Below are 57,258 nucleotides of genomic sequence, written 5' to 3'. Positions count from 1 at the left end.
AAGCGCAACGTACGGTGACATGGATCATGCGCCGGTACTGGAGCGCGACTGGACGCTGTGGAAAAATCTTGCGCGCCTGTCTCCGGTTTTTGGGAAGCCGAAGAAATTTTACAGCGATGTTGGAAAATCGACCTGGTAATCGGCTACGATTATCTGCAAATCATCACCATAGTCTGATAGACTGAAAGAATTATCAATCAACGATCCTTGTTCCGGAAAGACCGTGACGGTTGGTGTTATCACCTTCACGGATTCTAACTGGATGCTGAGCTTCACCTGAAACCGGCAGCTACATTTTTCCGATCAGCCCGGTTCAGTATGATATCCGCACGATGCTGAAGGCGGCACGTACGGTGAATAATGATGAATTCTTTTCCGGCGAACGCCTGCTGCATCGTTTGCCTGACCTGCGGTAAAAAATAAAAGGATTTGTCTACAGCTTGTCCTACATCGAAGCCGCCGGTTGTTTTCAGGCTTTTCCGCTTCCGTCGCCCAAAGATGGCTGTGGCGCGGAAAAGCCTGAGAAGCACCCGTGTTTCTTCATTCAGTGAAGTCTGGCCTTCATCCGGTTCAGACTTTGGCTGTCCGGGGTTGCGGCCGTGAAATGCGGGAAAATCCCGGCCGCCAGTTCGTCCAGACCGGGCGCGTCAATGCCAAGCCGTGCAGCGTAGATCCAGCTATATGTCAGGGTGCGCTGGATGAAGCTGCGGGTTTCCTCCAGCGGAATTGCTTCGATGAACAGAAGCGGATCACCGTGATGCTGAATCTGGGCACCCCAGCGGGAAAAGCTGGTGGGCCCGCTATTATAACTGGCGAGGATGCGCAACAGGTCTCCCCCTGTGACATCGCTATCTGCCAGATAGGCCACGTAACGCTGTCCCAGTTTCAGATTGACTGCCGGGTCATGGAGCCGTGCTGCACCGGTATGGGTCTCTGCGACGTAATTCGCGGTTTGCGGCATTAACTGCATCAACCCGCGCGCCCCGACGGCGGATACCGCGGAGGCGTTGAAGTTGGATTCGACTCTGGTCAGCCCGTAGACCAGGGCCGGAGAGATGCTGAAACCGCCCTGTGGTTTCAGGGCAGGTACCGGGAAGCGTGCATAATCATGCGGCTGCCCATCTGCCGCCTGATTGAGGGCTGCAAGCTGGGCACTGAGATCATGCAGCCCCGCCTTGTCAGCCACCAGCATCAGCGCATGGATCATGGCGGTATTGTTCAGGGATTGCCCTGCCAGACGCCGGAATTCCTGCTCTGCCCGATCCGGCTGCTCCACCTGAAGCAGGGCGAAGGCGGTTTTCCCGGCCTCGGTGGCTGAGATCGCTTCCAGATCGGCTGTGCCGAGGGTTTCTCTGGTCAGGGAGAGTGAACCCTCGATCCCTACCCCCAGAACACGGCGAGCCAGCAAGCCATAGAACGTGCGAGGCTGCTCCGCAGCCCTATGCATCCAGACAGTATAATTTGCCGGATCGTGGCTGCGCAGATGGGAACGTGCAGCCCAGAACGCTCCGGCGGTGCGAATGGCGGTTGAAGTCATCTCCGCGCTCCATGCCGCCTCGAAATGCGCCATGGCCTGTTGATATTCGGCCTTGCGCCATAGCAGCAGCCCGGACACGTAACTGCCCAACCCGACCTTGCCATGCCCCTGTTGCTCGGCTTCCAGCGCGATCCGCAGCGCCTCGTTGTCCTGATTGAGTGTGAACAGGATCTGCGCGACTTCGGCACGAAGCTGCGCCCCGTAAGTTGCGGAGATTGACGTGTTGGCGGCAATCATCCGCAGCGCTGCATCGGCATGGCCGGAGGCTGCACGTTCATGAACGCTGTGATCCAGTCCCGGCAGGCGTTTGAAGCTGATATCCTGAGGGGTTTCATCCTCGGGAACAGGGTCATTGCCGGGCGCCGGGTCGAAGGTGACCACCTGGGGTGCTGGGGGCAGCGTATCCTTTTTGTCTGCCTTGGTCAGCAGCAGAGCATGGATTGCCGGGGCGGAAGGATGGTTCGGATAATGGGCCAGCCAGTCTTTCAGCTCGGCAGGTGTGCTTTTATGGAACGCACCCAGATAGCGGTCAGCCAGTATATGGCCGAGCATGGCCTTGCCGAGTGGAAAGCTCGTATCAAGCCTGTCGGTCGCCTGTCTGGCTTCCGTCAGATCGCCATGAGCCTGTGCATCAAAAATATGCCGTACCAGGGCCGCATCGCTGGGCGACAGCGGTTGCGGCAGCCCGGGCACGCCGAATTGAGGAGGATGGATCCGCGGCATCGCCATCGCCACTTCATCCATGGACTGAGCATGCCCACTGGCCGCACTGGCCAGAAAAGCCGCTCCCGCCAGCAGGGCACGCGCACCTGCCAGTCGGGAGATCGATTGTCTGATCCCACGCATGATGAGGGGTGCGCTACACGCCAAAAGCGGTGCAGGCAAGCTCTCAGGGCTTCACAGCGCGACAAATATCATTGCCAAATCGCTTCGTGAAGGGGGGAATGTAACGTTTTTCAATGGTTTCAGCAAAAATATGCTCTGATAGCATATCAGCCATCCAGCGCTTTTCGCAGGGACAGTATATCCGCCCAGGCTTCCCGCTTGGCCCCCGGATTCCGCAGCAGATAGGCTGGATGGAGCATTGGCAGCATCGGCAACGGCGAATCCAGTCCGGGGATGGCAATATCCGTCCATTTTCCCCGCAGCCGTCTTATTCCGACAGTGCTGCCGGTCAGCGCCTTGGCTGATACACCTCCCAGACACACCAGCATCCGGGGGCGCGCCAGCACGATATGGCGCAGCAGGAAGGGCAGGCATTGGAGAATTTCGGTTTCGGTCGGATTCCGGTTTCCGGGGGGGCGCCAGGGAATCAGATTGGCAATGACGAAATCCCGTTCCCGCGTGATGCCTGCGCTGGCCAGCATGCGATCCAGAAATTTCCCGGATGGGCCGACAAACGGTTTTCCGGCCCGGTCTTCTTCTGCGCCTGGCGCTTCACCAATCAGCATCAACCCGGCTTCATAGGTGCCGTCTGAAAAAACCAGCTGCGTGGCTGTGGCCTTCAGGGGACAAGCATCGAATTGCTCCATAGCGGCGCGTAAAGCATCCAGAGTGGATGCCTCGGCCGCAATATCCGCTGCCAGACGGGCGGCACCCTGTTGCGGCAACAGCGATGCCTTACCTGCAAAGGCCGCGGGCCTTTGAACAGCATGGACAGGAATATTGTGCGGTTCAGGCTGTGGAGCTGCGGCTGACACCGGATGCAGGTCCGCAGGGGCGATGCGGGAAGGCGCCTGAGCAGAGGCCATGGCGATGGCGAACCGGTCCACCGGTGAGTCACCGAGTGCCTCGTCCGCCCCCCATTCCAGTTGCAGGTGCAAAGCCGCGAGCGCATCCATGAATGGTTATTCCGACCGAAACCGGACAGATGCAAGTGCGAAGAAAAGAAACTGTTCTTCCTGCTGATTGGCGGCGGGGCTGGTGATGGATAAGATGCCATACATGTCACAGAATCCTCTGCTGCCGGATATGCGATTTCCCAGATTTTTGAGCCGGGTCGGAACTGTACCCGCCATGACACCCATGCGGACAACATGGAGGCGCGGCGTATTGCTGGCAGCCAGTTTGTTAGCGGGATGTGCGGCCTCTGGCGTAGGAAGCGGGTCGTTTTCGGGGATCGGCCATCTGCTCCATATTTCATCTTCTGCCGGGTCGCATCAGAATGCTGCCGAGGATGCCAGTGCACGGGCTTACGGTGATTTTCTCGCCGGGCGACATGCAGCATTGCAGGGGGCTTTCAATCAGGCAGCCGATTCGCTGTTGCAGGCGATGAAGGCTGATCCGGGTAACCGTGATCTGGTCAGGCAGGCCTTTATCGCCTGTCTCATGGCCGGCCGGCCGGAGGCCATTAATCTGGCCCGGCAACTCCCCGAAAATCCGGCGGCCCAACTGGTACTGGCCAATGATGCCGTGCGGGATGGGGATTGGGATGCAGCATCCCAGCGCTATGCTGGCATCGGTCAGAATGGCCTGACCCAGCTTCTTCAGCCCCTGTTTTCCGCCTGGACGCAGGCGGGCGCGGACCGAATCAACGGTGCGTTGAAAACGCTGCTGCCGCATATTCAGGGCGGCCAGCTTCAGGGTATTTATGCACTGCATGCAGCCCTGATTGCTGATCAGGCCGGCCGGAAGCAGGAAGCGGCCTCGTTCTACGACATTGCAGCCCATAGTCTGGGTGCGGAGAATCTGCGTCTGGTCCGCATCATGGCCAGCTGGCAAACCAGAGAAGGGCACCCTGAAGCCGCCATTCGTCTGTTGAACAGTCTGGGAAGTGGTGGAGAGGTGCTGGGAATGGCGGTTCCTGCGCTGATCGAAGCCAGTGCGAAGCCGGTTGTTCCCACACCTGCGGATGGCATTGCCGAGGCTTATCTGGCCTTGGCCGCAACGCTGCGTCAGCAGCCGGGAGGGGCAGATGCCTCTCGTCTGCTGCTGCGTATGGCGCTGGACCTGCGACCGGATTTCACCGAAGCCAAATTGCTGTCCGCTGATATTCTCGATGCCGACAAGCACAAGGAGGGGGCGCTGGAACAGCTCAGCGGTATCAAGGACAGTGATCCGCTGGCCCCTCTGGCTCAAGTGCGCCGCGTAGTGCTGCTGGATGAAACCGGTCATACCGATCAGGCACTGGCCATTCTCGATCGTTTGTCGAAGCAGTTCCCCAGTTTTGCGTTCCCGCTGGTCCTGCGTGGCGACATCCTGCGCAACAAACAACAGTTCGAGGCTGCCCTCACGGCCTATGACAAGGCCATTGCCCTGCTGCCCAATCCACAGCCGCATGACTGGGTCGTGTTCTACAATCGTGGCGTAACGCTGGAGCGGTTGCATCAATGGCCGCGCGCCGAGGCGGATTTTCAGAAGGCGCTCAGCCTGTCTCCCGATCAGGCGGCCGTGCTGAACTATCTGGGGTACTCCTGGACTGAACAGGGCATGCATCTGGAGCGCGCCCGACAACTGATCCAGCGAGCAGTTGAGATCAAACCCAATGACGGCGCGATCATCGACAGTCTTGGCTGGGTGCTGCTGCGTCAGGGAGACCGGCGCGCGGCTGTGCGTTATCTGGAACGCGCGGCGGAGCTGGTGCCGAATGATCCGACCATCAACGGTCATCTTGGCGATGCCTACTGGGCGATAGGGCGCAAGCTGGAGGCACGCTATCAATGGCAGCGTGCTCTGAGCCTCAATCCCGATCCGACTGAGCGGCCACGCCTTGAATCCCGGCTGGAACAGGCCAATCAGGATGCGGATGGTTCCACGACGAAAATTGCTCCCTGAGGCATGGTCGTGAGTGATGATGTTGCCTTCGGCAGTGTTGATCAGGATGTCGCTTTTGCTCCGGCAAAGATCAACCTGTACCTCCATGTGACGGGCAGGCGGTCGGACGGTTATCATCTGCTCGACAGTCTCGCGGTGTTTGCCGGCGCCTGTGATGTGTTGCGCTATCGGGATGGCGATCAGGCGGTCGGGCTGGGTTTGCAGCTGGAAGGGCCGGGGGCGGAGACGCTGCGGGCCGAGCCTGATAATCTGGTGTTGCGGGCGGGCCGTGCGCTGGCAGCGCTCGCCGGAGTCAAACCGCGCGGGACCATCATGCTCGACAAGCGCCTGCCGGTTGCATCCGGGATCGGCGGAGGCTCCTCCGATGCGGCGGCAGCGCTGCGTCTGTTGAGCCGTGCATGGGGGGTGTCTCCTGCGGCGGAGGATCTGCACCGAATTGCGATCTCGCTGGGGGCGGATGTGCCGGTCTGCCTCCAACCCGGTACCTACCGGATGCGTGGCATCGGTGAACGGCTGGAGGCGCTGCCTGCACTGCCGGAGATCGGCCTGTTGCTGGCCAATCCCGGTGTGCCGGTATCAACGCCGGAGGTGTTCCGCAACCGTGAGGCCGGTTTCACGCCGGAGGCCACGCTGACCACATCCGGCTGGCCGGACATGGCGGCGTTGCTGCGTGATCTGGCGGTATCCCGCAATGATCTTCAGCCTCCCGCCATGCGGCTCTGTCCCGCCATCGGGACACTGATCCGTGTTCTGGAAGGGTTGCCAGGTGCCCGTCTGACGCGCATGTCAGGCTCGGGGGCAACATGCTTCACCCTGTTCGACCATCCCGATGCAGCGCGTGATGCCGCGCAGGTATTGCAGGCGCAGAGCGGGTCGGGTGGCTGGTGCTGGGGCGGAGGCCTGTATAAGACATCTTCCCTGCCGGAGAAAACGGCCCTGTAAGGCCCTGCCTGGACGATACGCTGTTACTCACTTTTGCCATGACCGGACTGACCATGACCGCCACGAAAGTCACCACGCTCGATCCGTCCTCCCCGCTGAAGCGGCTGGAAGATGAAAGTATCCACATCATCCGTGAGGTGGTTGCGGAAGCCCGTCATCCCGTGATGCTGTATTCGATCGGCAAAGACAGTTCCGTGCTGCTGCATCTGGCGCGCAAGGCGTTCTACCCGATGCCGATGCCGTTCCCGCTGCTGCACATCGATACCAAATGGAAATTCCGGGAGATGATCGCGTTCCGCGACCGCATCGCCAAGGAATACGGTATCAAGCTGGTCGTGCATACCAATGAGGAAGGCCGTGCGGCGGGGATCAATCCGTTCGACCATGGCGCTTCCATCTATACACAGGTCATGAAGACCGAAGCGTTGAAGCAGGCTCTGAAAGCAGGCGGCTATGATTTCGCGTTCGGCGGTGCCCGCCGTGACGAGGAAAAAAGCCGCGCCAAGGAGCGTGTTGTCTCGATCCGCAGCGCCAGCCAGACATGGGATCCGAAAGCACAGCGTCCGGAATTATGGGATCTGTATAATACACGCCTCGGTCCGGGAGAGACGGCGCGTGTTTTCCCTCTGTCCAACTGGACGGAAATGGATGTGTGGGAATACATCCGGGCCGAGAACATCCCGATCGTGCCGCTCTATTACGCAGCGGAGCGTCCGGTGCTGGAGCGGGATGGCACGCTGATCATGATCGATGATGACCGGATCGATCTGAAGCCGGGTGAGGAAATTCGCCCGCGTATGGTGCGTTTCCGCACGCTGGGTTGCTGGCCGCTGACCGGGGCGCTGGAAAGCACGGTCACGGATATTGATGGCGTGATCGAAGAACTGTCCAATGCCGCGGTTTCCGAGCGCGGCGGTCGTATCATTGATCGCGATGAAAGTGCTTCGATGGAACATAAGAAGCGTGAGGGTTATTTCTGATCCCGCAATAGTGCGGGAGCATGAAAAAGGCGGCGCTGTTGTGATGGCGCCGCCTTTTTTGATGGTTTTCAGCCTGCTGGTGTGGCGGCAGGCATATCGTCAGACAGCACGGTGACAGCCTGTTGCGGGATGGCGAAGCGGATACCGGCTTCCTGAAAACGCTGATACATCCGCCGGTTGAATTCTCGCAGCACCGGGGTGCGACCGGTATCGGTGCAGGGAATCTGACCGGTGATAGTCACGCCGGAGATATCCACTTTATCGACGCCAAACACGCTCAGATCGCCGGTGATCCTGTCTGAGAATTCTTCTTCGGCGCGCAGTTCGGCACCGATATCCCTGATGATCTGGCTGACCTGCGCTGTATCCTCACCCAGCGCAAGCGTCACGCTGATTGCGGCGTTGCCGATACCGCGATTGGCATTGGTCACGGTGGAGACGGAGCTGAACGGGATGATATGCACGGAGCCATCCCCCGCTCTCAACCGAATGGTGCGGATGGACAAATGCTCCACCGTTCCGGACAGACCGCTCAGGGTCACGCTGTCCCCAACCTGCATGGCGTTTTCCAGCAGCAGGAAAATGCCGGTGATCAGATCCTGCACCAGCTTCTGGGAGCCAAAGCCGATGGCTACGCCGACAATGCCTGCGCCGGCCAGCAGCGGAGCGATATTGACGCCGATTTCGCTCAGCACGGTCATGATGATGATCGCCAGAATGACGATCAGCAGGGCTGTGCGGAACATCGGCAGCAGAGTGCGCATTCTGGCGCTGCGCACATACTGGGCGCTGGCGGTCAGGCGGGCGAGATGCTTCTCGCTGGCGATATTGACGCTTTCCCAGATGATGACCGCCAGCGTGACCGTCACGCCGATGGTAATCAGTGCGGAGAGAAGACGGCTGCCAATGGCGCCCTGATTAAACCATGTCAGGGTAGGAATGCCCCAGCTTTGCAGCAGGATCACCAGTGTGGCCACAGTCAGTACGGCGGAGAGAAGCCGTTTCAGATAGGGATAATAGAGATCCGCCCGCAACGCGATTTCCGGATGCCGTTCGCGTCTCTCGGAGGAAGGTCGGACAATGCGTGACAGCAGGCCGAGCAGCAGCAGCGAGATAATCCTTGCCGCTGTCAGGATGGCAACCGTCACAATGGCGCCATGTGCCAGCCTGTGCAGGCCATTTTCCATTTCCAAAGCCCAGACCAGCCAGAAAGCCGCGAGGCCAAGCAGGGCTGGCCAGTGCCACATGGGGGCCAGAGTACGGCGCAGCGCTGCCCATGATCCCCGGCCTTCCGCACCCTGGGAGATGCGCTTTGCCACGGATGCCCGTTTTTGCAGGATGATGATGACCAGACAGAGATAGATGGCCAGTGCCGTAATTTTGAGAATAGCCTCGACCGCAAGATTATACAGACCCAGACTGGCACCGATTCCGGCAATGGCGGCCCCGATCGTCTCGACGATGATCAGGCGTCGCAACCAGCGATAGCCATATTGCGCGAGGGAGTCCGATATCCTGATCAGCCGGAGGGCTTTTGCCTTTGGGCGCAGCATGGTGCGCCCCAGTACCAGCACCATGGCACCGAAAACGGTTGCCTTGATGCAGGCAATGGCCGGCCCCCGTATGTCAGGGGAAGTGGTCAGCCATAGCAGGGCGGCTGCCGTCAGCAGAAATGCGCCGACTGGCAGGGCGGTGATGATGGCTGCCAGCAGAATGGAGGGAAAACGCGACAGCACCCTTTCTGCATGAATATACTGGGGCGATTGTTCGGGAGAGGTTTCTTTCTCTCTCTCCTTTGTATCGGCCTGTTCTTCATCCGGTGTTTCGGATGGGAGGAGATTATTCTCTGTTTCAACAGAGTATAAAGCGGTGTTGCGGGCAAACAGACGGCTCAGGAACGGCGCCGTGAGCACAACAGTCCCCCATGCTGCCAGACCACCCGCCACCATGCAGGCAAGCAGGGCGACCAGACAGCGCACCAGCAACAGCTTTCGCTCCGGCTGGCTCATCTGTCCCTGAAGCCAGTAATAAAAAAGCGGCGCTTCGGCGATGGAGCGTATGGAATGTTTCAGCCTGACAGAAGCATCATCGAGTGCCGAGCCGGAGGATTTGATCAGCTCCGCACCCAGACTGTTGGGAGCAAGCCCGGCTGTATCGGATTTTGCAGGGGCTGCATTCGGTGATGCCGCCGCGTTTTTTGTCGTCTGATCTGGCGGCGTGGTGGTTGTCGCCGCTGTGTTGGCAGGGGCGGCTTTATCGTCGGTTGCCTTGGCTGGTTGTGGCTGGTCGGAGGATGAAGCCTTGTCGGCCCTGTCCGTTGGCAGTGTCTGAAGAATCCGGATCAACTCGTCCCGTTTACGGGCATCCCCGATTACTTCCAGCGCGGCTTTGGTCTGTTCCGGCGTCAGCGAGGACGCAGCATGGTGCGGAGAGGCTGCGTCTTCTGCCCGCAGGCAGGCTGGCCATATCGCCAGCATCATGAGCAGGACAGGGAGCAGCCATATCAGGCCGTGGCGTTTCTGACTCATGGGCTATTGGGGACCATGGAAGCAGGCCCCTTGTCAATCAGGGGAAGGAGCAATTACGCAGCCGCCGAGGCATCCTCCGGCAGGGCATTGCCATAGCGGATACGGTCGGAAATCGTACGGGCGAGACTCTGCACCGCCACCGTACCGTATTGGCGCTCCAGACGGCGGATGGTGAAATGCACTTTTGCCAGCCTGCGATAATGATCCAGAAACACGGTATTCACCAACGCTCCGCCAGCGGCCCCGATCAGCGGTATGGCCTGCATGGCGAATTTTTCCCCGATCCGCACGCCATAACGGCTGGCGACCTCTGAAAACAGCATCACCAGGGGGCGGCCCTGCAGGAACAGGCGCGCGGACCAGTATCCGGTATCGGCTTCTTCTGACAGCGCTCCAAGCCTTCCCAGTGCAGGCCCCCCGAAGGCAAAGACCTGAAGGCATGCCTCCCGTGCTTCCGGCTGGCTGAGATCTTCCCCTTCTTCCCGGGCGATGGTGGCAATGTTGCGCATGATCAGGAGGGTCGTCGCGGTGGCATCGGGCAGGAAACCGGCCATTCCGGCCAGCCCGCCCAGCGCACCACTGGTCGCGGCAATGAAACGCGCACCGCCGGCGCTGGACAGGTGGCTGCCATGGTCGATCCCCAGAATCGCCACATCAAAAGCACGCCGCAGGGCAGCCTCGGCCAGCCCATGGATTTTCTCGGCATAGCGCCGGGTCAGCGAAAGACGGTTGATACCAAAGGTGGCGGCCTGACCGATCAGCCCGGCCACCAGATCGGCCCCACGCACCAGCAGGCCGCGACTGTCATGCAGGGCTCGGACGGCTTCTTCCAGCGTCGCGGCGTCGGCCGGGGTCAGGCTGAGACTGGCGGGGGTCAGGGCGCTGGCTGAATTCTGGCTCTGGCTGCTTTCGGTCATGCGGATGGTCTCCTGATCCGTGCGGGCATGCTGGTGTGAGACTATAACGCCGGGGGTAGCGGGTGGTTGGCGTGTTTTTCCATCCGCCCTGAGGATTGCCGGTTTTCATGATCGGGCATTTTCCTCTAGCACAGGCACAGCACCGGACCGGCATATCGCCTCCGGGCGAGAAAGCGGATTTTTCCTGCCGATGTTACGCCTGACTGAACTGAGACTCCCCCTTGATCATGGCCCGGATGCGCTGGATGAAGCGGTGATCGCCAGACTGGGTATTACACCGGATGCATTGTTGAGCAGCACGGTCTTCCGTCGCGGCTATGATGCGCGCAGGCGTTCCTCCATCGCGTTGATCTACACGATAGATGTGGCGGTGAAGGACGAGCAGGCAGTATTGGCACGGTGTGCGCCGGATCACCGCGTGATGCCGGCCCCCGATACCGGCTATCGCTTTGTGGCGCAGGCTCCGCAGAGCCTGCCCTCCAGACCTGTGGTGATCGGGGCTGGACCATGCGGGCTGATGGCTGCGCTGGTGCTGGCGCAGACCGGCTTTCGCCCGATTATTCTGGAACGCGGCAAACCGGTGCGGCCTCGCACCAGGGATACATGGGCACTGTGGCGGCGCGGGGAGCTTGATCCCGGTTCTAACGTGCAGTTCGGTGAAGGCGGGGCGGGGACTTTCTCGGATGGCAAGCTCTACAGCCAGATCCGGGATCCGCATTTTTATGGCCGCAAGGTGCTGACGGAATTTGTCGCAGCCGGAGCCCCGGAGGAAATCCTGACCATCAGCAAACCCCATATCGGCACGTTCCGTCTGGTGACGATGGTGGAACGTATCCGGGCCAGTATCGAAGCGCTGGGGGGAGAATACCGCTTTGAAACCCAGGTCACCGATCTGGATATCGAGGTGCTGGCTGATGGTCGTCAGCAGATCCGGGGTGTGGTGCTGAATGCTGGCGAGCGAATTGCCACTGATCACGTCATTCTCGCGGTCGGTCACAGCGCCCGTGATACATTCGGGATGCTGCATGCGCGGGGCGTCTATATGGAGGCCAAGCCGCTTTCCATCGGCGTGCGGATCGAGCATCCGCAGGCTCTGATCGATCGTAATCGTTTCGGGGATTTTGCTCGCCATCCCTTGCTGGGGGCGGCGGATTACAAGCTGGTCCATCATGCCTCCAACGGTCGGGATGTATACAGCTTCTGCATGTGTCCGGGGGGTACGGTGGTGGCGGCCACTTCTGAGCCTGGCCATGTCGTCACCAATGGCATGAGCCAGTATCTGCGCGCCGAGCGCAACGCCAATGCCGGGATCGTGGTTGGGATCACGCCAGCCGATTTTCCGGGGGATGCAGCAACGGACCCGCTGGCGGGTATCGCGTTCCAGCGTCATTGGGAGCGCCGTGCGTTCGAGGCCGGAGGCGGTGGCTATAGAGCTCCTGCGCAGAAGGTCGGGGATTTTCTGGCCGGACGTGCTTCCGTCTCGCTGGGCAGCGTGCCGCCTTCCTACCGTCCTGGTGTGACGCCGACGGATCTGTCCACCTGTCTGCCGGATTTCGCCGTTGCAGCGATCAGGGAGGCGCTGCCCGCTTTTGACAAACGTATCAAGGGCTTCGCGATGGAGGATGCGGTGATGACGGCGGTGGAAACCCGCACGTCCTCACCCCTGCGGGTCCGGCGCGATGGCACAGGGCAAAGTCTGAATACAGCGGGCCTGTTTCCGGCCGGGGAAGGGGCGGGATATGCGGGAGGAATTCTCTCCGCCGGAGTAGACGGTATCCGCATCGCCGAGGCTGTGGCTCTCAGCATTACCGGCAGCGCCACCCCCCTTAGCCGGGAGCCAGGGGGAGAAGCGATGACGGTCTATGGCTGAAACCGTCTGATGCACCTGATGGATGCGGAGGAGATCAGTCTTCCGCGTCGGCGTCCTTATCCTTGGCTTCGGCTTTTTCCTTGGCAGCGGCTTTTTCGGCAGCGGCGGCAGCCGACGCAGGTTGTGCTTTGATCAGCAGTGCAATCAGTTGCTGGGAGGTAACGGCCTTGTCCTCACCGCGCACGGTGGCAATCTCGGAGGCAAAGCGATCAAGGGCGGTTTCAAAAATCTGCCGCTCGCTGAAGCTGCCATCCTGACTGCCTGCATTGCGGCGTAGATCACGCAGCAGCTCTGCCAGTGCCATCAGATCGCCGGAGTTGATCCGTGCCTGATATTCCTGTGCCCGTTTGGACCACATTACCTTGCTGATTCGGGGGCGGCCGGACAGGGCGGCAATCGCTTTTTCCGCATCGGCCTTGCTGGACAGCTTGCGCAGGCCAGTCGTCGCCACCTTGGCGGCGGGCAGGCGAATGGTCATCTGGTTTTCAGCGAAGGAGATCTGGATCATCTCGATCTTGTGGCCTGCAACATCCTGCATACCGACATGATCGACACGGCCTACACCATGGCCCGGATAGACCACCGCATCGCCGGTTTTAAACTGCTTGGCAGCAGGGCTGCTCTGTGCGGCGGTGGCGGCGAACGCCTCATCGGTCATAGCCTTGGTGATAACGACGACTGCCATTGTTTCTTCTGGTGCTCCGGTCTCAACGCCCTGATCAGGCGAAGCAGGTCATATTGCCGGAGCCATCATACACGATCCTGCACGATTTTGCAGGCCTTCACGCACGGCAGGGCATCATTCCTGCGTGTTTTTTTACATTATTGTGGCAGACAAAAAAACGGAGCCGCTTGCACGGCCCCGCAGTTTATCAGTTGGGGAAGACATCTGAAGTCGATGGATCAAGTGTATGAACGGAACCTGTCTCTCTCAAGTGACAATCAGGACAGATAGCCGTCTGTCTGCCATGATGGCGAATACAATCCCATAAATGCCGGTGGATTGCGAAATCTTAACGCCTGTTCTGTTAATCAGTTCAGCAATAAAGGCCGAATTATGTCAGATTTTACTCTGTTTCCGACCAGTTTATGACAATCCTGTAAGATATTTCAGAGTATGTATAAGGCGATATTATCGTGTGACAGGATCGGCTGTGGCGCTGATGGTCATGCTGTTCAGCAGGCTGTCATTCGGGTTGAGCAGGGACAGGAGTGGGGCCGGGGGATCCATCGTCGCCGAAAGGCTCAGAAAATGTGGATTGCGCAGAAATGCTTTCACTGCGTCCAGAACCGGCACGATTTTCGCCGGCATACCATGAGACAGCATGTCCATCTGCTGGAGCGTTGCCTGCTGTACCTGTTCCGGTGTTACCTGGCGCTGCTGGCTGATCAGAGTGACGATATTTTTCGTCAGTCCTGCCTCATTCCATGTGAGACTGAGTGCAGACAGTCTGGCCGGCAGAAAAGCCAGCGGTTCTCCGGTATCGAGCGCTGCAGGCGGTAAACCGACCAGCGTCCCGGATATCGTCAGTGTTCCTGCCTTCTGAATATCCGCCCGCAGCGAGCGGAGCTGCCATGTCTGGTTCCCTGCGGTGTAGTGGCTTTGCATGGCAAAAGAACCGGACAGGCTTGTATATCCAAGCTGTTGCAGGATGTCCGTATGCGTCAGCGGGGCAATGGTCTCCTGAACGGACGGAATGGTCAGATCCTCCACGGTCATATCCGTATCCACATCTCCGGCACCGGAGTGAGCTTCCTGGGAGCGGACATGCCCGCAGGAAAAAGCAGTAGAGGATTGTTCCAGTTTGATGCCGCTGGTTTCAAAGACCACATTCTGACCAAGGGAGGATCGAGGGTGACCATGCCGGGCACCCTCGATCAGGGTGGTCAGATCAGCCCCGGTCAATGCGCTTTGCCGGACTGTCAGATGTGCCTTCGGGCCTGCTTGCGGGATCAGGGCCTCCAGCCCCGTGAAGCGAAGGTCGGAGGTCTGACCCATCCCCCAGTGGTCGATGGTAAAGCTTTCGAAGCGGGCCTTGACGGGACGCTCTTTTCCATCTGCATCCCCATCATCGGCCTTGGCCGAGTGGGGGGGCTGGCGGGGCAGGAAAACCACTTCCCATTCGGCCATATCCAATCGGTCAAAGCGCAGTTTTTCAGGCATTATCGCTTCTTCTTCCCCTTTATCGGGGATGATCAGCGCTTTGACTGTCACGTGTCTGGCGGTTGCTGTCGCCCGGTCTTCAGGCTCTGTTTCGGTTACATCCTCCAGCTCAAGCTGTCCGATGGTATTGTCGGACACGTCATGGGCCGAGACCGTGCGGGCCGTGATGAGGTGCGTTTGATAGTGCAGTGTCACGTCATGCAGGATGACGCCCCGCTGCAACAATGCCGGTTCGGCACTGGAATAGGTCATGCTTCCGTCAGGCCTGAGTCTGTTCTGAAAGGCCTGCAATTCTGCCAGAAGTCGGGTTTCCGCCTTCTGATGTATCCACCAGTAGCCTCCGGCCCCGACAGCGACGATGATCAATGGAGCGGCAATCAGAATGGTTTTCCGAGACATGTTTTTCCGAGACATGGGCGCCTAATGTCCTTTGCAGACTGAAGCTGGTCGGAGCCTGTTTCATCGTCAGAAACAGACATGACGGATAAAATCAGATCGTTCCCGGAGCGTTTTTGAAGGTGCGGGCAATGAAATCGATCAGCACCCGACAGCGCGGAGCCAGATGGCGTGTCGATGCGTAGGCGACAAACACGGCCAATGGTTCCATCCGGTCCTGTGGTAATAATTCGATCAGTCGCCCCTCCTGAAGATCCTGCTCCACCATGTAATGGGGCAGGGCTGCAATACCGGCCCCCGCCAGAGCGGCACGACGAGTGGCCTCGCTGCTGCTGCTGGAAAACCAGCTATGGACCGGCAGGGGTGAGGAGACGCCGCCCGTGATGAAGGCCCAAGCGCTATCGCTGCCCGGCCCGGCATAGGTCAGGCAGTCGAAATCCTTCAACTGCGCAGGAGAGGCAGGTTCAGCCCGTCCAGCCATATAGCAAGGGGCGACAACCAGCAGGCGCCGCGCACTGCCAATCTTCCGGACGATCATGGAAGTTTCAGGCACGCCGCCGACATACAGCGCCAGATCGAGTCCATCCTCGATCAGATTGACGGTTTCGTCGCTCAGCCTCAGGGCAACATCGATATCGGGGTACAGCTGATGAAAGGCGGCCATCTGACCGGACAGATACAGACCAAATGCAGTCGGGGTGCTGATACGCACTCGTCCGGAAGGTGGTCTGGCACCTCGGCCGATCGCTTCCTCAGCGGCTTCCAACTGGTCGATGATGCGGCGTGCATGCTCCCGCAGGGCCTCGCCTTCCTCGGTCAGATGCAGGTGCCGGGTGGAGCGCTGCACCAGTTGCGTGCCGAAATGATCCTCCAGCATGCCGATTTGCCGGGAGATCATCGGCTGGGACATGTTGATCGCCCGCGCTGCCGCGGAAAACGAGCCCAGTTCGGCAACCCGGAGAAAAACCCGCATTGCCCGCAGCACATCGAGCATTGATATGTCCCGTCATCAGTCACCGGTATTATTCGGGTCCGGCATCTGTTTTGACAAGCATGCCCTCTGCCGGGCGGTTGGATGGATAGCACGGGAATGAGGCACGTTTTTTGCGCGAGGGTGAGAGCAGGATTGGGGGCGGGATTGGGATGGGCAGGCATCGTTGCCGCATTATGCGCGGCGGCGCTGGCATTGCTGCCATTGGTTCTGATCCTGCTGGCGACGCTGGTGCTGGACAGCCTGCGTGATGCCGCGGACATCACGCATTGGCTGCTGGAGGTGATGCTGCCAACGGGGATTGGTCAGCAAGGGCCGCTAGGCAACGGGTTTATCCGGCTCCATCCATGGGATGTGGCCATAAAATCCATTCCGGGGGCCTGCCTGATTTTGTCAGGCCTTGCCCTTCGGCTCCGGCATGCAGGCGGTCTGGTCCTGACACTGGTGATCATACCGCTTTATGCAGCCGGAGCATGGCTCAGTGGCTGGATGGTCTGGCTTCCGATTGGCATCGCCATTGTCGCGGAAGTCATGCTTGTCATGCTGACCGTGATCAGACCGCCTGCTGTGCGGTAAAAAATTATGAACCTGTCGGTGTCGGCACACCGGCAACCGGGCAATCAGCAACACCGGGTTCACTGCGGGTCAGGGCCTCGACTTTGGCGCGGGTGCCTTCAGGATCGGTGATCCAGTCACGGTAGAAGGAATAGGGGCATTCCGCCTTGCCGCTGCTATTTTCTCGGGAAGCAATGGTGCCGGTATAGCCGCGGTGCAGCAGCTTGTAGAGATGGTTCTGCGACTGCCCGTTCCTGCGGGCGTCGCGGATCAGAGCTTTGGAGAGCTGGGCATACTGGATGCCGTTTTCCTCCGTCCCGCATTCACCCAGGGTGCGTCCGTCGAAACCGATGATCGCGGAATGGCCGAAATAGGAATAGACCCCGTCAAATCCAGCCGCATTGGCCACGGCCACATAGACGTTATTGGCCCATGCCATCGCTTTAGCCATCAATATCTGCTGTTCTTTCGCGGGATACATATAGCCCTGACAGCGTACGATCAGCTCTGCCCCACGCATGGCGCAGTCACGCCAGATTTCAGGATAATTGCCGTCATCGCAGATGATGAGGCTGATCTTCATCCCTTTCGGACCCTCAGACACGTAGGTCTGATCGCCAGGATACCAGCCTTCGATCGGTGTCCATGGAATGATCTTGCGGTATTTCTGAACGATTTTTCCGGTATCGTCGATCAGGATCAGGGTGTTGTAGGGCCGTTTTTCCGGATGCTGTTCATGCCGCTCGCCGGTCAGGGAGAACACGCCCCACACCTTGGCCCGGCGGCAGGCATCGGCCAGAATATCGGTCTCCGGTCCGGGGATGGAAACAGCAGTTTCCATCATTTCGGCCTCATCATACATGATGCCGTGGGTACTGTATTCCGGGAAAATCACCAGATCCATCCCCGGCAGGCCGGCTTTCATGCCGATGATCATCTCGGCAATGGTATGGGCATTGCGGTGCACGTCCTCGATCGTATGCAGGCGCGGCATTTTGTAATTGACGACAGCGACGCCAACCGTATCGGCAGAGCTGGAAATATCACCATGCATCATGAGCCTGTTCCCCGCGACAGAATGTGATAATGCATGCTGCCCCGCTGTTTAACGGGAGGGGATACGTTATTCTGCTTATTGATCTCGGCCGGTTTTGGAAAAATAAAAAATCGTCAGCGGGAGGCCAGCAATTTCATGACAACGGCTGCGGCTGCGGCCCGGTTTTCGACCCCGATCTTGGTGTAGATCTGTTCCAGATGCTTGTTCACGGTGCGCGGACTCAGGCCCAGAATGTCGGCAATGTCGCGGTTCTGCTTGCCCCGACCGATCCATAGCAGAACTTCAGCCTCCCGTGCGGTTACGGGCAGACGCTGACGCAGGATGGTCTGCTCCTCGGCTGGATCGTTGATGATCAGACGCATCAGGATCTCGTCATCGCGGGAAGTGCCGAAGAATACGATCTCTACCTCCCGCGATCCGGTGCCTTCAGGAGAAAGCCGGTTTTCCGCAACAACCCGGCGGCTGCCGGTCATCGCTTCGCCGCTGGCGCATTCGGTGATCCAGGGCAGCAGAAACGCAGGCAGGACCGGCCTGCCATCCGAAGCACCCAGCAGAAGAGCCGCCTGTGGGGTGCTCCATGCAATATGTCCGCTGGCATCGACGGCAAACAGATAGCGCCCGGCACGATCAAGTGCGACATGGGCACTCTGCATCAGACGGGCATTGCCGAGATGTACGGTAATGCGGGCCAGCACCTGTTCCGGTGAGACAGGTTTGGTTACATAATCTACCCCGCCGCATTGCAGAGCCTGCACCACATGTTTGGTATCGGTCAGCCCGGTCATGAAAATCACGGGGATGATGGCATGGGTTGGATGCTGTTTCAGGCGGCGGCAGGTTTCAAACCCATCCAGGCCCGGCATGACGGCATCCAGCAGAATGATATCGGGTGTGACCTGTTCCATCAGCGTCAGGGCAGCCTGACCGGATTGTGCAACCAGAACGGTATAGCCGGCCATATCCAGCGCATCATGCAGGACTGAGAGACTGCCTGGTGTATCATCGACCAGCAGGACGATGTCGCGTGGTGTCATGGAGCGTTGCTGTCTGAAAGAAGAGGGGACGATCCTGCCGGGGCATGATCCAGCAGGGCTGACAGGCCGCTGAGATCGAACTGATCCGCCAGATGACGCAGCCGGTCGATGTCGGTGCGGGTATCCGGGTGGGTCGTGGCGATATCCTCCATTTTGTCGCGCAGGCCGCGCATGTATCCGATGGTGAGAAGCTGGCGCAATTCCTCACGCTGTTTGGTATCCAGTGTGGTCAGACCCTGATCCTGCGGCTGGGCAGGAGGAGGAATCACCGGTAATGGCTGGGTTATGAGCGGCGTTTTTGTTTGCAGTTTCAGGCGTTGATGCAGAAACGCATACAGCAGGCTGATATCGACCGGCTTGCTCAGCAGACCGTCATGATGATCACCAGCCATGCTGCCGCCGCTGATGGCGCCAGAATTGGCGGAGATGATCAGAATGGTTGCTTCACTGAAACCCGCTTCACGCAAATAACGGGCGACTTCCCATCCATTCAGGCCAGGCATCTGGATGTCAAGCAGGAACAGGGCAATCACATTGCCGGCGCGCCTTTGCTCTTCGGCCAGATCAAGACAGGCCTGACCGTTGACAGCATGCATCGCGGTGATTCCCAGCGGTGCCAGAATATCGCTCATCATATCACGATGAACCGGGTCATCATCGGTGATGATCGCCGTCAGGCCCGCACGTAGCGTTGAGGCAAGCGCGGTGGATGTGGATTGAGGCGCCTCCAGCGCCGGTTCCGTACTCTGCCGCACTTCGGAAAGCATCAGGCGGATGCGGAACGTACTGCCTTCGCCCAGCTTTGACTGCACGGTGATGTCGCCGCCCAGAATCTGCACCAGCAGTTTGGTAATCGTCAGCCCCAGCCCGATTCCGGGCATGCTGGCATGCAGGGCTCCGGATGTGCGGTGGAACGGCTCGAAAATCCGTTCCAGTTCCTGCCCGTCAATGCCGATTCCGGTATCGGTAATGTCGAGATCGGCAATCTGGCTGCGCCACCGCACACGGAATGTGACCCGTCCATAGCGCGTGAACTTGATTGCATTGGACAGCAGATTGATCAGAATCTGCCGCAATCTGCGTTCATCGGTATAGACCTGGGCGGGCAGTGTTTCCGGGCGGTCGAAGATGAAGTCGATGCCTTTCGCTTCCGCCTGAATGCGGAACATGCTGACAATCTGGTCCAGAAAATCACCGAGCCTGACGGCATCGCGGGCCACATCGATCCGTCCGGCCTCGATTTTCGAGATATCCAGTAATCCCTCGATCAGACCGGCCAGATGTTCTCCGCTGCGGCGCATGATGCCGATGGCGCGCTTCCATTTGGGGGGCAGGGTTTCATCCCCATCCATCAACTGCGCATAGCCGAGAATCGCATTCAGGGGGGAACGCAGTTCATGACTGGCCCCGACGACGAAACGGCTTTTGGCGAGGTTGGCGGATTCCGCAGCTTCCTTTGCTTTCTGCAGCTTGGCGTCGGTGCGGCGATGGGCGCGGATCTCGTTCATCAGCAGTGCGGTCTGACGGCGGCTTTCCTCCCGTGCGACGCGCCGGCTTTGAAGCGCCAGAACCAGCAGCCACGCGGCAATGCCGGAAATCAACAGCATGACGCACCATGCCTGCCAGAAAGCACTGCGTAACAGGGGGTCCGTCCGGGTCGCGCCGGAAACAGTCTGGTGATAAATCCCCAGCAGCATCAGGCCGGTGCTGCCTCCCAGCATCGCAAAGACAATGCAGTAGCGTCCTCCCAGACTGTCCAGCACAGGTTGCAGGCGGGTGGGGGTAAGCCATTGTTGGATGCGGTGCCACTGCACTGACAGCCTTGTCTCCGGTTTCTTGCAGAGATCATCGCAGCGTGCGTCGAGGGAGCAGCACAACGAACAGATCGCGCCGCCATAAGCGGGGCAATAGGCCGAATCCTCCGGTTCAAAGTCATTTTCGCAGACCACGCAATGCAGGCTTTGGAGATGCGCCCAGCTCCGTCGGGCCTTGCGCGCCAGATAGGTTTTACCTCCTGTTGCCCATGCGATCACAGGCGCTGTCACAAACGCGGTTGCAAAGCCGAGAAAGGGTGAGAACACCCCAGCCGCCACGCCGAACCACCCGGCCTGAGCGCAGAGAGAAACTGTAATGGCAGTCAGCATGGCGCCAACTCCGACCGGATTAACGTCCGGCAGATGGGCGCGTTTGAACTCGATCTGTCGAGGAGCCAGTCCCAATGCCCGGTTGATCGTCAGATCGGAAACCAGAGCCCCCATCCAGGCGGCGGCGATGCTGGAGTAATTATGCAGCGTGGCTTCGATGGCCTGAAATACACCCAGCTCCATCAATGCCAGCGCAATGGCAATGTTGAAGATCAGCCATACCACCCGTCCCGGATGAGCATGGGTCAGGCGGGAAAAGAAATTCGACCATGCGATGGAGCCTGCATAGGCATTGGTCACGTTGATCTTGAACTGGGAGATGAACACGAACAGCGCCGCCAGAAACAGTGCGGCTGCCGGATGCAGGCCCAGCGAGCCGAAAGCGATCCGGTACATCCAGGCTGGCTGAATGGCTTCCATGGCGGGAATGCCGGCATGGATGGCGAACACCGCCAGAAATGACCCCGCCAGCATTTTCAGCATGCCGGGGAAAATCCATCCGGCCCCGCCTGCCAGCACCGTCAGCGTCCAGCGCAGCCTGTGCTGTTCGCGTGTCTCTGCCGGGATAAAGCGCAGATAATCGACTTGTTCTCCGATCTGCGTAATCAGGGACATGATAATTGAGGCCGCGGCACCAAAGCTCAGCCAGTCAAATCCTGTGCCGTTGGCCATGTGGGAGAGCGGTGAAATTCCCTCAAAACCACTCCAGAGACCCAGAATGTCGCGGCCGTTGAGCGCAATGGCGATGAAAGGGGGACAATGCAGTAACAGCCATAAAGGCTGTGTCCAGAGCTGGACCCGGTTGATGGCGGAAATACCGCGTGCCACCACCGGGATCACGATGACGGAGCAGATCAGATAGGCCGCATACAGCGGAATGCCGAAGCAGATTTTCAGCATCGAGGCCAGAATGACGCTTTCCAGTGCAAAGAACAGGAAGGTAAAACTGGCATAGATCAGCGAGGTGATGGTGGAGCCGATATAGCCGAACCCTGCGCCACGGGTGAGCAGATCGATATCGACCCCGGCCCGGGCTGCCTGCAGGCTGATTGGCAGTCCGGCCAGGAAAATCAGCAGGCCGACCGCGAAAATGGCGCTGACGGCATTGGTGAAGCCGTATCCGACCGTGATCGTGCCGCCAATGGCCTCCAGGGCGAGGAAGGAGATAGCACTGAGCGCGGTATTGGCAATGCGCAGGCCGCTCCAGCGCCGGGCGCGCCTTGCTGTAAAGCGCAGCGCATAATCTTCCAGCGTTTCATCGGCGACCCAGCGATTATAATCCCGGCGGATGCGGACAATCCGCTGGCGGGAAATCCAGGGGCTGCCTTCCGGCGATTCAGGGAGCGGTCTTTGTGTCATGTCGGAGGCAGCATGCCATACCGGCCCGGTTTTTTCGCCTGACCTTTTCCCATTTTCGCCACCGTATGGCCCCTTTATGGCGGGGAAGTGTCCCTTTGATCCCCTTTGCACTGCCATACGTCATATGACGTATCCATGATTGGCGTCCGAACGGATCAGTATATCTCGAAGCGGAAACGTTTTTTTTCCTCCGACATGACCGTCAGGACAAAACATATGGCCGATCATTCTCCCTTTGACCCCTCCGATATGGGCGCTCCCCGTTCCGGCTTGCGTCGCCGCCTGTTGCAGGGCATGGCCGCGTTGCCGGCCGCTGCCATGCTGCCCGGCACGTCATGGGCGGATGGCAAGCCCGCCACCGCCGCGATCGACAAGACCGGTCTGGCTGTGACCGATGATGCGGTGACAGTGGGCATTCTGCATTCCTCCACCGGCACCATGGCGCTCAGCGAAACCGGCTCCATCGAGGCGGAGAAACTCGCCATTTCCCAGATCAACGCGGCGGGTGGCGTGCTGGGCCGGCAGATCAAGTATATTCAGGAGGACGGTGCCAGTGACTGGCCGACTTTTGCTGAAAAAGCCCGTAAGCTGCTGGTGAACGACAAGTGCGCCGCAGTTTTCGGCTGCTGGACATCTGCCTCCCGCAAGGCGGTGCTGCCAGTGTTCGAACAGTATAACGGGTTGCTGTATTACCCCACCTTCTATGAAGGCCTGGAGCAGTCCAAGAATGTTTTTTACACCGGGCAGGAAGCAACACAGCAGATTCTGGCCGGGCTGGACTGGGTTAACAAGGTGAAGGGAGCAAAAACCTTCTACCTTATTGGCTCCGATTACATCTGGCCGCGTACATCGATGAAAATTGCGCGCAAACACATCGAAAATCACCTGTCCGGCTGTAAGGTGGTGGGCGAGGATTATTTTCCGCTTGGTCACACCCAGTTCAATTCTGTGATCAACAAATTCCGCCTGAAAAAGCCGGATGTCATCTATGCTGCCGTGGTCGGCGGGTCCAATGTCGCATTCTACAAGCAGCTGAAAGCGGCTGGCATTGATCTGAACAAGCAGACTGTGCTGACCATTTCGGTAACGGAAGACGAAGTGCTCGGCATTGGCGGCGAAAATATCGCCGGGGCCTATTCCTGCATGAAGTATTTCCAGTCCCTGAAGAACCCCAACAACGAGAAATTCGTTGCCGCTTTCAAGGAAGCCTATGGACCGAAAAGCGTGATCGGTGACGTGACGCAGGCCGCCTATCTTGGGCCATTCCTGTGGAAAATGGCCTGCGAAAAAGCAGGCAGTTTCGATGTGGACAAGGTCGTTGCGGCCTCGCCCGGTCTTGAGTTGAAAACCGCGCCCGAAGGTTACGTCAAGATTGATCCCAATCATCATCTTTGGAGCCGTACACGGGTCGGGCAGGCCCAACTGGACGGACAGTTCAAGGTGGTGTGGGAAACACCGGAGCTGATCAAGCCCGATCCGTTCCCCAAAGGATATCAGTGAGAAACCTGGCTGGATGAGGCAGTGAAACGGAGGACAGGTTGATGGGTGGCTACTCGATAAGTGAACTCGGTTCTATCTTTGTCATGCAGGGATTTTCCGGGCTTATCCTGTTCTCTGTCTTTGTGCTGATGGCGCTCGGCATGGCCATTATTTTTGGCCAGATGGGCGTCATCAATATGGCGCACGGGGAGTTCATGATCCTTGGTGCTTATGTAACCTATCTGACGTCGGAGCTTTTTTCTCAGTTTATCCCAGGGGCGTTTGCAATCTACTTTCCTATTGCTGTCGTCCTGGCTTTCTGTGCCTCCGGCCTTGCCGGGATGCTTGTGGAATGGCTGATGATACGCCATCTCTACAAAAGACCGCTTGACAGTCTGTTGGCGACATGGGGCCTCAGCCTGATCATGCAGCAGATCTATCGTTCGGTTTTCGGTGCGCGTGAAGTCGGCGTCAATCTGCCGGAATGGATGATGGGGGCAACCCATCTGTCTGAAAGCATCGAGATCCCCATTAACGGTTTGCTGGTGATGGGGCTGACCACATTGATCACGGTCGGGGTCTATCTGCTGATGTTCCGCTCTGGCTGGGGTAAGCAGGTGCGGGCCGTGGTGCAGAACCGTCCGATGGCGGCGGCGGTCGGGATCGACACGGAAAAAGTCGATCGTCTGACCTTCGGCCTCGGCTGTGGCATCGCGGGTGTGGCCGGGGCCGCGTTCACCATGATCGGGTCCACCAGCCCGACAGCCGGTCAGCTTTATATCGTCGATACATTCCTTGTCGTGGTTTTTGGCGGTGCATCGAGCCTGCTCGGTACGATTGCCTCCGCATTCACGATCTCCCAGGCGCGGTCCACGCTGGAATTCTTCCTCAGTGGCTCAATGGCGCAGGTGATCGTGCTGCTGTCGGTCATCATCATTCTGATGATCCGTCCGCAGGGTCTGTTTGTTCTCAAGGTTCGGCGCTGAGGAGCATATTTCACATGAACAGCAGTTTCCTCAATCGCAAAGATATTCTGTGTATCGGCCTGTTTGCCCTGCTGATCCTTGTTGTCTTTCCGCTTTGCCTAGATACCTTTCGACTGAACCTGTTCGGCAAGTATCTGACCTATGGTTTCGTGGCGCTCGGTCTGGTGCTCTGCTGGGGTGATGCAGGTATTCTCAGTCTTGGTCAGGGCGTATTTTTTGGTCTCGGTGGCTACTGCATGGCCATGTATCTGAAGCTGGAATCATCGACGCCGGAAGCAACCAAAATCCAGTCTACACCAGGTATTCCTGATTTCATGGACTGGAACCAGATTACGTCCCTGCCATGGTTCTGGAAGCCGTTTCACAGCCTTGCCTTTACCATTTTTGCAGTCCCTGCGGTGCCAATGGTGCTGGCGCTGGTGATCGCAGTCGCCATGTTCCGGCGGCGAGTAGGCGGCACATATTTCGCCATCATCACGCAAGCCATTGCCGCCATACTGACCATTCTGATCATTGGCCAGCAGGGTTATACCGGTGGTGTCAATGGAATCACCGATCTGCGCAGCTTTCATGGTTGGGATATTCGCACGGATCATGCCAGAAACGTGCTGTATTTCGTCTGCTGCGGCCTGCTTCTGGGCAGTCTGATTCTGCTTCAGTTTATCCGGCGATCAAAGCTTGGCCGTATTTTGTTGGCAATGCGGGATCGGGAGGATCGGGTACGCTTCTCGGGGTATGACGTTGCGAGTTTCAAGATTTTTGCCTTCTGTGTTGCAGCGGCTCTGGCCGGGGTGGGTGGCGCAATGTTCACCCTGCAGGTCGGCTTCATGTCACCGAGCTTTGTCGGGATCGTTCCTTCTATCGAAATGGTGATTTTCGCGGCTGTGGGTGGGCGTACATCTCTGCTGGGTGCGCTGTATGGAACCTTGCTGGTGAATTGGGCCCGGTCCAGCCTGTCAGAAGCGTTCCCCAATGCCTGGCTGTTTGCAATGGGTGCATTGTTCATCATTGTGACAATGGTGTTCCCCAACGGTCTGGCCGGATTGTATCGCAGCTATCTCGATCCGTATGTCAGCCGCCTGCTCGGCATGGGTAACAGACAGAATAGCGCGGCAAAAGAAGCACTTTCTTCGACCGATACGCCTGCGGTTGTGAAGTAAGGGAGAAAGCTGTCATGTCATCAGAAACAGATTTTCTTCTGGCGGTTGAGGGATTGACCGTTTCATTTGATGGTTTCAAGGCCGTTAATGATCTGTCCTTCTACGTTGATCGCAATGAAATCCGTGTGATTATTGGTCCCAATGGAGCAGGAAAAACTACAGTTCTTGACCTCATCTGTGGACGAACAAAAGCATCCTCAGGGTCGATAAGATTCCGTAATCATGAACTGACCACCATGAAGGAGCATCAGATTGTTCGTGCCGGAGTAGGACGCAAATTCCAGAATCCATCGATTTATGAGGATCTCACGGTTTTTGAGAATCTTGAGATTTCCTATCCGCGTGGCCGATCTGTGTTCGGGGCATTAAGCTTCCGCTGTGATGCTGAAGTGCATTCCAGAATTGAAGAAATCAGCGAGATGATTTTCCTTCAGGATCGTCTGCATGAACGGGCCGAATATCTAAGCCATGGTCAGAAGCAATGGCTGGAAATAGGAATGCTGCTGATTCAGGATCCTGAGCTTCTCATGCTTGATGAGCCGGTTGCAGGCATGAGCGTGGCCGAGCGACAGAAAACCGCTGAGCTTCTGCACAGGATCATTGAAGGTCGCTCTGTGCTGGTTATCGAGCATGATATGGGTTTTGTGGAGGACATTGCCCATAAAGTAACGGTTCTTCATCAGGGACAGGTTCTGTCAGACGGAACCATGGCGCATGTGAAGAATGACCCAAAAGTCATTGAAGTCTATCTGGGACATTGAGGAGACACGCTATGCTGACCACACATGAATTGCGCGTGTCATATGGCCAGAGCGAAGTTCTGCACGGGATTGATCTTGATATTGGTGCCGGAGAAATTGTGGCCATTGTCGGTCGCAATGGGATGGGAAAATCGACACTGATGAAATCGCTGATCGGGATGGTTCCCGGCAGCGGTGGTCAGATCATGCTGGATGGTGCTGATATTACGACGATGAAAAGCCATCGGCGTGTCAAAACCGGGATTGCTTATGTTCCCCAGGGGCGTATGATTTTTTCGACGATGACTGTGACAGAAAACATTGAAACAGGTCTTTTTGTCAGGGGAAAATCCAAAATACCGTCGGATTTATATGAACTTTTCCCTGTTCTGAAAGAAATGGGCCGTCGTCGCGGCGGCAACCTTTCTGGAGGCCAGCAGCAACAGCTTGCCATTGCCCGTGCTCTGGCAACTGAGCCGAAGGTTCTGCTTCTGGATGAACCGACCGAAGGTATCCAGCCTTCCATTATTCTGGAAATGGCCAGAACACTGCGTAGAATACGTGACCAGAAAGGGCTTTCAATTTTTGTCTCTGAACAGGTTCTGTCCTTTGCACTGGATGTGGCCGATCGGATCATGGTAATCGAAGGCGGCAAGATTGTTCATCAGGATACAAAGGATAATCTGGATCAGGAAAAAGTCGGCCGCTTCCTGGCTGTATAGAAATATTTCTGAAAAACTCAACCATCGCTTAACGGGATGATGCCATGACTGACACGATCATTAAAATCGACCTGTCACAACCGGCTATCAGCAATGATATGGTGCATAATCGGTGGCATCATGACATTCCAATGGTCGCCACAGTCAAGCCAGGAGATGATTTTATCGTCGAATGCTATGACTGGACGGGTGGATTCATTAAAAACGATGACTCAGCCGAGGATGTCCGGGATGTCGATCTGACAACTGTGCATTATCTCAGTGGCCCGATCGGTGTCGAGGGGGCGCAGCCGGGTGACCTTCTGGTGGTCGATTTTCTGGATATCGGTGCATTCCCGCATAATGCGTGGGGCTTTAACGGGTTTTTCTCCAAAAAAAATGGCGGCGGCTTTCTGACTGATCATTTTCCATTAGCTCAGAAATCAATCTGGGATTTTCATGGTATGTTTGCCTCTTCCCGCCATGTTCCAGGCGTGAATTATGCAGGCCTGATTCATCCTGGTCTGATCGGCTGTCTGCCATCTCCCGATCTGCTGGAAAAATGGAATGCGCGCGAGAAAGCGCTGATCGCGACCAACCCGACCCGTGTGCCACCTCTGGCCAATCCGCCTTTTGAGCCGACAGCCCATATGGGACGCTTAAAAGGTGAGGCGCGCGATGCCGCTGCGGCCAATGGTGCCCGCACTGTTCCTCCGCGTGAACATGGTGGTAATTGCGACATCAAGGATCTGTCCCGAGGAGCTCGGGTTTTCTTCCCGGTCTACGTTCCGGGGGCAGGTTTGTCCGTGGGTGATCTTCACTTCAGCCAGGGCGATGGTGAAATTACCTTCTGCGGCGCTATCGAGATGCCCGGATGGATTCATATGCGTGTGAATCTGATCAAGGACGGGATGGCAAAATACGGAATCAAAAATCCGATCTTCAAACCAAGCCCTATCAAGCCTGTTTACAACGACTATCTGATATTTGAGGGTATTTCGGTCGATGAACAAGGTGAGCAGCATTACCTCGATGTCAATGTTGCTTATCGTCAGGCATGCCTTAATGCCATAGAATATCTGAAGAAATTTGGATATTCCGGTGCACAGGGATATTCAATTCTGGGCACCGCGCCGGTGCAGGGGCATATCAGCGGAGTGGTCGATATTCCCAATTCCTGTGCAACGCTCTGGGTACCCACCGAAATTTTTGATTTTGATATCAATCCGGGTGCTGATGGTCCAAGTGGTGGTGTAACACCTGGTCTGGTGGATATGCCGATTGCGCAGGATCTGTAAGGAAGTCTCTCATGCCAGTCTATGACTATCATTGTGAGTCATGCGGCGTCTTTACCGTGATGCGTCCAATGTCGGAGTTCGAGCAGCCAGCGTGCTGCCCGGATTGCGGCACCTCTGCACCGCGTGTTTTGTTGAGCGCACCCTCTTTTGCAGCTATGGATTCTGCCCGACGAACTGCCTTTGCTACCAATGAACGCAGTGCCCACGCTCCACGCCGATCACGTGGGAGTCATCCATCCGGATGCTCGTGCTGTAGCACAAAGAAGGGAAAATCGAAACTGACGGCGGACTCACCGCCAGCCGCCAAAAGTTTTCCTGCCCAACGGCCCTGGATGATCAGTCACTAAGGTTTCTATTTAAAAAGGCCCTGCTCTTTAGAGCAGGGCCTTTTCTGTTACGAAAGCCTGTCAATATCAGGCTGAATGCCTGACGATGTCGGTAATCCATCATCTCCTGACGCCAGAGCTGCAACCACTGTATCGTAGTAGCGGGAGAAGCCCTTATAGGTTCGGATCGAAGGGTTTAAATCCCGTATCACACGATGCAGTCGACGCCGCCATTTGGGAACGCGCTGAATTTCTTCTATACTTGCCAGATAGCCTCGAATGGAAAACAGAATAGCATTGCTGCGTGGCAGGCGGAACAGACTTTGCAGCTCAACACGAAGATGCACTTTCTGTCTTACATTGTCAGGCGTAACCGTCATGCGATCCGGACCCCAGATCGCATAATTCTCCGGTGAGACATCGAGACGTGGATTGACAGTCAAAGTCCAGTTCAGACGGCGCACAGGCTGCCCATATTGCAGCTTGAGCAGAAATTTGAGAGCTCGATCAAAGACCCCCATATCATGGGCTAATGGCACAGGCGCATGCCATTCATGGAAGCTCATGCCCTTGTCAAAATTGAGAGACCAGTCCGCCTGTGAGGTTACCATTCCCCCTTCAATGAACAGATTGTTCTCCCGCTGATCCTGAAGGGTAAAATCTCCTTGAACCTGTCTTGTAATATACTCGAAGGGCGGCAAAGGAAGCGTAGACGTATCGCCAAAGATGAAGTTCTGCTCAATCGCCAACAGACGATTGATCCAGCACCATTTATCACTGTCTTTTGTTAAGCTGAACCATTGAGGGTAGTCGGTAGACAGAGAATCCATCAGGAGTTCAAGCGTATCCCATTCGGCAATCTGAAGATGCGGCATGACCTGACAGCGTTTCGGGTCTTGCTCAAGAATGATTGCGCGTTCCCTGCATTCAGCGATGTAATGCTCATCAATATCGAATGCATGGTGATAGGATGGGGATGGTCCGGCTTTGACATGTGGTTCGGCATTCATCGAATACATGTATTCATCTTCAGGAAACGGAAATGGGAAGCTTAGTATCGCCTCATCGCTGTTTTTGAAGTTGTAATCACCCCGGAATGTTTCGTCTGGCTTGAACTGAACGGTCATGACAGGAAATCCCTTCTTTCGCAGGTGGATCAAATATCAAGGGTCAGAGAGGGACTGCATGCCCTTGAAACACAGATCATGATTTTTTTGTTTGTGGCACGTTCCTGCTCATCCAGAAAATCGTCGCGATGTTCTGGAATGCCATCAATGACACTGGTCAGGCACTGACCACAGGCTCCCCCACGGCAGAGATAGGTTGGCTCGATACCAGCCCCTTCCAGAGCCTCCAGAATGCTGCTCTCTTCATCGACAAGAATGATTTTGTCCGATCGGAGTGCATGCAGGGTAAAGGCTGTACCAGCCCGAGCTCCACCGAAACTCTCAGTCTGAAGGCTTGACGCAGGCCAGCCGAGTGCACGGCCTGTCTCCATGATGGCATTCGTCAGTTTTTGCGGACCGCATGTGTAAAGAACGGTGCCCAAAAGCTGTCTGCCCATCACAGCCTGAAGATCCAGTCGGGAGGATGATGGATCGTCGGCCACGTAAAGGGTGATGTCGTGACCATGGAAAGGGGCCAGCAGGGTCAGGAAGGCATCCCTGTCTTCAGCTTTGCAGGCATGATGCAGGCTGAACGATGCACCACGGGCAGTCAGGGCATGCAGATGCGACAGGATCGGGGTAATCCCGATTCCGCCGCTGATCAGAAGGTGATGACACGCTATGTTGGAAAGGGGAAACAGGCTGGATGGCCAACTGATCTGGAGCCTGTCGCCTACTTTGGCCTGTTCATGAATCCAGCTTGAACCACCACGGCTTTTATCCACTTTTCGAACAACAATCTGATAGGCATCTGTCTTGTCTGCCGGTCCGATCAGGGAGTAAGCGTTTTTATGAGTCCGTCTGCTGCCCGGTATCGATACAATGACATGACTGCCCGTCGGGATGACAGGAAAAGCAGCCGTACCTATCGGAACAAAAGTCAGGCGTTTTAAAGTGGGAGAAAGTGGCTCTATGTCAGACAGCCTGACGTCTATTTGACGAGGGGTATTTTTGTTGTCTGTCATAGGGAAAGTGCCTCGGCCGAGGGAATTTCGCCGGGATTTTCAGCATCAACCTGAAAACCCATATAGGCGCCATGCTCACGCGAGAAATGATCACGTACAAAAAGAGTCGCGTTGCAGCCATCACATTGGATAAGCGTGCTTTTTGCGCCATGATTGATGGTCTGGCAGTGAACGCAGTAAACCCGCCTGCTGACTTCTCCAGACACGGTCAGATGAATTTCCGGGCGCGTCATACCGGCCTGCTGAGCTACGCGGTAACAATCCCATATGAAACTCTCCTGACCAGCTGCGTAGAGTCTCAGGCCCATGGTTTCTGTTCTCAGATGAGATTCAAGATAGATCAGAAGCTGGGTCTCAGAGCGGAATGGAAGGCAGAGACTGCTTGTCTCTGCATCCGGTGCCTGTTCCGGAATGATGCGGCTGTCAGGCATCACGTAAAAGCAGGAATAAGGGCAGATATCAGGTCTGTTTCTCCATTGAGCGGCAGACCTGTCAAAAACAAACAAATGTCTGCTTCCTGTCGGATCAATTTTCAGATCCTTATAGACTGGCTTACTGAGAAGCATGTCTGCCGCTCTCCCTTTTTATCGTGGATGGGTTCTCAGTCGCATGGGATCATAGAATGGCATGCGAACGATATTTGCTTGTGCTGATTCTCCTACAGATACCAAGGTGCCGAGGGCAGACAGGGAGGGTTTAATCGTGGCAATGGCCAGCGATTTCATCAGATACTGGCTGAAGATACTGCTGGTGACCTGTCCGACTTGAACACCATCATGGAAAATGGGAGTGCCGGGCTCGGCTGCTTCCTTGCTGAGCACTTCCAGACCGATAATCGTGCTGCGTTCCTGGCCGCGTAATGTTTCCAGTGCTTTCTTGCCACGAAAAGCCGGTTTTTGAAGGTCAACGGACCATCCCATATTGACCTCCCATGGAGTCGTATTCTCCGCAGGCATGTCATAAGGGAAAAACAGCAACCCTCCCTCAAGGCGGACGATATCAAGGCAGGACCAACTGACCGGAGTCGCGCCATAGGATTTTCCAGCCTCCAGAATCATGTCCCAGATTGGACCTGCTTCTTCTGAAGTGCAGAACACTTCGTATCCAGTTTCTCCGGAATACCCGCCACGTGCAATCCTGACCGGTTTTCCGAACAGGGTTGTTGGGGCATGAGAGAAATAGGACAGCGAAGATAGAGGCAATTCTGTATGGGGTTGGAGAATATTTCCCGAAAGGGGGCCTTGCAGCGAGAGGATGTGGACATCGTCATCGCGCTGAGCAACCACATCATGACCGGCAATGTCCTTCATGAGCACCGGCTCAAGTGTGCCGCCGCCGTGAGAAACACGAAACTCAGTCTTGCTATCAACATAGATAATGACGTCATCAATGATGCCACCGTCATCATTGACAATACTGGTAATCAGGGAGTTACCCGGCAAAATTTTTGCAAGATCTGATGTCACCAGATTGTTCAGAACAGTCAGTGCATCAGGGCCGGAGACATTGATGATCTGCAATGCCGTGACATCAAAAAGCCCTGCTTTTGTTCTGACAAGAACGGTCTCATCATAAGGATCGGATGCATAAGTCTGAGGGATAGGCATCCCATTCCAGGATGCATCCATCTTTGATCCGAGTGCCACATGACGGCTGGTAAGGGCGGAGTGGCGTTCCGGGTATGAAATGGTCATTCTGCGGCCTCCAGACGGGGCTGATTGAGAAACGCTTCCATGCTGTCATCTTTGGCATCCATCCATTTTGTGTGATGGCTTGGCGCCATGGTGCCAGTCAGGGTGGAGGGATAGCTGCGATCACGATACGTCATGATCCCTTCCTCCTTATGATGCTCCCATTCCTTGAACAGAGCTGCAATCCGGTCGACATCAAGATGAGGGTAATCCGTCAATGATAGCAGATCTCGGACATATTCAGTCTGGAAATCGATCGCCTGGTAAGGGTTTTCAATTTTTTCTTCCATTGCTCTCCAGTATTTTATGTCGGCATCCTGTGCAGCTTCATCAGGAAGGATATAGCGTCCAAGAATAGCATCCCGCGCCAGCCACGCTTGTGCATCAAACATATTAAAGGTGTAATACTGATCCTGCATACCAATATAAATGAGATCTGTATTATCCTGCCAGAAAATGCCTTTATACAAATGAAGCGGATAGAGACGATTATTTGTTTTCAGACGCATGGAATCAGGCAGGAAAGGAAATGAATGCTGGTATCCTGTGCATAGGATGATAGCATCTACCTTTTTGGAGGTTCCATCTTTGAAATAAGCGATGTTGCCTTTTACATTAGTCAGAAGAGGCTTTTCTTCAAATCCTTCCGGCCACTGAAATCCCATCGGGCGGGTGCGATAGCTGAACGTCACCGAGCGGCAGCCATATTTCGCACACTGTGTTCCAATGTCTTCTGCTGAATAGGAGCTTCCGACCATCAGAATGTCTTTGCCAACAAATTCATTGGCATCCCGGAAGTCATGTGCATGCATAATGCGACCTGGGAAGCTCTCGAAGCCTTCGAAATAGGGTACGTTTGGAACAGAAAAATGTCCGGTCGCAATGACGACGTGGTCAAACGTATCGGTCTTGAGCGTATCTGCTTTCAAATCCTTGACTGTTACAGAAAAGGTGTGGCTTTCCTGGTCGTAATCAATCCATTTGACCGCATGATGGAACTTGATGAATTGCTTGACGCCTGATTTTTCAATCCGTCCTTTGATATAATCATGCAGGACAGCACGCGGTGGATAGGATGGAATGGCGCGACCAAAATGCTCTTCAAACGAATAATCTGCGAATTCAAGACATTCTTTCGGTCCGTTTGACCACAGAAAACGATACATGCTGCCATGTACCGGTTCACCGAATTCATCCAGACCGGTGCGCCATGTATAGTTCCAGAGCCCACCACAATCTGCCTGTTTCTCGTAACAGACATACTCTGGCACCTCAGCCCCTGCTTTACGGGCGCTTTCCATGGCGCGGAGAAAAGCAAGGCCACTTGGGCCACCCCCGATAATGGCAATTTTTTTTCTCATGGTTAACCTCCGTTTTTGGATCATAAAAACAGTCAGGAGCGCACTTTTGTTTTTTGAGGATCGTAGTGAGGAAATGCTACGACATGGGCCGGAATACGCAGCTGCATGCCGTTATCTTTCCCGATCTCAATGCGGGTTCCAGATGCGGCAAGTGACGGATCAATTCGTGCCAATGCAATCTGGGAACCAAGGATCGGGGAAAACACCGGACTGGTGATGACGCCAACCTGTGCCATTCCGTTGTAAACGCCATCGCCATGAAAAACGGTGTCATTGCCGTCGATTACAAGCCCTACCAGCCTGTTTCGATACGCGGTGCCACGTTCCATAAGGGCAGCTTTACCGATATAATCGCTCTGTTTCTTCTGACTGACGACAAAGCCTATTCCTGCCTCGAACGGATCGGTCTGATCGCAGAATTCGTATCCGGCAAAGGCCAGCCCCGCTTCGATACGCAGTATATTCAGGGCATCCAGCCCCGCTGGCCTCAGACCATGATTTTTGCCGGCTTCTATTACGACGTCCCAGACAGAGGCAGCATGTTTCGGATGACAGAAAATCTCGTATCCCAATTCTCCGGTGTAACCAGTTCTGGAAATCATGACGGGACAAGCCTCATCTTTTCCCAGCATGCCAGTCGAAAAGTGAAACCATTTCAGTTCTTTTGCATCAGGCTGAGTCAGATAGGGACTAAAAACTGGGCTGAGGATCGTTCTGCTCAGCGGTCCCTGCAGGGAGATATTGTGAAGCTGGTCTGTTGAGCTTCTGACCCAGACTTTGAACTCTTTTTCACTGGCCAGCATACGCAGCCAGGTGCCGCACCATTCCCGGCCACAGATCAGACGGAATGTGTGCTGGCTCATGCGGAATACGGTGGCATCGTCGATCATGCCGCCATGCGGATGACAAAGCGCTGTATAGACGATTTGCCCTATGGAAAGCTTGCTGATGTCGCGTGTAACGGCATAGTTCAGAAGTCTCTCTGCATCGGGCCCTGTGATTTCGAATTTTCTGAGGGCCGTCAGATCGAACAGGGCGGCTTTTTCCCGGCAGGCCCAGTACTCTTCAATGGCTCCGCTGCCGCTGTATTCCCGTGGAAGCCAGAAACCTTGATAGTCGATCATCTCCTTTGCAAGAGGCGATGTGCGGCTATGGAAACCTGATTCTCTTGTCAATCGTGCCTCCGTATAGCGCGTGATGCGATGGCCGCTTCCTTTGGAAAACTGTGCGGAGGCATCGTATAGGCGCACATGGATATCAGTAGGCGTCCAGCCATTGGCCGGGTCTATATCGTCAGGGCACGCGGAGCTGGCACAGACCAGATCGGTCATGGCGCGCAGCAGTACGTAATCACCCGGCCTTGACCATGGTTCTTCCAGAGAGATGGTCCCGTCAGCATTCACCTGTGTATTGAAAAAGAAATTGATGGCAGGCCAGGTTATCTGAGGTTTGATTCCATGATCCTGAAGGGCTGCATTGAAATTATCAGTGCAGTTGGTATGTCCGGGATAGCCCTGTGTTTCATAATATCGCGCGTTACAGGCCAGCAGGAATGCATCATGCCGCCCGACTGTATCCTGTACGATCTCCACCAGCGGCTTCATGGTCCGATCGAAGTATCGCGCATGGATGCCGGGGCTTGGATTGGCAACTCCGGTGAAGGTGCGTGTCACCGCGGCATCCAGCCCGTTCAGATCGCCATTTTTGAGCGCCTGTGCATCAAAAGCCAGGAAGTCAGAGCATTGTTTACCCTGTACGTCGATAATCTGTATGTAGTCACCAGCCTTGACGGTGTAGGCGCGTGCGCTGGCGGGTGGAATATGAATTTCGGCCTTGACCGGCGCCAGTGGTGCGGGAAGTGGTCGCGCTGTTTCAGCCTGTGTAATATGGATGGCAATATCTGTTGTTGTATTGTGGCTGTCTGGTGTCATCACAGTTTTATCTGATACCAGGACACAGATTGCGTCATGGCGTGCGGTGACAATCAGGCTGGTCTTATCTGTCGTGCCGTCGTCAAACAGCCTCCATCCCATGATGGCCAGTTCGGCATCTGTATAGGGGGCCAGTGCTGTGCCGACGCGTTCCTTCGCACTCACCAGACCCGCCAGTTTTTCCGGAGAAGGAGAAACGCTGGCATCGTCCGGCAGAATGAGGGCCGCTGCTGAAAGGCAATACAGATCGACTGTCTGGCCGCCTTCGATATTGACCAGCATGAGCGAACCGCCAGCCGGTATTGTCAGCACTGTCCATTGCCCGCCACGCAGAATGGCACTGCTTCTGCTAGGAGTTGGTGTATCAGTAGGAAAGATGTCCAAGGAACATTTCCTCTGTTCAGTAATGTTGTCTTGTAGGAAAGGTAATTGCCTGGCACGTCCATTCACAATAGTGCCAAGTGGCACTACAAAGACGGATAGATGTCTATTTTTCAGGCAAATGCGCTTTGTATCGCCGGAGTGGGGATCAATTTTGGGCAATCATGACGCTGGCAAGCAGGCATTTGTGTTCCCGGCACGGGTTATGCTCGGCCAGGAGGCATTCTGCAGGGAACTGGCCGTAACGATCAGAAAGGTCGGCAGCCGCCGATTTTATGAGGTTTTGCTCGATCTGCTGCGTGCTGTGATCGGACACGATAATGCCTGGATCATCCGCTATACGGCGCATTCACGGCAGGATGTGGTGCATACGGTGAACGTACCGGTCCATATCCGTGAATTTTACCTGACGCAGTATCATCACGCTGATCCTTTTGCTCAGCACTGGGCGCGTCATCATCAGCCTGGCGTGTATGTTCTGCGGCAGGTCCTGGGGCCTGACAGCACGGTCTATGGGGACGTTTATGCCCCACGGGTGCGTGTCAGTGATGAGATGGGCGTGTTTCTGCCTTCTGCCGGTCGGGCCTGCATTGTGCTGTTTCTGGTTTTGGCAGAGGGACGCTTCAGTGATCAGGACAGGCAGGCGGCCGAGGCTCTTTTCCCGGTTCTGGAGGCTTTGCACCGGATTCACCTGGCGCGCATGTTTGGAGAAGAAAAGGCCGTGGAGACGGCCCATCGTGGCTCCAGCCATCTGCATACTGACCCTTTGCTGATTCTCGATCGTGTCGGTGTGCCGGTTTTTGCCAACGCGGCCTGGCGGCAGGCGGCTCGTTTATCGCCGGATCTCAATGACTGCGCCGCTTTGCCTGACAGGCCCGGACTTTTTCCTTTCGATGAGAAGTACCATGTTCAAGTGGCTTGTTTCGACAAGGATTTTTCCCTGGCACCGGGTGGGCGTGGAATCGTATTGCTGAGCAAACCGGTGCAGGATACGGCACCTGTGGAACATGCTTCTTTTCCATTGCCGGATATCGCCATGCTGACGGGCAGGGAGCGCTCCCTGTTGACCTTGATTTTACAGCGCCGCTCAACCGGGGAGATTGCGCAGAGTCTCGGTATCGGAAAAGGGACTGTCAAAAACTATAAACTTCGGCTTTATCGAAAAGCGAATGTGACATCGGAACGTGCGCTGGTCGCGTTGTTCAGTCCTTTACTGGATGAGCCAGAGGAAGTGGTGCGCACCGTGACAGCGGCTTCCCGCAGCCGTCAAAAAGCAAAAAAAGCGGATTAATTTGTCTTTCCCCTGCCTTGAGCCTGATTTGTCCGCTTGCACATCGGTTTTGATCAGGTTACGATTTTAGAAATAATATTTCCTACCAAGAAAATTAAGGTGATCGCATCCTGAAGGGTGTCAGGCATCACCGCCGGGAAAAGCCACGTCATGACCTTATGAGTATGGAGGGGCGTCATGAGTGAAGGTGCTTTGGATATCGCATTGCCTGCGGGCGGTAAGGCAGTAGGCGAGACGGTGACAAAGACCAGTAATGAGCTGGTCCGTTCACTGACATGGGTAGATGCGTTCTGGGTTTCCAGCGGTGTGCCTGCGCTGGTTCTGTTCACGATCGGCTCGATTGCCGCGACGGTTGGTAATCCTTCCTGGGCAATCTGGATTATTTCAATCCTGTTCGGATTTCTGCAGTCTTTCACCTATGCGGAAATTGCCGGGCTTTTCCCGGAAAAATCAGGTGGGGCATCCGTTTATGGTGCTGTGGCCTGGGTGCGCTACAGCAAGCTGATCGCGCCGCTTTCGGTCTGGTGTAACTGGTTCGCATGGTCGCCGGTGCTGGCCATCGGCACGTCACTGGGCGCTGGCTATATTCTGTCCGTACTGTTTCCGGCGGATAGTGTGGTGAACAGCTGGCAATGGACCCTGTTTGATCTGGGGATGATCAAGGATGGTCTGACGATCCGGATCAACGCCACTTTTGGGCTTGCTGCTGTGCTGATGCTGTGTGTGTTTGCTATCCAGCATCGCGGTATTCTGGCCTCTGCCCGTATCCAGATGATTTTTGCGGTGGTGTCCCTGTTGCCGTTGTTGATCATCGGGCTGGTACCGCTGCTGACCGGGGATATGCCGGCCAGCCATTTCACGCCTTTTGTGCCTCTGGCGCATGATGCGGCGGGCAAGGTTGTGGCCGGACATTGGGACATGGCCGGTCTCTCGCTGATGGCGGGAGGCTTGTTTATTGCGGCCTGGTCCACGTACGGGTTTGAAACCGCTGTTTGCTACACGCGGGAATTCCGTAATCCCAGCACGGATACGTTCAAGGCGATTTTCTTTTCCGGTCTGCTCTGTCTGGTGGTGTTCACCCTGGTTCCGTTGGCTTTCCAGGGCGCTCTTGGGCTGGATGGCATGCTGGCACCAGATATTTACAGTGGCATGGGGGTTGGCCGTGCCATGGCGGCGATGATCGGGGCGCAGGGAGTGGTGCTGAATATCATCGTTGTCATGCTTGTGCTGACTTTGCTGCTATCGATCATGACGGCCATGGCCGGATCGTCGCGCACGCTGTATCAGGGATCGGTCGATGGCTGGCTGCCGCGCTATCTGTCGCACGTGAACCATCATGGTGCGCCGACCCATGCGATGTGGACGGATCTCTGCTTCAACATGCTGTTGCTGCTGCTGAGCGATAACGTATTCGTGCTGGCGGCTTCCAATGTCGGCTATATCATTTTCAGCTTCATGAATCTCAATGCAGGCTGGCTGCACCGGATTGATCGTCCGCTTCTGGCCCGTCCGTTTAAATGCCCCGGCTGGCTGCTGGGCACGGGGGCGGTGCTGGGTTTCGTCAACGCTTTCCTGATGGGGATGGGGGCCAATGTATGGGGCAGTGGAACCTTGCTGACCGGTATCATCGTTGCGGCGATGATTATCCCGGTCTTCCTGTTCCGTCATTATGTGCAGGATAAGGGCGTCTTTCCCGAGGCGGCGATCAAGGATCTGCATATGGAGAAAGAGGAAGGCGTGGAAAGCCGTGCCGGTCTGCTGCCTTATCTGGCTTTGCTGGGCGGTGTGCTGGCGGTGATTGTCGGGCGGCTGCTGTCTGTCTGATCCCGGCTATCGCCAGGCCGGTCGATAAAAAAGGGAGGATCGGTCATGCCGGTCCTCCCTTCTGTCATGTCGGGTCCTGGATGGGATCAGGGTGTTTCAGGCAGGCCCAGCGCATGACGCACTTCCTTGCGGGCAGCAGTGAAATCAGCCTGAAACCGGGGAGATTGCAGGAAATTACTGCCGATCACGCTGCCGGAGACTTTGCCTGCCTCGACATCGGTCGGAAAATGCACTCCGCCCATGATGCGGTGCAGCCCGTAAAGATGAGCGCGGGCAAAAATCTCGGCGGCTTTCTCCGGCACCATGGCGGCGAGCACGATGGCATTGGCATAGGCGAAGGCCGTGTGTCCGCTGGGATAGGAGGCGTTGGGTGGCTGCGGCACGATGGTGGTGATTTTCGGATCCACCACGAAGGGGCGGGGGCGGTTGAACTCTTTCTTGGCATCCATGATGGCAATGCGGATATCGTCGGACATATGCCTGAACATCTTGTCGGCCAGCGGCAGGTTCTCTGGCGTGAAGCCCGGCCCCATGACATCGGCGAAGCGATAGACGCTGATATGAGCGTCTGCCTTGACGGCCGCGATCAACTCCGGTGTGCGGGCAGCTTCAGCCTTGCGTACGGTCTTCAGATCCTTCTCCTGCGCGGCGGAGCCGGGGGCAGGCGGCGGAGCCAGTACTTTTGCCAGCGGCAGGGCTTGTGCCGGGAAATACCATCCCGTGCTGGCGGCTTCGTCCTCTGCCGCATAAGCCGCAGGCAGGGAGGCCGTAAAAACGGCCGGGGTTATCAGCAATGTCACTGTCAGAAGGTGGCGGCACAGCGTAGGATATCTCGTCATGATTTCGTCCGGTCGGTATGAGATGGGCATGCCTTAATCAGCATGATCTCTGTAGCAGAAAGAGTGACGAATGGATGGCGACAATGCCATGACGCAACGTGCGGTGCCGGTGATCCTGCTGGTCGTGGCGGCGGCGGGTTGACTCTATTCGGGGTGGTAGAGCTTGTGCGTCGTTATCGGCTGATGGAGCAGGCCGCTGTGCTGGTTCAGCAGGCGCTGTCGGGTGAGTCGGAAGGCAGGCCGAATTCCCGTGACAATGCATCCACGGCGGAGCAGTAACGGCGGCTGGAGCGGAACTGCCGCACCTGTATGAATTGTTCGCCGCCTGTGCGGTTACCTTCGCTCAGCCGGTAGATTTCCAGTGTGACGGGGCTGCGTCCGTCCCCGTCCTTCATGGCGGAGAGCAGGAAAGTCTGGGGAATCCCGTTCATTTTGCCACGGGCAAAGCGAACAGCGCGCAGGCCGGGAATACCGTCCTGGGCGGCGGTAATCGTGTCCTGAACCGCAGCCTGCCCGGTACCGCGCAGGGTCGGTCCGGCATTGATGGAAACGATGTTCCAGCCTTCTCCCGGCATGGGCGAAGGCAGGAGAACGACGAAAACATCATTGCGGGTAGGGGCACTGCCGCTATGGGCGGCGACAATCAGCCCGACACGTCCGTCCGGGACGAAATGCACCACGGTGTTGGAGCCATCGCGCAGCGTGATGGCCTTCAGATTGGTCAGGCCGGTATTGGCGGCGCAGGCACCCAGAGGCGCGAGCGTCGGGGCCATTGCCAGCAGCGTCAGAAGAAGTCGTGCGGAACGGCAGCGTCGCATGATCCCTGGCATTCTCTGAGCCTGTGGTGATGGCATCATGATGCCCTTACGATGGAACAAAGGCGTCGGCGCGCTCGGCCTCTTTCAGCGGACGGCCGAGATAGGCTTCCAGCACATCCTTCGGAGCACCATCCGCCACGATACGTCCCTGATCCATCCAGATCACTCGGTTACACCATTCTGCGACCGTGTCATGGGAATGGCTCGACAAGACCAGGATTTCGGAGTCTCTGACCAACCCCTCCATACGGGCTTTGGCGCGGCTCATGAAGCTGAAATCCCCGGCCGAGAACCACTCATCCATCAGCAGGATCTGTGGTCTGATCGAGGTGGCCAGTCCAAAAGCCAGCCGGATTGTCATGCCGGAGGAATAGACCCGCATTGGCAGGTGCATGAACTCTTTCAGATCGGCAAAGGTCTCGACGTCTTTTTCCAGCGCGGTGATTTCCTCGCGGGAAAGGCCGGAATACATGCCGCGCAACCGGATATTGTCGTGGCCGCTGAGGTCGGAATTGGTGCCCATTGTGGTATCGAGCAGGGCGTTGATGGTGCCGCTGGCCCGCACGCTGCCGGTCGTCGGCTCATAGATACCGGCCAGCACGCGCAGCAATGTGGTCTTGCCGGCGCCATTGCTGCCGACCAGCCCCAGCCTGTCACCGGGACGGAGCGAGAAGCTGACATCCTGAAGTGCCTGCACGACTGTGCGCTTGCGGGCATCCTGCCCGAACCGTCCGGCCGAGGCCGCGTTGAACACGGCCCGTTTCAGGCTGCGGGCGTTGCCATGATAGAGCGGAAAATCCACTCCGACATTGCGGGCTTCCAAAAAGGCCATGTTGGTCAGATCCAGAATGCGATACGCCCGCGCACGCGCGCGAACAGGAACCAGCTGCCGATGCACAACAGGGTGCTGTAGACAAGGGCGGAGGTCCATACCTGCCAGCTGGGCGTCAGCCCCAGAATGGGGTCACGCAGGACGGCCAGCAAGGCGTAAAACGGGTTCAGGGGCAGATAGTCCCGACCGTACAGAAGCTGTTCCGGCTTCCAGATGATCGGGGTGATATAGAACCCGATCTGCACGAGGTTGGAGACGATGGGCGGCACGTCACGGAAACGGGCGCAGAGAATCCCCATCGTGATGGTCAATGCGTATCCATCGATCAACCAGAGCAGCAGGGCCGGAATGGCACCGAACACAGCCTCGCCCGGCCAAATTCTGAAAAAGGCAAAGACGGCGATAAAGACCAGCATGTTATGTGCCACAATCACCAGATTGCGGATGATGGACCGTGTGGCATGGACGAAAAAGGGCATGCGGACGGCGCGGATCATGCCTTCCGAGGAGGTAAAAACAGCGCAACCATCCTGAATGAGGTTCTGGAGAAATCCCCAGAGTACCAGTGACAGTGACAGGTAAGGCAGGAATTGGGCGACGGTCTGCCCGAGCAACTGGGAATACAGCAGCCCGAGCGCCAGTACCATCACAGCGGTGGAGAGGGTCATCCAGAACGGACCCAGCATGGAGCCGCGATAGCGTCCCTTGATATCCAGCAGCCCGAGCGTGCAGCCAAGCCGCATCAGCTTCAGGCCGTCGGCGATATCCTGCATGGCAAGGCGGTTGCGCACCCTGAAACTGCTGCCGCTTTCGACAAAAAATTCTGTTTCACGCACGCTTCTCTGTCCCTGATGAGGCGGTTGCGTGGTCCGGACCATGGGGTCCGGGGAAGAAAGATGATCCGGCAAGATGTCTACCTTATCTCAGCGGTGTCAGCGCTATTCACGGCATGTCCAGGATGGCACAGGGCCGTCATTGTCAGGACCGCATCTGCATCCGTGCGGCGAGTAGCCCGGAATGGGCGGTTGATACAAGCGCAAGCCGTTGCATGGATGCACGAGTGAGCATGAAAAAGCATTCGAAAGTCAAGAAAATGCAATTTTCCTGATTATCGGCTTGTGTTCAAAATCGCCTGCCTATAAAGCACTTACACGCCGTTCCTGAAAGGGAACATCAACGACGGCAGCCTTGCAGTCAGGGGCGTCGCCGTGCCCTCCGGCCACATGCGTGTCATGTGGCTGTGTCACGACGGAGAAACAGCCGGATGGATCATATCCACCCCCCCTCAGCATCGCTCCGCCGCAAGGCGTTCCGGCCTGCTTTCGGAAAACTCGCCTGCGTCGCCCTGCTGGCGTTGATGACAGCCTGTGGCAATCATAGTGGCAGAGTGAACGAAAGTCAGGAGGCAGCGCAATACCAGGCGCGTGCATCCCGTAATTATTCTGCCCCCGGCCCCGCAGAAGATCCCTGGGGCCCCTATATTTCCGAGGCTTCGCAGCGTTTCGACGTTCCCGAGCGGTGGGTCAGGGAGGTTATGCGGGTCGAATCCGGTGGCCGTCTGTTCCATAACGGCGATCTGGTGACCTCGCCAGTTGGTGCGATGGGGCTGATGCAGGTGATGCCGGGCACTTATGATGAGCTGAAGGTCCGCTATAGCCTCGGTGAAGATGCGTATGATCCCCACAATAATATCCTCGCCGGAACGGCCTATCTGAGGGAGCTTTATGACCTCTATGGTTCTCCGGCCTTTCTGGCGGCTTACAATGCCGGGCCGGGCCGGGTGGATGACCTGGTCAATAGCGGTCGCTCCCTGCCGCAGGAAACCCGCCGTTATGTGGCTTCAATTGCTCCGAATATTGACGGTCTCTATCCGATCAGTCGTTCTCCGGCCGAGCAGCTGGCTTCTACCACGCTCAGCTATGACCAGCTGACCACAGGGGGAAGCCATTTCTCCAGCCCTCGTGCCTATGCGGCGCTGGATCAATCCTCCTCTTCCAGGCATGGGCGATCCCGCTCTGCCGCCACGCATGGGCGGGAGCGGACGGTTCGTATGGCATCCACTTCAACCCATGGCTCTTCTTCCTATGGTCGACATGGTGCCCCGGTTGCCGCGCGTGTTCAGCTGGCATCAGCGACTTCCGCTTCGCGTCGGGGCGGCTTCAGCCTGATCAACAAGGCGGAAGCGTCTCCCATTCAGACTCGCGGGGTCGGGGGCGGTGGATGGGCTATTCAGGTGGGAGCCTATAACAGCCCGCATCTCGCCAAGGCAGCGGCGGCCAATGCCAAAGCCTCTGTGACGCATGGGCATACGGCTGTCGGCACCGTCAGGCAGCGCGGGGCAACCCTGTATCGGGCGCGCCTGACTGGCATGTCACGGGAATCCGCTCAGGCTGCATGCAGCAAGATCAATCATGGTAAAGGCGGCTGCATCGTGTTGTCTCCGGACGCCCAGTCCTGATCCTGATTTTCGAGATCTGATTTAAAAAGGCAGCTTCCGGGCTGCCTTTTTCTATATCTGCCCGTTTGCAGGATGGCAGATGATCATCATAGTGGCGGGATGGCATCCGCTTCTTCTTCCCGTCTCGTCGTTTTTGCCGCACTGGGCGGCAATTTCGCGATCGCCGTCATGAAATTCGCAGCGGCGGCTTCCACCGGTTCTTCCGCAATGCTGAGTGAGGCGGTGCATTCGCTGGTTGATACTGGCAATCAACTGCTGATGCTGTGGGGCATGAGATGTGCGGCCCGTCCCGCCACGCCCGAGCACCCGTTTGGTCATGGGCTGGAGCTTTATTTCTGGAGCTTCATGGTCGCGGTGCTGATTTTCGGTCTTGGCGCAGGTGTTTCGATCTTCGAGGGGATCGAAAAGCTGCGTCACCCCGTTTCTGTCACCAATGTCTGGCCGAATTACCTCGTGCTGGGTGGGAGCTTTGTGTTCGAGGGCATTGTCTGGCTGCTGGCGATGCGTGCTTTCCTCCGTCAGAAGGGCAGGCTTGGTGTGCTGGAGGCAGCACAGGCCAGCAAAGATCCGACCGTGTTCACTGTCCTGTTTGAGGATACCGCCGCATTGCTCGGCCTGTTGACGGCGGGAGTCGGGCTGGGGCTGGCGCAATGGCTGCATCGGCCGGCTTTCGATGCCATGGCCTCGCTGGTGATTGGCGGCATATTGGCGGTTACGGCGATGTTTCTGGCTCGTGAAAGTCGCTCTCTGCTGATCGGCGAGTCTGCGCCGCAAGCAGTGCGGGAGCACATTCGCCGGATTGTGGCGTCAGAACCAGGTGTGGTCTGTGCCAATGAAATCCTGACCATGCATTTTGGCCCGTCCGAGGTTCTGGTGGCGATCAGCATGGATTTCGAGAACCAGCGCAGCGCCGGGGCCGTTGAAGCCGCCGTTTCCCGGATCGAGCAGCGTATCAGAAGCAGCTATCCCGAAGTCAGGCGGGTCTTCGTTGAGGCGCAGGGCTTCGAGAGCCACCGCGCCTTTGATCAGCAAAATGTGCCCGGATAGGATGCAGCGGACTGCAACACGCTGGCGATCATGGCGGGATCGACATCCTCGACCCGCGCATCCTGCCAGCGGGGCGTGCGGTCCTTGTCTACCAGCAGGGCACGAATACCCTCCGCAAAATCAGGCAGTCTGGTGACGGTCATGGCCATGGCCAGATCGCGGTTCAGGGCTTGTTGAAGGGTCAGGTGCTGACCGGTCCGCATCATCTCGAAGGTCCAGCACAGCGCAGCGGGTGATTTCTCGCGCAGGGCGGCAAGTGTTTCCTGCCCCCACTGGCTTGTCTCGCTGGCAAGTGCGCCGAGAATATCGGTGAGCGATGCGCCGGAGAAGCAAGTGTCGATCAGTGAGAAAACATGGTCAAAGGCGGAGGAAGGGACGGGAAGATCGGTTTCCACCAGCGCGGCCAGACCGTGCCTTTCCAGACCGGCAACCAGCTCGGACATTTCTCCGGGCCAGAGATGAGTAAGAAGTCCGGCAGCATGGGCCATCCCGGCGGGGATGGGGCGTCCGGTCAGTGCCATGTAAAGTCCGGTCCGGCCTCGCAGTTGAGGCAGTACCTGGCTGGCGCCGACATCGGGAAACAGGCCGATTGCTGTTTCCGGCATGCCGAAGGAGGCAGCGCGGGTCGCAACCAGAATATGGGAATGCATCGCCAGCCCCATGCCGCCACCGACACATAGTCCGTCGATCAGGGCGAGAATCGGCTTCGGATAGGTCGCAATGGTATAATCAAGCGTATACTCATCGCGGAAAAATGTTTCCACGAAGTCCATATCGTCGGCCAGCACGGCCTCCCGCAGACGGCGCACGTCGGCTCCGGCACAGAAAGCACGCCCCATGCCCTGCAATATGATGGCGGTGACGGCTGGGTCATCGCGCCAGCGGTCCAGAGTCTGCTGAATGGCGCGTATCATCTCCCCATTCAGCGCATTGAGCGCCGAGGGACGGTCGAGCGTGATCCAGCCGGTCAGGCCGGTTTGCCGGATTGTAACGGTCTGGACGGGGGAAATCAGGTTTTCTTGTTCCACAAGGCAACGATATTGGCGATGGCACCGGTCAGCAAGGCCCCGAGAATGCCTGTCAGCCCAAATCGTTTCGCCAGTGGGGCGAGCGTAGCCGCAGTCGTGAAGATACCAGCGAGTTCCGCCCGCGCCTGATCGCGCACCATCCTTGCTTCATGGGCAATCGGATCAGGTGAGCCTTTCAGCGCCAGCAGAGCGAAAATCAGCACGAAGAACAGATCGCCGCCCAGCAGGATGCCCGCAGCACCGATCGGCGGGACATGAGGTTGCAAGGCGAGATAAAGCACAAGGTGCAGCATCACCAGTGATGCCCCCAGAAACAGCAGGGCAATGGCCAGGAAGATCACCCTCAGGGCAACCTGCCATGCCTGCCGTTTGAGGATCAGTCCCTCCGCCTCAAGGGCGGTACGTGCGAGGCGAAGGGTGCGCATGAATCGAGTCCCGTATCAGCGGAAAATACGGCCAATCAGCCATCCTGTGGCGCCGGCTGCAAGTAAGGCGACCAAAGGTCTTTCCTTGACGTGGTTACAAATCACGCTGGAATGCTCACGCGTGTAACGTTGTGCATTCCGTGCGGCGCTTTCGGCCCGACCGGCTGCATCGGCCAGGGCCGGAGTAACGCGGTCGTTCAACAGCGCCTCCACCTGCTCACGCAGGCGCAAAATCTGCTCCCGGGCATCATCGGCAGAGGGACGGGAGCGACGGAATAGCGCCATAAGGTTATCTCCTGGGTGCGTCATGCGTGACCCTGCACAAAAATCATACCGCACGAGATCGTTGGGGATCATAGGCGGAGGACCTTCCTGCGGGGCCTGTTGTCTCTTTTAACGCGACGTCCTCATGGGCGGTTGCTTCATGAGCGCTCAGGTGGTTGGGTGCCGGAATGAACGCATCTATGCTTCTCCTCTCCCTTTCGGCAGTCTGCCTGTGTAGAAGCATCCGGGAATGAGTGATCGTGCCCGCAATAACCCTGCCTGCCTGATAACAGAAAGAGGCCAGCCGCGCGTGTTTTTGGACGGATACCCTATCGGATGAAATGTCGGTTTGCTGGCATTATCGCGGCTGGTGTCGCCGTGATCATGACCCTTGTCGCTTCCGGGGCAGGGGCGCAGGAGAAGCAGGATACGTCGCCTTCTGTTCTGGGAGTAGGTTTTCTGCCGGGGGTCAATCAGGATTTCCTGCGCAAAAACATGCTGGCCGATCTGGAAGCACGGACGCATCTGAAGCTTCGTTTCTTCCAGTGGAATGGTGACGTTGATGCACTCGGTCATCTGGATGGGCAGGCTGACAGCGTGCTCGAATGGCCGGAAGCAGCCCTGGATGCTGCCTGTGAGCATGGTCTGGTACTGCCGCTGGCCAAGGTACTGGACAATTCCGACCCTCATCATGCTTCGACCGGAGAAGCGGGGCAGGGCAATACCCAGGCCGCACCCGCACCAGTTTCGCCGATATCCCCTGACAATGCGAAGCCATCTGCCACAGCAGGCAATGCGCAGCGTAATCCTGTGCCGCACAAATCGGCCTCAGCAGGTATGGACTGGTTGCCGCAGGGGCAGGGCAAATGCGGGCTGGGCGCATGGATGCGCAGTATGGTTCTGGTCTGGGATGTGTCCAAATTCCAATCCGTGGAAGGCTGGGCAGATTTCTGGGATATCGCCAAATATCCCGGCAAGCGCGGCTTGCATCGTGGGGCGGAAGGCAATCTGGAAATTGCCCTGATGGCTGATGGGGTATCGCCGGGCGATGTCTATAACGTGCTTTCCGGCAAGGACGGTCAGGATCGCGCCTTCCGAAAGCTGGCTCAGCTCCGTCCCTATATCGTGTGGTGGGAGACGGATGCGCAGGCTGTGCATCTGATGGCATCCGGGCAGGTACTGATGGAAAGCGCGCCGGCGGAGCAGATTTTTCTTGCTGACCGGGCCGCTGAAACGGGTGCTCCGACGGCAACGGGAAAGATCCTGCGCTATGGTGTGCAATGGAGCGGCAATCTCTACCGGATCGGCTGGTGGGCTGCTCCGTCCGGGGCCAATCCGGCGATTGTGCAGGATTTTCTGAGGGCATGGGCCGGGAAGGAGGTCCAGCAGGCTATGGCCGGACAAACCGGCCTCGGCACTTTTTCCCGTGAGGCACTGGCCGGGTTGTCGCCGCAGATCATCCGCTGGATGCCCACAATGGACAATCATTGGCAGAAGGGGCTGAAAATCGATGCCGCATTCTGGGCTAAAAATGGTGCGATGCTGAACGAGCGCTTCAACCAGTTGATGAAATAAGACCCTGGCAGGGCGTGGCGACGGAAGGAACAGGGCGGATGGCGCATAACAGCCTGTTGCAGGCCCCCGAGGATGCGGCACCGGTCATTGTGCTGCGACCGGAGGCCAAAACGGATATTCTGCTGGTGGTGGATCATGCAGGCCGGGCCATTCCCCGTCATCTGGGCCTGCTGGGATTGCCTCCGACGGAGCTGGACCGGCATATCGCCTGGGATATCGGCATTGCAGGCGTGAGTGAGGCTTTGTCGCAGCATCTGGATGCAACCTGCATCATGCAGCGTTATTCCCGGCTGGTGATCGACTGCAACCGCCCGCTGCATGTGCCGAGCGCCATTCCGGAGATCAGCGAAGACACCTGGATTCCCGGTAACGCAGGGCTTGATGAGGCAGCGCGTGAAGCGCGTCGGGCGGAAATTTATGCTCCGTATCACGCCCGTATTGCCGCCGAGCTGGATCGCCGGGTCGGACGTCCCACGGTTCTGGTGGCCATGCACAGCTTCACACCGGTTTACAAAGGCGAGGTGAGGGAGATGCAGGCAGGCGTTCTGTATAATCACCATACGGCGTTGCCGCATATCATGCTGGACCTGCTCCGTGCGGAGAACGGGCTGGTGGTGGGGGATAACGCCCCTTACAGCGTGAGTGACGAGACGGATTATACGGTGCCCTTCCATGCCGAGCGTCGCGGCTTGCCCTATCTGGAGATGGAAATCCGTCAGGATCTGATCGCCGATGCGGCAGGTCAGGCGGAATGGGCGGAGCGTATGGCGCGTCTGCTGCGCATCGGTATCAGCCGTCTGATTGGGTAATTTGCTCCTGTCGCTTACCACACGCCGCTTCAATTTCATGCTGCGTCGGTGAGGCTGTCTGTGCGCCGGGCCGGGTACAGCAGAGCGCGCTGGCGATGATGGCGCGTCGGGCGGCTTCTATGGTGGATGCGCCCTGTTCCAGTGCCGCGGCAAGTACCCCGACGAAGCAATCTCCCGCACCGGTCGTATCGATGGCGGAGACTGGAAAAGCAGGCAGGGATGTTGTTCCTTCCGCATCAGCGATATGGACGCCGTCAGCGCCCAGTGTCTTGATCACGGTGCTGCCGAGCAAGGCATGAAGGGAAGTGACGCTGTTATTGGTCTGGAGATGACGGGCCAGCCATGCGGCCTCATCTTCATTGATGACCAGAATATCCACCTCTCGCATTGTTTCCAGCGGCAAGGGAGCAGCGGGGGCAAGGTTCAGCACAGTCAGCATACCGGCCTGCTTCGCACGATGCAGGCAGGAAGCTGTTTCGTCAGGTGGAACCTCCATCTGCGTGACCAGCACAGTGCCGGCGAGCAGCCAGTTTTCTTCAATCCACGCCGCCCGCACGGCGCGATTGGCGCCGGGTGCAACGACGATGTGGTTGCGTCCTTCATGGTCAATGCAGATGGAGGCCAGGCCGGTTCTGTCCTGCACCTGTCGCACTGCGCCGAGATCAACTCCCGCCTGTTGCAGTCCGTATAGTGCAGCCTCGGCAAAACCATCGTCACCAACGGCCCCGATCATCCGCACGCTGGCACCATCCCGCGCCGCAGCTACGGCTTGATTGGCACCTTTGCCGCCCGGAGCATGGTGGCTGTTCAGGGCAAGCAGGGTTTGCCCCGGCTCCGGCAGGGAAGGAACAGACAATAGCAGGTCAAGATTGATGGAACCGAAGACAATCATTCACACCCCGCGGTCCCGGGACCGTTACAGTGTTGCCTGAGCGGAGAGAGCGGCTTCCATATCCTGCCATTCCCGTCGACTCAGTCCGCTGTTTTCCTGACTGACGGCCTCGCCGCTCAACCGTCTGCGCAGGACGGCGAGCATGGCGGCAGAGAAGGTGAAGGCACCCAGACGGTATTCGCGGAATGCGGCCATGGCCAGCGGCACCCAAGCCTCCACGCTGCGTATCATGGCGTCCGCATAGACGCGGATCTCGTACTGCGCATGCGGATCGGCGCGCAGGGACAGGAAATGCAGCAGATTGTGCAGGTCGGTTTTCCAGTACCACTGGGTGTAGGTGTTCAGGGTCAGGTTCATGCGCGCCAGCTCCCGCGCCAGCCCCTGCCGGTCCGGATCGGCGCCGTTCTCGTTCAGCATGGCGAGGTAATGGGTGTGGCAGGTCTCCGCATCCTCGCGCAGCAGACGCAGTACCGTCGCGGCTTCTTCCCCCTGAAGCACATCACCCCGTCCCTGCCGGTTGCTGACGGATTGTGCTGCCAGATGCTCGGGCGCGGGGATATAGAATTCCCGATCCATCACCGAGTAGCGGGCCGAATATTCGTTCACATTGGCAGTGCGATGACGAATCCACTGCCGGGCCACGAAAATCGGCAGTTTGATGTGATATTTGATCTCGCACATCTCGAACGGGGTGGAGTGCCGGTGGCGCATCAGATAGCGGATCAGCCCGGCATCCTCGGTCACATGGCGGGTGCCCTTGCCGTAGGAGACGCGAGCCGCCTGCACGATGGCGGCGTCATCCCCCATATAGTCGATCACACGGACAAAGCCGTGATCCAGCACCGGTACGGCTTCATACAGCATATTCTCCAGCGCAGGGACGGTCGCACGCCGCGTGGCGGTTGACTGGGCACGGGCGGCTTCAATATCCGCCTGCTGTTCGATGCTGAGTGTCATGGCTTTCCACTAACATGCCCCCTGCCGCCCGGGGAGGGGATGATGCCAATTTGATGCATCCCTCTACCAAAGCAGGCAGGTATACTTTATATATAAGTCGTCAGTTCGCTGACTATGGTGATAAACGGCGAGTGGAATAAGCGTAGTGGACCCGGGGGCGGTACCCGGCGCCTCCACCATCAAACTCCGTCCTGCGGGGTTCATGGGGGCGAAACAGGCTCGACGCGCGCGGTAAAGACTCGCTTTTTGCCCGGCATGGTTCCGCCGTTATCGGGCCATATCACAAGTGCCAATGACAATCATGAGGCGCTCGCTGTCGCTGCATAAGCGATAAGCGCGGTTCGGGGGGCACCGGGCAACAGAAGCCCCCCACTGCCAGCTTTAAATGATCTGCCGGGATGGCTGTGGCATTCTTCCACCGTTCCTTTGCTTCCATCGCGTGACGAGTCACGCTATTGCAGGGCAACGCGTTGAGGTGACCTTTGACATGACCGATACCACGGAACAGCGGCCGGAGAGCCAGCTCCCCTATGATGAATGGACCGAACAGGCGCTGAGGCAGGTTGTCGCCCGCGCACTGGAGCATGTCGCCAATGATGGCATGCCGGAGGGCCATCATTTCTATATCACTTTCCGCACGGATTATTTTGGCGTCTCCATCCCCTCCCGGCTGAAGGCGCAGTATCCGCACGAAATGACCATCGTGCTTCAGCATCAGTTCTGGGATCTGGCGGTCGGCCCGGACAGTTTCAGCGTCGGCCTGTCCTTTGGCGGTGTGGCCAGTACGCTGCGCATCCCCTTTGCCGCGCTGCTGGGCTTTGCGGATCCGCATGTCGGGATTGGCCTTCGTTTCCACGCCGATGAGCAAGGTGATGAAAACACAGGCCAGAATACACCTGAAGACGATGCTGAAGACGGATCCGAAAGCGGTAGGCTTGCAACCTTCCCCGGCTCTGTTGCCACTTCTTCCACTGCTTCCCCTGTCACTTCCGCAGTGGAGCAGGAGAATGAGGACAGCACATCGACACAAAGCACGCCGCAGGTCGTGAGTCTGGATGCTTTTCGCCGCCGCAAGGACTGAAGCGGTATTTTCTTTCCTCCCTCCCTTTTTTCTTGAGCGTCAGGACTTTCCCCGATCATGGATGCCCACACCCCGAACGCTGCTTTCCCGGGTTTTGCCTACAGCCCGATGTTTCCGCTGACGCATGACGAGACCGTATGGCGTAAACTGGATTTTGGCGGCGTCCGTGTATCGGAGCATGAAGGGCAGCGTATCCTGCATATTGCGCCTGAAACCCTGACTGAATTGGCCCGCACGGCATTCCACGATGTTGCGCATTTGCTGCGCCCGGCCCATCTGGCCCAATTGCGCCGAATTCTCGACGATCCCGAGGCCAGTGCCAACGACCGGTTCGTGGCACTCGATCTGCTGAAGAACGCGAATATTGCGGCTGGTGGAATTCTCCCGATGTGTCAGGATACCGGCACTGCCATCGTGTTCGGCAAGAAAGGCCAGCATGTCTGGGTCGAGGGCGATGAGGAGGAGGCTCTCTCCCTTGGTGTGCATCGCACCTATACCGAGACCAATCTGCGCTACTCCCAGATGGCGCCGCTGACGATGTATGAGGAAAAGAACACCGGGAACAACCTGCCGGTTCAGTTCGATATTCTCGCCGTGCCGGGTGGGCATCATGCGGATGAGTTCCAGCTGATGTTCGTCGCCAAGGGGGGGGGCTCCGCGAACAAGACGTTCCTCTTTCAGGAAACGCGCGCGGTGCTCAGCCCCGAAAAACTGCTGCCGTTTCTGGAAGCGAAGGTCAGGACGCTCGGCACATCGGCCTGTCCGCCCTACCATCTGGCAATCGTGATCGGTGGTACCAGTGCGGAGACCACACTGAAAACGGTGAAGCTGGCTTCCACCAAATGGCTCGACACCCTGCCGACGCAGGGGGATATGACCGGCCATGCCTTCCGTGATCTGGAACTGGAACAGCAGGTGCTGGAACTGACCCGTTCCATCGGGATCGGGGCGCAGTTCGGCGGTAAGTACTTCTGTCATGATGTGCGGGTGGTCAGGCTGCCGCGTCATGGAGCCAGCCTGCCGATCGCAATCGGGGTGTCATGCTCGGCCGACCGTCAGGTGCGGGCGAAAATCACGCCGGAGGGTGTGTTCCTCGAACAGCTGGAAACCGATCCGGCCCGTTTCCTGCCGGAAGCGACGGACTCCATTCTGGGCGGCGAGGTCGTGCGCATTGATCTGAACCGTCCGATGGATGAAATTCGGGCCGAACTGTCGAAGCATCCGGTCAAGACCCGTCTGTCCCTGACCGGAACGGTGGTCGTGGCGCGTGACATCGCCCATGCCAAACTGGCCGAGCGACTGGAACGCGGTGAAGGACTGCCGGAGTATATTAAAAATCACCCGGTCTATTATGCCGGTCCGGCCAAAACCCCGGATGGCATGCCAACCGGCAGCTTCGGCCCGACTACAGCCGGACGTATGGACAGCTATGTCGATGCATTCCAGAAAGCGGGCGGCAGTTTCGTCATGCTGGCGAAAGGCAATCGCTCGAAAGCCGTGCGGGATGCCTGCAAAACCTATGGTGGTTTTTATCTCGGCAGTGTCGGTGGTCCGGCCGCCCGTCTGGCGCAGGACTGTATCCGCAAGGTCGAAGTGCTGGAATATCCTGAACTCGGCATGGAGGCGGTCTGGAAGATCGAGGTCGAGGATTTCCCGGCTTTTATCGTGATCGACGACAAGGGCAACGATTTCTTTGAAGGACTGTCCTGATTCATCACCAGTGACCTCCACCGGTGTACCGGACGGGTTCTGGACTCGTCCGGTGGCGGATATTGGCCGGGATCTGCTGGGAATGACCTTGCTGGTTGATGGTTGCGGCGGCGTCATCGTGGAAACGGAGGCGTATGATCAGGATGATCCGGCCTCTCACAGTTTCTCTGGCCCCACCCGTCGCAATGCGTCCATGTTCGGGCTTCCTGGACATGCTTATATATATCGTTCCTACGGCATTCACTGGTGCTTCAACATCGTGTGCGGGCCTGTTCCCGGTGGAGCGGTCCTGGTCCGGGCGTTGCATCCGTTGTATGGTCTGAAGGCTATGCAACTGCGCCGCGGCACTAGCCGGGTAAGAGATCTGTGCCGTGGGCCAGGGCGGTTGTGCCAGGCGCTCGGGATTACGGGTGGGATGGATGGCCTGTCCCTGAGCAGGCTGCCCTTCGATCTTCAGCCCCGTCATGAGACCGGAGCAGCATCCAGCCTGATTGCGGCAGGTCCACGTATTGGCATCACACGGGCCACCGGAACGCCATGGCGGTTTTATCAGGCGGAATCGGTTTTCGTGAGCGGAAGCCGCTCCGCTCGCCTCATCACACATGAAGCCGGAAAGTAATATCCTGTGACTACACCACCGAAGCCCTCATCGGACGGTTCTTTCTATATGACACCGGTGGGGCATGCGCAGATGGTCGCTGAATTGAAACAGCTGATGCGGGAAGAGCGACCCAAAATCGTCGAGATCGTTTCCTGGGCGGCAGGTAATGGAGACCGCTCGGAAAACGGTGATTATCTGTATGGTAAAAAACGTCTGCGCGAGATCGACCGGAGGGTCAGATTTCTGACCAAACGTCTGGAGAATGCGGTGGTGATCGATCCGGCAACACAGCCGCATAAGGACCGCATCTATTTCGGCGCGACGGTCACTTATATCAATGAAGCAGATGAAACGGTGCAGGTAACAATCGTAGGCGCCGATGAGGCTGATATGTCGTTAGGGCGCATCAGTCTGCTTTCGCCGGTTGCAAAAGCACTGCTGGGAGCAAGCAAAGGTGATGAAGTAACAGTCATCACCCCGGTCAAGGCTGAAGTTCTGGACGTCCTCGATGTAGCTTACTGCCCGTTGGCGTGATGTTTCGGGCTGGACCCGGTCAGAGGAAAGGGAACGACATGCGTCATATCCATGTCATGCTGGCCCCATTCCGGCGTATTATCCTGTATCGCCTGCATCGCCCTGATTGCATCGGCCATTGAAGAAACCATGCAGGCTATATCGGGGTTACCATCCTCGTGAGCCTTGGCAACAATCTGATCCAGATCATTTGCGTAATGCTGGAACTGGCTGGGAGAATTTGTGAGGGTCATAGATGGCTCTTATAAATTTCTTGCCAAGTGCAACATCATAATCACGTGAATATGATGGTTGCTGGCACAGAAATGCAAGAGAAAACAGATTGTTTCGCAGTGGTTATTTATATCAGAATAAATAGGCGAATACATCTACTTTAAAATTAATTACCTATTTTATAGACGTTATTTTATATTGTTTGGTTTATTTTTTGAGACAAAAATCTTAAATGAAACTATCACCATAAAAATCTCACAAACAAATGTTGCGGTTTTGCTAAAGATAGAAATTTCCTATCTGTCATATGGCCGGAGAGGGTGTCCCTCTTGAGACGGCGATTTTTTTTGCCATATCACAGACGATACAAGGAGGCCTGGCTGCCTTTTGAGGGGTCGGTCTCGTAGTCGCCTGAATGCATAGGGACATAGAAATTATGGACATCGAGAAATTTACCGAGCGGTCGCGTGGCTTTCTGCAAGCTGCCCAGACCATTGCAACGCGGGAATTTCACCAGCGTCTTGGCACCGAGCACCTTCTGAAAGCATTGCTGGATGATGAGGAAGGTGCTGCGGCTGGTCTCGTGCGGGCTGCCGGGGGTAATCCCGATGAAGCGCGCCGCGCCGTGGAGGCTGAAATCGCCCGTGTGCCGAAAGTGCAGGGTGGAGGGGCCGGGCAGCCGCAGGCAACTCCGGATCTGATTCGTGCGCTGGATGCAGCCGAGCAGGCGGCGAAGAAGGCGGGTGACGACTACGTGGCCCAGGACCGCCTGTTGCAGGGGCTCGCCCTGGCGGATGGCCCCGCCTCACGTATTCTGAAAGAAGCAAAAGTCACTCCTTTGGCGCTTGAACGCGCTATCGGTGAACTCCGCAAGGGCCGTACCGTCTCCAGCCAGAACGCAGAGGCCACGTTTGACGCGCTCAAGAAATATGCGCGCGACGTGACGCAGCAGGCGCGGGATGGAAAGCTGGATCCGGTCATCGGTCGTGACGAGGAAATCCGTCGTACGGTGCAGGTGCTGGCCCGGCGCACCAAGAACAATCCTGTCCTGATTGGCGAGCCCGGTGTCGGCAAAACCGCGATCGTAGAAGGGCTGGCCCTGCGCATCGTCAATGGCGACGTGCCGGAAGCGCTGCGCAATAAGAAGCTGCTGGCGCTCGATCTTGGTGCGATGGTGGCTGGCGCCAAGTTCCGTGGTGAATTCGAGGAACGGCTGAAGGCGGTCCTGAAGGAGATTGAGTCTGCGAACGGCGAAGTGATCCTGTTCATCGACGAGATGCACACCCTGGTCGGAGCCGGCAAGGCGGATGGGGCGATGGATGCGTCCAATCTGTTGAAACCGGAACTGGCCCGTGGCGCACTGCACTGCATTGGCGCAACCACGCTTGATGAGTATCGCAAGCATGTGGAAAAAGATGCCGCTCTCGCCCGCCGCTTCCAGCCTGTCTATGTGGAGGAGCCGAGCGTTGAGGACACGATCTCGATTCTGCGCGGGATCAAGGAGAAGTATGAACTGCACCACGGTGTGCGGATCACGGACTCTGCCCTGATTGCGGCGGCCACTTTGTCCAACCGCTACATTACGGATCGTTTCCTGCCGGATAAGGCAATCGATCTGGTAGACGAG

50 protein-coding genes and 1 other RNA gene (2 of these 51 only partly in view) are annotated in these 57,258 nt (G+C 57.3%); 25 read left to right on the top strand and 26 right to left on the bottom strand.

Features of this window, described 5'->3' with window-relative positions:
• Positions 1–139 carry the 3' portion of an oleate hydratase gene (locus GbCGDNIH8_RS13220; RefSeq protein WP_253736010.1) on the top strand. It extends 8 nt beyond the left edge of the window, so the window shows 139 of its 147 coding nt (coding positions 9–147); its start codon lies beyond the left edge, outside the window; its stop codon occupies positions 137–139.
• A 405-nt stretch (positions 140–544) separates the two neighbouring features.
• Here the strand turns inward: GbCGDNIH8_RS13220 and GbCGDNIH8_RS09630 are convergent, their stop codons facing one another.
• Together GbCGDNIH8_RS09630 and GbCGDNIH8_RS09625 are read right to left on the bottom strand one after the other, a co-directional pair.
• Complete coding sequence (locus GbCGDNIH8_RS09630; protein ID WP_072573008.1) at positions 545–2,383, bottom strand: lytic transglycosylase domain-containing protein; 1,839 nt, start codon at positions 2,381–2,383, stop codon at positions 545–547.
• A gap of 146 nt (positions 2,384–2,529) precedes the next feature.
• Positions 2,530–3,378 carry a uracil-DNA glycosylase gene (locus tag GbCGDNIH8_RS09625; protein WP_072573007.1) on the bottom strand — a complete coding sequence of 283 codons (849 nt, stop codon included), beginning with the start codon at positions 3,376–3,378 and terminating at the stop codon, positions 2,530–2,532.
• 175 nt (positions 3,379–3,553) lie between these two features.
• On the opposite strand from GbCGDNIH8_RS09625, the gene GbCGDNIH8_RS09620 reads away from it, so the two are divergent.
• The 3 genes from GbCGDNIH8_RS09620 to cysD are packed head-to-tail and all read left to right on the top strand — an operon-like array spanning position 3,554 to position 7,233.
• Positions 3,554–5,311: a tetratricopeptide repeat protein gene (locus tag GbCGDNIH8_RS09620; protein ID WP_072573784.1), complete on the top strand. Its 1,758-nt coding sequence runs from the start codon at positions 3,554–3,556 to the stop codon at positions 5,309–5,311.
• A gap of 9 nt (positions 5,312–5,320) precedes the next feature.
• A complete protein-coding gene (locus GbCGDNIH8_RS09615; RefSeq protein ID WP_072573783.1) occupies positions 5,321–6,253 on the top strand; it encodes a 4-(cytidine 5'-diphospho)-2-C-methyl-D-erythritol kinase in 933 nt (310 codons plus the stop codon).
• 38 nt (positions 6,254–6,291) lie between these two features.
• Complete coding sequence (gene cysD, locus GbCGDNIH8_RS09610) at positions 6,292–7,233, top strand: sulfate adenylyltransferase subunit CysD (RefSeq protein ID WP_475690354.1); 942 nt, start codon at positions 6,292–6,294, stop codon at positions 7,231–7,233.
• Between the two features lie 68 nt (positions 7,234–7,301).
• Here the strand turns inward: cysD and GbCGDNIH8_RS09605 are convergent, their stop codons facing one another.
• Together GbCGDNIH8_RS09605 and GbCGDNIH8_RS09600 are read right to left on the bottom strand one after the other, a co-directional pair.
• The gene (locus GbCGDNIH8_RS09605) at positions 7,302–9,761 is read right to left on the bottom strand and encodes a mechanosensitive ion channel domain-containing protein (protein WP_072573006.1); all 2,460 of its coding nucleotides are present in this window, start codon (positions 9,759–9,761) and stop codon (positions 7,302–7,304) included.
• Positions 9,762–9,814: 53 nt separating this feature from the next.
• Complete coding sequence (locus GbCGDNIH8_RS09600; protein WP_072573005.1) at positions 9,815–10,678, bottom strand: EcsC family protein; 864 nt, start codon at positions 10,676–10,678, stop codon at positions 9,815–9,817.
• A 190-nt stretch (positions 10,679–10,868) separates the two neighbouring features.
• Between GbCGDNIH8_RS09600 and GbCGDNIH8_RS09595 the strand changes: the two genes are divergently transcribed.
• Positions 10,869–12,548 (top strand): NAD(P)/FAD-dependent oxidoreductase, encoded by a 1,680-nt coding sequence (locus GbCGDNIH8_RS09595; RefSeq protein WP_072573004.1) that lies wholly within the window; start codon positions 10,869–10,871, stop codon positions 12,546–12,548.
• 34 nt (positions 12,549–12,582) lie between these two features.
• Here GbCGDNIH8_RS09595 and GbCGDNIH8_RS09590 read toward each other — a convergent pair whose 3' ends face one another.
• The 3 genes from GbCGDNIH8_RS09590 to GbCGDNIH8_RS09580 all read right to left on the bottom strand — a co-directional run bounded on the left by GbCGDNIH8_RS09590 (position 12,583) and on the right by GbCGDNIH8_RS09580 (position 16,102).
• The gene (locus GbCGDNIH8_RS09590; protein ID WP_072573003.1) at positions 12,583–13,233 is read right to left on the bottom strand and encodes a CarD family transcriptional regulator; all 651 of its coding nucleotides are present in this window, start codon (positions 13,231–13,233) and stop codon (positions 12,583–12,585) included.
• Positions 13,234–13,680: 447 nt separating this feature from the next.
• Entirely contained in the window at positions 13,681–15,111 is a 1,431-nt protein-coding gene (locus GbCGDNIH8_RS09585) for a hypothetical protein (protein ID WP_157692618.1), read from the bottom strand.
• A gap of 91 nt (positions 15,112–15,202) precedes the next feature.
• Entirely contained in the window at positions 15,203–16,102 is a 900-nt protein-coding gene (locus GbCGDNIH8_RS09580) for a LysR family transcriptional regulator (RefSeq protein WP_072573001.1), read from the bottom strand.
• Between the two features lie 96 nt (positions 16,103–16,198).
• On the opposite strand from GbCGDNIH8_RS09580, the gene GbCGDNIH8_RS09575 reads away from it, so the two are divergent.
• Positions 16,199–16,675: a hypothetical protein gene (locus GbCGDNIH8_RS09575; protein WP_157692617.1), complete on the top strand. Its 477-nt coding sequence runs from the start codon at positions 16,199–16,201 to the stop codon at positions 16,673–16,675.
• A 4-nt stretch (positions 16,676–16,679) separates the two neighbouring features.
• On the opposite strand, the gene GbCGDNIH8_RS09570 is transcribed toward GbCGDNIH8_RS09575, so the two are convergent.
• The 3 genes from GbCGDNIH8_RS09570 to GbCGDNIH8_RS09560 all read right to left on the bottom strand — a co-directional run bounded on the left by GbCGDNIH8_RS09570 (position 16,680) and on the right by GbCGDNIH8_RS09560 (position 22,248).
• Positions 16,680–17,711, bottom strand: coding sequence for an aliphatic amidase (locus tag GbCGDNIH8_RS09570; protein WP_072572999.1), 1,032 nt, complete (start codon positions 17,709–17,711; stop codon positions 16,680–16,682).
• 113 nt (positions 17,712–17,824) lie between these two features.
• A complete protein-coding gene (locus GbCGDNIH8_RS09565; protein ID WP_072572998.1) occupies positions 17,825–18,745 on the bottom strand; it encodes a response regulator transcription factor in 921 nt (306 codons plus the stop codon).
• The gene (locus GbCGDNIH8_RS09560) at positions 18,742–22,248 is read right to left on the bottom strand and encodes a hybrid sensor histidine kinase/response regulator (protein WP_072572997.1); all 3,507 of its coding nucleotides are present in this window, start codon (positions 22,246–22,248) and stop codon (positions 18,742–18,744) included. Before GbCGDNIH8_RS09560 ends, GbCGDNIH8_RS09565 begins: the two co-directional genes overlap by 4 nt.
• Before the next feature lie 216 nt (positions 22,249–22,464).
• Here GbCGDNIH8_RS09560 and urtA point away from each other — a divergent pair, with 216 nt between their 5' ends.
• The 7 genes from urtA to GbCGDNIH8_RS09525 are packed head-to-tail and all read left to right on the top strand — an operon-like array spanning position 22,465 to position 28,959.
• Positions 22,465–23,748, top strand: coding sequence for an urea ABC transporter substrate-binding protein (urtA, locus tag GbCGDNIH8_RS09555; RefSeq protein ID WP_072572996.1), 1,284 nt, complete (start codon positions 22,465–22,467; stop codon positions 23,746–23,748).
• Positions 23,749–23,786: 38 nt separating this feature from the next.
• Complete coding sequence (gene urtB / locus GbCGDNIH8_RS09550) at positions 23,787–24,713, top strand: urea ABC transporter permease subunit UrtB (RefSeq protein ID WP_072572995.1); 927 nt, start codon at positions 23,787–23,789, stop codon at positions 24,711–24,713.
• A gap of 14 nt (positions 24,714–24,727) precedes the next feature.
• Entirely contained in the window at positions 24,728–25,873 is a 1,146-nt protein-coding gene (gene urtC, locus GbCGDNIH8_RS09545; protein WP_072572994.1) for an urea ABC transporter permease subunit UrtC, read from the top strand.
• Positions 25,874–25,887: 14 nt separating this feature from the next.
• Positions 25,888–26,634 carry an urea ABC transporter ATP-binding protein UrtD gene (gene urtD, locus GbCGDNIH8_RS09540; RefSeq protein WP_072572993.1) on the top strand — a complete coding sequence of 249 codons (747 nt, stop codon included), beginning with the start codon at positions 25,888–25,890 and terminating at the stop codon, positions 26,632–26,634.
• A gap of 11 nt (positions 26,635–26,645) precedes the next feature.
• Positions 26,646–27,335, top strand: a complete 690-nt coding sequence (gene urtE / locus GbCGDNIH8_RS09535) for an urea ABC transporter ATP-binding subunit UrtE (RefSeq protein WP_072572992.1) — start codon at positions 26,646–26,648, stop codon at positions 27,333–27,335.
• Between the two features lie 44 nt (positions 27,336–27,379).
• Complete coding sequence (gene fmdA, locus GbCGDNIH8_RS09530) at positions 27,380–28,612, top strand: formamidase (protein ID WP_072572991.1); 1,233 nt, start codon at positions 27,380–27,382, stop codon at positions 28,610–28,612.
• Positions 28,613–28,623: 11 nt separating this feature from the next.
• A complete protein-coding gene (locus GbCGDNIH8_RS09525; RefSeq protein ID WP_072572990.1) occupies positions 28,624–28,959 on the top strand; it encodes an FmdB family zinc ribbon protein in 336 nt (111 codons plus the stop codon).
• A gap of 47 nt (positions 28,960–29,006) precedes the next feature.
• Here GbCGDNIH8_RS09525 and GbCGDNIH8_RS09520 read toward each other — a convergent pair whose 3' ends face one another.
• From GbCGDNIH8_RS09520 to GbCGDNIH8_RS09495, 6 genes are read right to left on the bottom strand one after another with little or no spacing between them, the layout of a single operon-like run.
• The gene (locus GbCGDNIH8_RS09520; RefSeq protein ID WP_072572989.1) at positions 29,007–30,065 is read right to left on the bottom strand and encodes a heme-dependent oxidative N-demethylase family protein; all 1,059 of its coding nucleotides are present in this window, start codon (positions 30,063–30,065) and stop codon (positions 29,007–29,009) included.
• A 29-nt stretch (positions 30,066–30,094) separates the two neighbouring features.
• Entirely contained in the window at positions 30,095–31,069 is a 975-nt protein-coding gene (locus GbCGDNIH8_RS09515; protein ID WP_072572988.1) for a PDR/VanB family oxidoreductase, read from the bottom strand.
• A complete protein-coding gene (locus tag GbCGDNIH8_RS09510; RefSeq protein ID WP_072572987.1) occupies positions 31,066–31,635 on the bottom strand; it encodes a dimethylamine monooxygenase subunit DmmA family protein in 570 nt (189 codons plus the stop codon). Before GbCGDNIH8_RS09510 ends, GbCGDNIH8_RS09515 begins: the two co-directional genes overlap by 4 nt.
• 18 nt (positions 31,636–31,653) lie before the next feature.
• The gene (locus GbCGDNIH8_RS09505; RefSeq protein WP_072572986.1) at positions 31,654–32,763 is read right to left on the bottom strand and encodes an aminomethyl transferase family protein; all 1,110 of its coding nucleotides are present in this window, start codon (positions 32,761–32,763) and stop codon (positions 31,654–31,656) included.
• On the bottom strand, positions 32,760–34,121 hold the full coding sequence (locus GbCGDNIH8_RS09500; RefSeq protein ID WP_072572985.1) for an NAD(P)-binding domain-containing protein: 1,362 nt from the start codon (positions 34,119–34,121) through the stop codon (positions 32,760–32,762). Before GbCGDNIH8_RS09500 ends, GbCGDNIH8_RS09505 begins: the two co-directional genes overlap by 4 nt.
• A 32-nt stretch (positions 34,122–34,153) precedes the next feature.
• Entirely contained in the window at positions 34,154–36,436 is a 2,283-nt protein-coding gene (locus tag GbCGDNIH8_RS09495; RefSeq protein WP_253736008.1) for a DUF1989 domain-containing protein, read from the bottom strand.
• A gap of 151 nt (positions 36,437–36,587) precedes the next feature.
• Here GbCGDNIH8_RS09495 and GbCGDNIH8_RS09490 point away from each other — a divergent pair, with 151 nt between their 5' ends.
• Positions 36,588–37,724 carry a helix-turn-helix transcriptional regulator gene (locus GbCGDNIH8_RS09490; RefSeq protein WP_072572984.1) on the top strand — a complete coding sequence of 379 codons (1,137 nt, stop codon included), beginning with the start codon at positions 36,588–36,590 and terminating at the stop codon, positions 37,722–37,724.
• Positions 37,725–37,901: 177 nt separating this feature from the next.
• Entirely contained in the window at positions 37,902–39,548 is a 1,647-nt protein-coding gene (locus tag GbCGDNIH8_RS09485) for a trimethylamine N-oxide permease (RefSeq protein ID WP_072572983.1), read from the top strand.
• Between the two features lie 86 nt (positions 39,549–39,634).
• Here the strand turns inward: GbCGDNIH8_RS09485 and GbCGDNIH8_RS09480 are convergent, their stop codons facing one another.
• The 4 genes from GbCGDNIH8_RS09480 to GbCGDNIH8_RS09465 form a co-directional block, all read right to left on the bottom strand.
• The gene (locus tag GbCGDNIH8_RS09480) at positions 39,635–40,387 is read right to left on the bottom strand and encodes an acid phosphatase (RefSeq protein ID WP_157692616.1); all 753 of its coding nucleotides are present in this window, start codon (positions 40,385–40,387) and stop codon (positions 39,635–39,637) included.
• Between the two features lie 206 nt (positions 40,388–40,593).
• Positions 40,594–41,217, bottom strand: a complete 624-nt coding sequence (locus tag GbCGDNIH8_RS09475; RefSeq protein ID WP_072572982.1) for a hypothetical protein — start codon at positions 41,215–41,217, stop codon at positions 40,594–40,596.
• A gap of 34 nt (positions 41,218–41,251) precedes the next feature.
• Positions 41,252–42,037 (bottom strand): ABC transporter ATP-binding protein, encoded by a 786-nt coding sequence (locus tag GbCGDNIH8_RS09470; RefSeq protein ID WP_072573779.1) that lies wholly within the window; start codon positions 42,035–42,037, stop codon positions 41,252–41,254.
• Between the two features lie 5 nt (positions 42,038–42,042).
• Entirely contained in the window at positions 42,043–42,873 is an 831-nt protein-coding gene (locus GbCGDNIH8_RS09465; RefSeq protein WP_253736007.1) for an ABC transporter permease, read from the bottom strand.
• Positions 42,874–43,301: 428 nt separating this feature from the next.
• Here GbCGDNIH8_RS09465 and GbCGDNIH8_RS09460 point away from each other — a divergent pair, with 428 nt between their 5' ends.
• Both GbCGDNIH8_RS09460 and GbCGDNIH8_RS09455 read left to right on the top strand, forming a co-directional pair.
• Complete coding sequence (locus GbCGDNIH8_RS09460; RefSeq protein WP_081368943.1) at positions 43,302–44,495, top strand: lytic transglycosylase domain-containing protein; 1,194 nt, start codon at positions 43,302–43,304, stop codon at positions 44,493–44,495.
• A gap of 72 nt (positions 44,496–44,567) precedes the next feature.
• Positions 44,568–45,542, top strand: a complete 975-nt coding sequence (locus GbCGDNIH8_RS09455; RefSeq protein ID WP_408874899.1) for a cation diffusion facilitator family transporter — start codon at positions 44,568–44,570, stop codon at positions 45,540–45,542.
• Here GbCGDNIH8_RS09455 and GbCGDNIH8_RS09450 read toward each other — a convergent pair.
• From GbCGDNIH8_RS09450 to GbCGDNIH8_RS09440, 3 genes are read right to left on the bottom strand one after another with little or no spacing between them, the layout of a single operon-like run.
• Complete coding sequence (locus tag GbCGDNIH8_RS09450) at positions 45,521–46,570, bottom strand: enoyl-CoA hydratase/isomerase family protein (RefSeq protein ID WP_157692615.1); 1,050 nt, start codon at positions 46,568–46,570, stop codon at positions 45,521–45,523. The two genes, GbCGDNIH8_RS09455 and GbCGDNIH8_RS09450, sit on opposite strands and share 22 nt — an antisense overlap.
• The gene (locus GbCGDNIH8_RS09445; protein WP_072572979.1) at positions 46,552–46,995 is read right to left on the bottom strand and encodes a hypothetical protein; all 444 of its coding nucleotides are present in this window, start codon (positions 46,993–46,995) and stop codon (positions 46,552–46,554) included. The genes GbCGDNIH8_RS09450 and GbCGDNIH8_RS09445 overlap by 19 nt, the downstream gene beginning before the upstream one ends.
• Positions 46,996–47,010: 15 nt before the next feature.
• Positions 47,011–47,280 (bottom strand): hypothetical protein, encoded by a 270-nt coding sequence (locus GbCGDNIH8_RS09440; protein WP_072572978.1) that lies wholly within the window; start codon positions 47,278–47,280, stop codon positions 47,011–47,013.
• A gap of 315 nt (positions 47,281–47,595) precedes the next feature.
• On the opposite strand from GbCGDNIH8_RS09440, the gene GbCGDNIH8_RS09435 reads away from it, so the two are divergent.
• Both GbCGDNIH8_RS09435 and GbCGDNIH8_RS09430 read left to right on the top strand, forming a co-directional pair.
• Positions 47,596–48,834: an ABC transporter substrate-binding protein gene (locus GbCGDNIH8_RS09435; RefSeq protein ID WP_072572977.1), complete on the top strand. Its 1,239-nt coding sequence runs from the start codon at positions 47,596–47,598 to the stop codon at positions 48,832–48,834.
• Between the two features lie 38 nt (positions 48,835–48,872).
• Complete coding sequence (locus tag GbCGDNIH8_RS09430) at positions 48,873–49,643, top strand: N-formylglutamate amidohydrolase (protein ID WP_072572976.1); 771 nt, start codon at positions 48,873–48,875, stop codon at positions 49,641–49,643.
• On the opposite strand, the gene GbCGDNIH8_RS09425 is transcribed toward GbCGDNIH8_RS09430, so the two are convergent.
• Together GbCGDNIH8_RS09425 and thyX are read right to left on the bottom strand one after the other, a co-directional pair.
• Entirely contained in the window at positions 49,624–50,535 is a 912-nt protein-coding gene (locus tag GbCGDNIH8_RS09425) for a ribokinase (protein ID WP_072572975.1), read from the bottom strand. The genes GbCGDNIH8_RS09430 and GbCGDNIH8_RS09425 overlap by 20 nt on opposite strands.
• A gap of 24 nt (positions 50,536–50,559) precedes the next feature.
• Positions 50,560–51,492 carry an FAD-dependent thymidylate synthase gene (thyX, locus tag GbCGDNIH8_RS09420; protein WP_072572974.1) on the bottom strand — a complete coding sequence of 311 codons (933 nt, stop codon included), beginning with the start codon at positions 51,490–51,492 and terminating at the stop codon, positions 50,560–50,562.
• 60 nt (positions 51,493–51,552) lie between these two features.
• Here thyX and ssrA point away from each other — a divergent pair.
• The 5 genes from ssrA (at position 51,553) to greB (ending at position 55,418) form a co-directional block, all read left to right on the top strand.
• Positions 51,553–51,866: a transfer-messenger RNA gene (gene ssrA, locus GbCGDNIH8_RS09415) on the top strand.
• Positions 51,867–51,979: 113 nt separating this feature from the next.
• Complete coding sequence (locus GbCGDNIH8_RS09410) at positions 51,980–52,573, top strand: SspB family protein (protein ID WP_072572973.1); 594 nt, start codon at positions 51,980–51,982, stop codon at positions 52,571–52,573.
• A 57-nt stretch (positions 52,574–52,630) separates the two neighbouring features.
• Positions 52,631–54,283: a fumarate hydratase gene (locus GbCGDNIH8_RS09405; protein ID WP_072572972.1), complete on the top strand. Its 1,653-nt coding sequence runs from the start codon at positions 52,631–52,633 to the stop codon at positions 54,281–54,283.
• Between the two features lie 10 nt (positions 54,284–54,293).
• The gene (locus tag GbCGDNIH8_RS09400) at positions 54,294–54,902 is read left to right on the top strand and encodes a DNA-3-methyladenine glycosylase (protein ID WP_253736006.1); all 609 of its coding nucleotides are present in this window, start codon (positions 54,294–54,296) and stop codon (positions 54,900–54,902) included.
• A 48-nt stretch (positions 54,903–54,950) separates the two neighbouring features.
• Positions 54,951–55,418 (top strand): transcription elongation factor GreB, encoded by a 468-nt coding sequence (gene greB / locus GbCGDNIH8_RS09395; RefSeq protein WP_072572970.1) that lies wholly within the window; start codon positions 54,951–54,953, stop codon positions 55,416–55,418.
• Here the strand turns inward: greB and GbCGDNIH8_RS09390 are convergent.
• On the bottom strand, positions 55,400–55,651 hold the full coding sequence (locus GbCGDNIH8_RS09390) for a hypothetical protein (protein WP_072572969.1): 252 nt from the start codon (positions 55,649–55,651) through the stop codon (positions 55,400–55,402). The two genes, greB and GbCGDNIH8_RS09390, sit on opposite strands and share 19 nt — an antisense overlap.
• A gap of 416 nt (positions 55,652–56,067) precedes the next feature.
• On the opposite strand from GbCGDNIH8_RS09390, the gene clpB reads away from it, so the two are divergent.
• Positions 56,068–57,258 carry the 5' end (the start) of an ATP-dependent chaperone ClpB gene (gene clpB, locus GbCGDNIH8_RS09385; protein WP_072572968.1) on the top strand. Its footprint extends 1,401 nt past the window's final position, so only the first 1,191 of its 2,592 coding nucleotides appear in the window; the start codon lies at positions 56,068–56,070; its stop codon lies off the right edge, out of view.

Origin of the sequence: Granulibacter bethesdensis, from assembly GCF_001889545.1 — a bacterium.
GTDB classification, from domain to species: Bacteria; Pseudomonadota; Alphaproteobacteria; order Acetobacterales; family Acetobacteraceae; genus Granulibacter; species Granulibacter bethesdensis_B.
Note: the sequence above shows the minus strand (reverse complement) of the source record. Positions and strands in the feature narration are given on the sequence as shown.

Coding starts and splice junctions, on each gene's coding strand:
- GbCGDNIH8_RS09630 (WP_072573008.1), bottom strand. CDS start 2,383: ATGCGTGGGATCAGACAATCGATCTCCCGACTGGCAGGTGCGCGTGCC.
- GbCGDNIH8_RS09625 (WP_072573007.1), bottom strand. CDS start 3,378: ATGGATGCGCTCGCGGCTTTGCACCTGCAACTGGAATGGGGGGCGGAC.
- GbCGDNIH8_RS09620 (WP_072573784.1), top strand. CDS start 3,554: ATGACACCCATGCGGACAACATGGAGGCGCGGCGTATTGCTGGCAGCC.
- cysD (WP_475690354.1), top strand. CDS start 6,292: ATGACCGGACTGACCATGACCGCCACGAAAGTCACCACGCTCGATCCG.
- GbCGDNIH8_RS09605 (WP_072573006.1), bottom strand. CDS start 9,761: ATGAGTCAGAAACGCCACGGCCTGATATGGCTGCTCCCTGTCCTGCTC.
- GbCGDNIH8_RS09600 (WP_072573005.1), bottom strand. CDS start 10,678: ATGACCGAAAGCAGCCAGAGCCAGAATTCAGCCAGCGCCCTGACCCCC.
- GbCGDNIH8_RS09595 (WP_072573004.1), top strand. CDS start 10,869: ATGTTACGCCTGACTGAACTGAGACTCCCCCTTGATCATGGCCCGGAT.
- GbCGDNIH8_RS09590 (WP_072573003.1), bottom strand. CDS start 13,233: ATGGCAGTCGTCGTTATCACCAAGGCTATGACCGATGAGGCGTTCGCC.
- GbCGDNIH8_RS09585 (WP_157692618.1), bottom strand. CDS start 15,111: ATGTCTCGGAAAACCATTCTGATTGCCGCTCCATTGATCATCGTCGCT.
- GbCGDNIH8_RS09580 (WP_072573001.1), bottom strand. CDS start 16,102: ATGCTCGATGTGCTGCGGGCAATGCGGGTTTTTCTCCGGGTTGCCGAA.
- GbCGDNIH8_RS09575 (WP_157692617.1), top strand. CDS start 16,199: ATGAGGCACGTTTTTTGCGCGAGGGTGAGAGCAGGATTGGGGGCGGGA.
- GbCGDNIH8_RS09570 (WP_072572999.1), bottom strand. CDS start 17,711: ATGATGCATGGTGATATTTCCAGCTCTGCCGATACGGTTGGCGTCGCT.
- GbCGDNIH8_RS09565 (WP_072572998.1), bottom strand. CDS start 18,745: ATGACACCACGCGACATCGTCCTGCTGGTCGATGATACACCAGGCAGT.
- GbCGDNIH8_RS09560 (WP_072572997.1), bottom strand. CDS start 22,248: ATGACACAAAGACCGCTCCCTGAATCGCCGGAAGGCAGCCCCTGGATT.
- urtA (WP_072572996.1), top strand. CDS start 22,465: ATGGCCGATCATTCTCCCTTTGACCCCTCCGATATGGGCGCTCCCCGT.
- urtC (WP_072572994.1), top strand. CDS start 24,728: ATGAACAGCAGTTTCCTCAATCGCAAAGATATTCTGTGTATCGGCCTG.
- urtD (WP_072572993.1), top strand. CDS start 25,888: ATGTCATCAGAAACAGATTTTCTTCTGGCGGTTGAGGGATTGACCGTT.
- urtE (WP_072572992.1), top strand. CDS start 26,646: ATGCTGACCACACATGAATTGCGCGTGTCATATGGCCAGAGCGAAGTT.
- fmdA (WP_072572991.1), top strand. CDS start 27,380: ATGACTGACACGATCATTAAAATCGACCTGTCACAACCGGCTATCAGC.
- GbCGDNIH8_RS09525 (WP_072572990.1), top strand. CDS start 28,624: ATGCCAGTCTATGACTATCATTGTGAGTCATGCGGCGTCTTTACCGTG.
- GbCGDNIH8_RS09520 (WP_072572989.1), bottom strand. CDS start 30,065: ATGACCGTTCAGTTCAAGCCAGACGAAACATTCCGGGGTGATTACAAC.
- GbCGDNIH8_RS09515 (WP_072572988.1), bottom strand. CDS start 31,069: ATGACAGACAACAAAAATACCCCTCGTCAAATAGACGTCAGGCTGTCT.
- GbCGDNIH8_RS09510 (WP_072572987.1), bottom strand. CDS start 31,635: ATGCTTCTCAGTAAGCCAGTCTATAAGGATCTGAAAATTGATCCGACA.
- GbCGDNIH8_RS09505 (WP_072572986.1), bottom strand. CDS start 32,763: ATGACCATTTCATACCCGGAACGCCACTCCGCCCTTACCAGCCGTCAT.
- GbCGDNIH8_RS09500 (WP_072572985.1), bottom strand. CDS start 34,121: ATGAGAAAAAAAATTGCCATTATCGGGGGTGGCCCAAGTGGCCTTGCT.
- GbCGDNIH8_RS09485 (WP_072572983.1), top strand. CDS start 37,902: ATGAGTGAAGGTGCTTTGGATATCGCATTGCCTGCGGGCGGTAAGGCA.
- GbCGDNIH8_RS09480 (WP_157692616.1), bottom strand. CDS start 40,387: ATGACGAGATATCCTACGCTGTGCCGCCACCTTCTGACAGTGACATTG.
- GbCGDNIH8_RS09475 (WP_072572982.1), bottom strand. CDS start 41,217: ATGCCAGGGATCATGCGACGCTGCCGTTCCGCACGACTTCTTCTGACG.
- GbCGDNIH8_RS09470 (WP_072573779.1), bottom strand. CDS start 42,037: ATGGCCTTTTTGGAAGCCCGCAATGTCGGAGTGGATTTTCCGCTCTAT.
- GbCGDNIH8_RS09460 (WP_081368943.1), top strand. CDS start 43,302: ATGGATCATATCCACCCCCCCTCAGCATCGCTCCGCCGCAAGGCGTTC.
- GbCGDNIH8_RS09455 (WP_408874899.1), top strand. CDS start 44,568: ATGGCAGATGATCATCATAGTGGCGGGATGGCATCCGCTTCTTCTTCC.
- GbCGDNIH8_RS09445 (WP_072572979.1), bottom strand. CDS start 46,995: ATGCGCACCCTTCGCCTCGCACGTACCGCCCTTGAGGCGGAGGGACTG.
- GbCGDNIH8_RS09440 (WP_072572978.1), bottom strand. CDS start 47,280: ATGGCGCTATTCCGTCGCTCCCGTCCCTCTGCCGATGATGCCCGGGAG.
- GbCGDNIH8_RS09435 (WP_072572977.1), top strand. CDS start 47,596: ATGAAATGTCGGTTTGCTGGCATTATCGCGGCTGGTGTCGCCGTGATC.
- GbCGDNIH8_RS09430 (WP_072572976.1), top strand. CDS start 48,873: ATGGCGCATAACAGCCTGTTGCAGGCCCCCGAGGATGCGGCACCGGTC.
- GbCGDNIH8_RS09425 (WP_072572975.1), bottom strand. CDS start 50,535: ATGATTGTCTTCGGTTCCATCAATCTTGACCTGCTATTGTCTGTTCCT.
- thyX (WP_072572974.1), bottom strand. CDS start 51,492: ATGACACTCAGCATCGAACAGCAGGCGGATATTGAAGCCGCCCGTGCC.
- GbCGDNIH8_RS09410 (WP_072572973.1), top strand. CDS start 51,980: ATGACCGATACCACGGAACAGCGGCCGGAGAGCCAGCTCCCCTATGAT.
- GbCGDNIH8_RS09405 (WP_072572972.1), top strand. CDS start 52,631: ATGGATGCCCACACCCCGAACGCTGCTTTCCCGGGTTTTGCCTACAGC.
- greB (WP_072572970.1), top strand. CDS start 54,951: ATGACACCGGTGGGGCATGCGCAGATGGTCGCTGAATTGAAACAGCTG.
- GbCGDNIH8_RS09390 (WP_072572969.1), bottom strand. CDS start 55,651: ATGACCCTCACAAATTCTCCCAGCCAGTTCCAGCATTACGCAAATGAT.